Genomic DNA, 55,051 nt, shown 5'->3' with positions numbered 1-55,051 from the left:
TGAAGAGCAAGAAGGTGCGGTCCAGCGTGGATCGCCCCTTCGCCGTCGCGGTTACGCGCCCGAGGGTCCGCCGCTGGTCATGTCCGACTGGCCCTTGTCGAGCGGAATAGCTTCGCCGGTAGCCTTGTCGAGCTTCCCTGCTGTCCACCGATCCAGCGCGGTGCAAGCGCCGACAAAGGCTAACGCGCCCAATACCGCACCCGGCTTCTTGGAAGTGCGCAGCGCCAGCAGAAGCGCGGCCGTGTCCATCGTGTCTCCGAACACCCGGTTCCAGCTGTTGAACGACACCGCTGGTCCGCGCACCAGCATCGCTCCCGCGGCAATCTCCCTGAGGCCGAACGCGCGGATCACGCTCTTGGCCGAACCGTCGGGGTCAAGGCCGAGCCCCTTGGCGATCTTTTGGGGAGCAAAGAGCTCCGCCGCGCCGAGCGCGAGACTGAAGATACCAAGGCCTAGGCCCGTCTGTTTGGCGGCAATTGCTGACATGAGGGAACGCTCCTGTGGGGAAGTGCAGCCAACGGACTCGCGTGGCTCCCCGTTCCCCATTCCTCCCGTCAGGGGAGCGGCAGGTCGATATGCTCGCGAAACTGTTCGATCAGGCGCCGGTAGAGGTCGCGCTTGAATGGCACGATGAGGTCGGGCAGCGCGGATGGTGCAACCCATTTCCAGGCGTCGAATTCCGGATGTTCGGTGGCGATATCGACATCGCTTTCACGGCCCAGGAAGCGGCACAGGAACCAATCCTGCTCTTGGCCCCGCCACTTGCCGCCCCACAATTTGCTTTTGAGCTCTTCCGGCAATTCGTAGCGCAGCCGCTCGGGACACTCGGCGATCCGCTCGACGAGGTGCGGGGGGATGCCGGTTTCTTCCTGCAATTCGCGAAGCGCGGTGTCCCATGGCGCCTCGCCCTCATCGATCCCGCCCTGCGGCATCTGCCACGCTTCGTCGGTGCGATCGATGCGGCGGCCGACCCACACCTGGCGGTCGGCATTGAGGAGCATGACGCCGACTCCGCGGCGATAGGCTGTGTTCTGGGTCATGCAGTGCCTGTGTCACCCCGGGCCCGCCGCGCCAAGCGGCGTGACAAGCCCGGGGCGCCATGACCTTAGTAGGAGGAGGTGGTAGCCGACGTCATCCGTGCTCGGCTGGAGCTATGGCCGCCAGCGCGGTGAAGCACGTCCTCGACCCGGGCGCGGTCGAAGCTGCCGCGACTGGTATCAACCGACACGAAGATCCCACCGTCATTGATGCGGTCGCCATAATAGCGGCTGTCTTCGTCGCTGACGCCATGCTTGCCGAGTAGGTCGCCGAGGCCACCGGCGGCGGCACCTACCGCAGTTCCGGTCAGCGCCGCGCCGGGAACGGCCGATGCCGCAATGGCGCCGGCAGCGGCGAGCGGTCCAACGCCTGGAATGGCGAGCGCGGCAACACCCAGCAGCGCGCCGATGCCCGAACCGGCGGCGGCCTTGGCAATGAAGCTGGTCGGCTCCTTGCCATCATCAACCGTTCCATCACCGTGATGGCCGCTGCCATGATCCTCATCGCGGCCGATCACCGAGATGGCGTCGTTGTCGACTCCGGCGCTGCGCAGTTCCTGGATCGCGCGCTCGGCTTCGGCGCGGCTGTCGAACACGGCGGAAATGACGTTACCCTGCATGGCATGGATCTCCCTTTACGCGGCGGTCGGATGTGCCGCCGCGAGTTCAGCGAAAGGCGGGGGGAGGGGGTTCCGCGATCGTTTCGGCGCTGGTCGTCTTATGCGACGGACCGATCGAGGAAGAGCCCAAGCTGGGCAACTGCGCGCTCGAGATCTACCTGTGCGCTCGGCAATGCCTTGCGCAGGTTGAGGAAGCCGTGGATCGTGCCTCCGCATTCCTGATAGGCGATCTCGACTCCGGCCTCGATGCAGGTGGCGGCGAACGCACGGCCCTGATCGCGGATCGGATCGTGGCTGGCGGTCACCACGATCATCGGCGGCAGGCCCGCCAGCGGCTTGGCCAGCGGATCGTAGCGCCAGTCCTTGCGGTCGGGCGCATAGCACTCATCGAACCAGCCCATCGACGCCCGGCTGAGGAGATAGCCTTCGCCAAATGTGTCGAGGCTCGGATATTGTTTGGTCGGGTGCGCGGCGGGATAGAAGGGCATTGCCGCCAGCACCGGCACCGCCGCCGGCTCGTCGCGTAGCGCCAGCGCGGTGACGATGGAGAACGTCCCGCCCGCGCTGTCGCCGGTCGGCACCAGCCCGGTCACCTCCAGCCCCAGCTCCGCCGGGCTGCCCGCCACCCACCGCGCCGCAGCGATGGCGTCGTCCGGGCCGGCGGGGAAGGGGTGCTCGGGCGCCAGACGGTAATCGACGGCCACCACCGGCAACCCCGTGAGCCGCGCCAGCTCGGCGCAGATCGGGTCGTGGGTATCGAGATCGCCAAGCACGAACCCGCCGCCATGATAGAAGACCAGGACCGGGCCCGCCCCGCGCTGCTCCCGCGCATCGTACAGCCGCATCGGGCATGGGCCGCCGCTCACATCGCGAAGCACCGCCAACTCACCCACCGGCGCATCGAACAGCGACCGGCTGGCGTGAAGCATCTTTCGAGCTTCGACCAGCCCCACGTCGACGGCCCGTTTGCCTCCGGGGCCATTGGCGATTGTCAGCAGAGCGGCGACGTCGGGGCGGACATAAGGCTGGGTCATGGGAGCCGCCCTAACGTGGTGACGCCGTCCGTTCCACGCGCTAAAGGCGGCTCAACCCCTTATCCCTTGCAGGACGCGTCATGGCCACGGCCACTCACATGCTCACCCCCGAGGAGGCGCACGCCGACCTCGTTCCCGAAAACGTCGTGGTCCGCTTCGCCGGCGACAGCGGCGACGGCATGCAGCTGACCGGCGGGCAGTTCACCCTCTCCACCGCACTCGCCGGCAACGACCTCGCGACCTTCCCCGACTTCCCGGCCGAAATCCGCGCGCCGCAGGGAACGACCTTCGGCGTCTCCGCCTTCCAGATCAACTTCGGTTCAGCGAGCATCGAAACCGCTGGCGACCAACCCGACGTCCTCGTCGCGATGAACCCCGCGGCGCTGAAGGTGAACGTCGCCCAACTGCGCGATGGCGGCCTGATCATCGCCGACGAAGGCGAATTCTCCGCCCGCAACCTCGCCAAGGCCAGCTACGACGCCAATCCGCTCGAAGACGGCAGCCTCGCCCGCTGGCAGCTCATCAAGTTCAACATCTCGCAGCTCACCCTCGATGCCGTGAAGCCGTTCGGCCTCGGCAACAAGGAGGCGCTGCGCTGCAAGAACATGTGGACGCTCGGCCTCGCACTGTGGATGTTCGACCGTGACCGCGGCCCGATCGTCGACTGGCTCAAGACCAAGTTCGCCAAGGCGCCGGTCCTCGCCGAAGCCAACGTCGCCGCCCTGAACGCCGGCCACGCCTATGGCGATACGATCGAAATGGGCGCGGCCTTCCGCCCCCACCATATCGAAGCCGCCCCGGCCGAGCCGGGCCTCTACCGCACCGTCACCGGCGCCGAAGCGCTCGGCCTCGGCCTCGTCGCGGGCGCGCAGCTTGCCGACCTGCCGATGTTCTTCGGCGGCTACCCGATCACCCCGGCTTCGGCGCTGCTGCACCACCTCAGCCGCCTCAAAGAATATGGGATCACCACCTTCCAGGCCGAGGACGAAATCGCCGCCATCTGCGCTGCGATCGGCGCATCCTACGCCGGAAGCCTCGGCGTCACCTCCTCGAGCGGCCCAGGCATCGCGCTCAAGACCGAGGCAATGGGCCTCGCGATCATGACCGAGCTGCCCCTCGTCATCGTCAATTCGCAGCGCGGCGGGCCTTCGACTGGCTTGCCGACCAAGACCGAGCAGAGCGACCTCTACCAGGCGGTCTACGGCCGCAACGGCGACGCGCCCATGCCGGTCATCGCCGCCCGCTCGCCTGCCGACGCCTTCGACTGCGCGATCGAAGCGGTGCGCCTCGCCACGCGCTACATGACCCCCGTCATGCTGCTGACCGACGGCTACATCGCCAATGCCGCCGAGCCGTGGAAGGTGCCGGACATGAGCGGCTACGCACCGTTCCCGGTCACCCACGCGACCGAGACCAGCGTGCCGCGCAACGAGGCCGGCAAGCTCGAGCCGTTCAGCCGCGACGACAAGCTCGCCCGACCGTGGATCAAGCCCGGCACCCCCGGCCTGCTCCACCGCATCGGCGGGATCGAGAAGCGCCCCGGCACCGGCGATATCGACTACTCGCCCGGTGCCCATGCCGAGATGACCAAGCTCCGCCAGGACAAGGTGCTCGGCATCGGCCGCGACATTCCCAAACAGGACGTCTGCCTCGGCCGCGCCGGGGCCAAGGTCGCGGTGGTCGGCTGGGGCTCGACCTTCGGCCCGATCCACCAGGCGGTGAAGCGGCTGCAGGCGCAGGGCCACGACGTCGCCCACGTCCACCTCCGCCACATCTGGCCACTGCCGCAAAATCTCGGCGACCTGCTCCGCAGCTTCGGCACCGTGATCGTGCCCGAGATGAACACGGGCCAACTGAAGACCCTGCTGCGCGACCAGTATCTGGTTGACGTGCAGAGCCTGACCAAGACCAGCGGCCAGCCCTTCAAGATCGCCGAGATCGAAGCCGCCGCCCGCGCCCCTCACGGCGGCACGCTGGCGCCCGACGCCACCCAGCTCCCCGAAGCCGACAGCGGCCGCGACGAAGGCCACCCGCACGCGGCCGAGGTCCACTGATGAAGCCGATCAACCCCGTTCCCTACATTGCCATGCTGATCCTGGTGCTTGGCATGATCTACCTCTTCTACGGACGCTGACCCATGAACGAGCTGACCTCGATCGAGAAAACCACCGCCAAGGACTGGGCGAGCGACCAGGAAGTGCGCTGGTGCCCCGGCTGCGGCGATTATGCCGTGCTGAAAGCCGTGCAGCGGACCATGCCCGACCTCGGTGTCGCTCGCGAAAAGACCGTGTTCGTCTCCGGCATCGGCTGTTCCAGCCGCTTTCCCTATTACATGGAGACCTACGGCTTCCACACCATCCACGGCCGCGCGCCGGCGGTAGCGACGGGGGTCAAGCTCGCCAATCCCGACCTCGACGTGTGGATCATCACCGGCGACGGCGACGCGCTCAGCATCGGCGGCAATCACACCATGCACCTGCTGCGCCGCAACCTCGATTGCCAGGTGCTGCTGTTCAACAACGAGATCTACGGTCTGACCAAGGGCCAATATTCGCCCACCAGCCGCGTCGGCACTCGCTCGCCCTCGACCCCGTTCGGCTCGGTCGATACCCCAGCGCGTCCCTGCGCCTTTGCGCTTGGCGCCGGCGCCCGCTTCGTCGCGCGCGGGATCGACGTCCACAAGTCGCTTCCCGACGTGCTCAAGGCCGCCCACGCCCACAAAGGCACCGCGTTCATCGAAATCTTCCAGAACTGCGTCGTCTACAATGACGACGTCTTCGCCCCCTTCACCGCCCGCGATGTCGCGAGCGAGATGCAGCTGTGGCTGAAGCATGGCGAGAAGATGCTGTTCGCCGGCGGGTCCAAGGGCATCGCACTCGACACCGACACCCTGACCCTCAAGGTCGTCGCCGGTGACGATCCCGCGGTCCTGACCCACAACATCCGCAGCCGCGCGCTCGCCCACATGCTGGTCGAGATGCCGCCCGTCGGTTTCCCGGTTGCGCTCGGCGTCATCTACGACGATCCCGCTCCGACCTTTGAAGTCTCGGTCATCCAGCAGAACGAAACCGCCGCGGCCGGCAAGAAGCCCGACCTCCAGAGCCTCGTCGGCAAGGGTCAGAGCTGGATGGTCGAAAAGGAACCGCGTGCCGAATAGTCTCGCTGCAGCGGCATGATCCCCCGCACGCACATCGCCTCCGCGCGCATCCCCAACGGGCCGGAGATGCACCTCTACGCACGCGGTGGTGACCACATGATCCTGGTCGACCGCGACGAATTGATGAGCACCCGCATGTCGGGCTCGGAAGAAGCGCTGGCGACCATGACCGCCGAGCGGCTTGGGTCCCGCCCGAAGCAGCGCTGGCTGATCGGCGGCTACGGCATGGGCTTCACCCTGCGCGCCGCCCTTCGCAGCCTGCCGGCCGACGCCGAGATCGTGCTCGCCGAGCTCGTGCCGCAGATCATCGATTGGGCGCGGGGCCCGATGGCCGAACTCACCGCCGGCTGCCTCGACGATCCCCGTGTCCGCATCGTCCAGGGCGATGTCGCGGGCGAGATCGAGAAAGGCGGCTGGGACGCGATCCTGCTCGATGTGGACAACGGCCCCGATGCGCTGGTCCGCGCGCTCAACCAGTGGCTCTATGAGCCAGGCGGCCTTGCCGTTGCCAAGGCGGCGCTTCGCCGGGGCGGCATTCTCGCCATCTGGTCGGCAGGTCCGGATTCACGCTTCACCCGCACGCTGGCGCGCGCCGGTTTCGCGGTGGAGGAGGAGGTGGTCCGCGCCCGCCACAACGGCAAAGGCCCGCGGCACCTCATCTGGTTCGCCGCGCGCCCCTGATCGGTGGACAACCTCACCCACAGCCTCGCCGGTGCCCTGCTGGGGCAAATGGGCCTGAAGCGCGCCAGCCGCTTTGCGCTTGCCGGCTGCATCCTCGGCGCCAACGCCCCCGACATCGACGTTATCGCGCCGCTGTTCCTGCCCGTCGACAACATCGCTTTCCACCGCGGGCCGACCCACGCTCTGTTCGGCTTGCCGATCATGGCTGCTGGCACCGTCGCACTGCTATGGCTGGTCGACCGCCTCAAGCCGGCAAAGCCCGGCGCTACGCCGTTCCGCGCCTGGCCGCTGTTCCTCGTCACTTTGCTGGCCGTCATCAGTCACCCGTTCCTTGACTGGCTGACGACTTACGCGGTCGCTTTCTTCGCGCCGCTGGGCGACCGCTGGTATTCGGCCAACGCCATCTTCATCATCGACTGGGTTTATTGGATCATCCTCGGCCTCGGCATCTGGCTGTCGGTGCGCCGGGGGAAGCGGGGAGGGGTTCACCCCGGCCGCCCCGCGCAGCTCGCCGGCCTTGTCCTCCTCACCTACATCGCGGTCAACGTGGCCTGGAGCGCGCACGCCGAGCGGAGCCTCGCCGCAGCCCTGCGCCAACGCGGCATCCAACCGCGCCTGATCGTCGCCAGCCCACCGCCGCTCGCCTTCTGGGAACGAAGCCTGGCCTGGCGCAGCGATCGTGAGTGGGGCAGCGGCAGCTTTTCGCCGAACGACGGGCTTCGGCTCAGCCCAGCTCGCACTCCGCTGAACCTCGACGATCCGCGCTTCCTTCGCGCGCGGGCCGAGCGGCGGATGGTCCGGTCCTTCCTTTATTGGTCGCGGATGCCGATCGTGGTCGAGGTCGATGGCCGTCCGGTCCTCACCGACCAGCGTTACTATCGCGCCCTGGACGACGAGCGCGTCCCCGCCGCCATTCGCCGCCGCGCGCCGACCGCCAGCTTCCAGATCCCCCTGGACCTGCCCTCAGGGCCATAGTGCCTTTGCGCGGTCCACCGCGTTGATGCGAGCGATGGCTTCCCCTCAACTCGTCTGGTTCCGCCAGGACCTCCGCACCGCCGACCACCCCGCATTGATCGCCGCGGCCGAGCGCGGGCCGGTGGTCGGCCTCTACGTCCTGGACGACGAGACACCGGGCAAATGGAAGATCGGCGGCGCCCAGCGCTGGTGGTTGCACCACAGCCTCACGGCGCTGGCGGGCGAACTGGACAAGCTCGGCTCCGCCCTCATCCTGCGCCGCGGCCGCTCGTCCAAGGTCGTGCGCGACGTCGCCAAGGAACTCGGCGCCGGAGGGGTCCACGCCACCCGCCATTACGAGCCCTGGTGGCGCGAGGCCGAGCGGGAGCATGGCGACTTCGTCATCCTCCACGACGGCGACGTCCTCCATGACCCTTCCGCCATCCGCTCGGGCGCTGGCAAGCCGTTCAAGATCTACGGCCCCTATTACCGGGCCCTGGAAAGCCACCTGCCGCCCCCAAAGCCCCGGCCCGCGCCGAACCTGGCTTGTCCCGACAAGCTTCCGACGAGCGACAAGCTCGACGAGTGGCAGCTGCTTCCAACCCATCCGAACTGGGCCACCGGCTTCGACAAGTGGGAGCCTGGCTCAACCGGCGCGCACAAGCACCTCAAGCGCTTCGCCGCCGAAGCCGCCCGTTATGCCGAGCGCCGCGACCTGCCTGCCGAAAGCGGCACCAGCCAGCTGTCCACCCACCTTCACTTCGGCGAAATCAGCCCGCGTGAGCTGTGGCACGGCCTCGGCGGCGCGGCCGGTGACAAGTTCCACCGCGAACTCGCCTGGCGCGACTTCTCCCGCCACATCATCCTTGCCGATCCCAAGCTGGGCGAGGCCGAACAGCGTCCGATGAAACTACGCCACCGCGCCGGTAAGCAGGCCGACGCCGACTTCGCCGCTTGGACCCGCGGCCAGACCGGCTATCCGCTGGTCGACGCCGGCATGCGCGAATTGTGGGCGACCGGCTGGATGCACAACCGCGCGCGGCTGGTCACCGCCAGCTTCCTGGTCAAGCACCTGCTCATCCCCTGGCAGCGCGGCGCCCTGTGGTTCTGGGACACGCTGATCGACGCCGACTACGCCAACAACAGCCAGAACTGGCAATGGATCGCCGGCACCGGCTTCGACAGCCAGCCCTTCTACCGCATCATGGCGCCGCTCGGCCAAAGCGAGAAGTTCGACGCTGCCGACTACATCCGCCGCTGGGTGCCCGAGCTTGCCAAGCTGTCCGACGCCGACATCCACGATCCGTGGGGCAGGGGCGCCGCGCCGCCAGACTATGCGGCGCCCCTGATCGGCCACAAGGAAGCCCGCGAACGCGCGCTGGAGGCCTATCGCAAGCGCGGTTCCTGACGCTAAGAGGCGGCCATGGCCACACGCGGTTCGCACCTCCTCAACGCCGACCGCAGTTTCGTCACCGGCGCCGGCCTGCTCGGCCGACTCGCCGCGCCGGCCTTTGCCCGCATCCTCGACCAGCTTCACGAGCGGCTGCGCGAAGGAGGCATCCACGGCAGCCTTCCCGATGGCAGCACCCGTGCAATCGGCTTCCATGCCCCGGGGCCCGAGCCGGTCGTCACCCTCCACAGCTGGCGCGCGCTTGTTCGCCTCGCCACCAGCGGCAGCGTCGGCTGGTACAAGGCATGGGCGCGCGGCGAATGGTCTTCGCCCGACCCCGTGCCGCTGTTCGACCTGTTCATGCGCAATGCCGTCAGCCTTGGTGAGGCAGCCCGCGCCAAAGGCCCGTTCCGCCTGGTCAACTGGCTCGCCCACCAATGGCGCGACAATGCGCCAGGCCAGGCCCGCCGCAACATCGCCGCCCACTACGACCTCGGCAACGACTTCTACGCCGCTTGGCTCGACCCGAGCATGAGCTATTCAAGCGCGCTGTTCCGTGCGCCCGACGCCACCCTCGAAGCCGCCCAGCACGCCAAGATCGACGCCATCCTTGACCGGCTCGCAATAGGTAAAGACACGCGCCTGCTTGAAATCGGCTGCGGCTGGGGCAGCCTCGCCATCGCGGCGGCCAAGCGCGGCGCCCATGTCACCGGCCTCACCCTCTCGACCGAGCAGAAAGCCTGGGCCGAGCGCCGCATCGCCGACGAAGGCCTTGCCGACCGCGTCACCATCCGCCTCGAAGACTATCGCGACCACCGCGGCAGCTACGATGCGCTTGCCTCGGTCGAGATGGTCGAAGCCGTCGGCCAGCGCTGGTGGCCCGCCTATCTCGACGCCATTGCCGCCAACCTCCGCCCCGGCGGACGCGCAGCGCTGCAATATATCTCGATCCGGCCCGAGCTGTTCGACGCCTACGCCGCCAGCGCCGACTTCATCCAGACCTACATCTTCCCAGGCGGCATGCTCCTCCACGAGCCCCGCTTCCGCACCCTCGCTGCTGACCGCGGCCTAAGCTGGAACGATCCCCACGCCTTCGGCTTCGACTATGCCGAAACGCTCCGCCTCTGGCGCGCCAACTACGACGCCGCGGTCGAAGCCGGCCGCCTTGCCGACTTCAGCCCTGCATTCCACGACTTGTGGCGCTATTATCTGATGTATTGCGAAGGCGGCTTCCGGGGCGGCGGTATCGACGTCGCTCAGGTCACGCTGGTGAAGGCTTAGGCCTCGACCCGCACCTTGGCGCCACTCTCGCGCTCTTCGCCCAACAACTGAAGCAGTCGCTCGGCAACTACCTCGGGCGCCTTGACGTCCGCCGGGTCCTCGCCCGGAAACGCCTTGGCCCGCATCTGCGTCCGGGTCGCGCCCGGATCCAGCACCGTGACCCGAAGCTTGCCGCTGAACGCCGTCTCGTCGGCATACGCGCCAAGCAACGTCTCCAGCGCCGCCTTGCTCGATCCGTAGGCGCCCCAGAACGCCCGCGGGGTCGCGCCAACGCTGCTCGTGACGCCCACCACCTCGGCCTTGTCCGACGCCTTCAGCATCGGATCGAACGCCGCCAGCAGCGCCTGCGGCGCCAGCAGGTTGAGGTTGATCAGCCGCGTATATTCCTTGACGTCGATATGCTCGACCGGGGTCAGCGTGCCCAACGTGGCAGCGTTCAGCACCAACAGATCGAGCTTCTCCCACCGCCCGGAAATCGCCTGCGCCAGCTTGCCGATATCCTCGGCCTTGGTGAGGTCGAGCGGAGCGATCGTCGCCGTCCCACCCGCGGCATGGATGCGTTCCTCGACCTGCTCCAGCGCCGCGGCCGTCCGCGCGGTCAGGATCACATGCGCGCCCTCGCGTGCCAGCGCTTCGGCAATCGCCGCGCCGATCCCGCGGCTGGCTCCGGTGACAAGGGCGAGGCGGCCTTCGAACATGCTCATGGCCGCGCGCCCTAGCCGAGCCGCCGCCCCCGGCCAAGTCGCGCTCGCCCCAAGTCATTGTGCCGCGCGCGCAAGCCCGTTAGTTCTACCTCTGTTCTCTTGTCGGACGGTGTGGGGCTGAGTCGTGGACGCGTTGATGATTGCACTGCTAGTTGGCCTCGTTGCGGTGGCGGCGGTCCTTACCGGCTGGTTTCTCGGCTCGCGCCCAGCCGCCGCGGCCCAGGCCGAAGCGAAGGACGCGCGCGAGCGGCTGACCGCGCTTGAACGCGATCATGCGGTCGCCTCCGAACAGGCCGGCCGCCTTCGCCTCACCGAAGAAAGCCTCAAGGCCGCCACCGATGAGCGAAACCGCGCCCAGCAGGACGTCGCCCGCCTAGAGCCGCTCGCCGAACGCGCGGCCGCCGCCGAAGCCGATCTCGACAAGATGCGCGGCGAGGTGCGCATCCTTGCCGAAGCCAAGGCCGCGTTCGAACAAGGCCAGGCCGAGCGCGAACGCGCCTTCACCCAGCAGCTTGCCCAGGTGAAGGAGCTCGAAGCCAAGCTCGAGACCCGCTTCAGCGAACTCGCCGGTAAGGCGGTCGAGACGGCCCACGACAGCTTCCTGAAGCGGGCAGGCGAAAAGCTCGATTACGAGCGCAAGGAGCATCAGGCCAAGCTCCAGAACCTGCTGCAGCCGGTCGAAGCCACCCTCAAGCGCTACGAAGAAGGTCTCCAGCGCGTCGAGGCCGAGCGCAAGGACAGCTATGGCGAACTGCGCGGTGTGCTCGGCGAACTACGCCGCAACAATGGCCAGGTTCGCGACGAGACCCGCAACCTCGTCAACGCGCTCCGCTCCAGCCCCAAGGCACGCGGCCGGTGGGGCGAGCAGTCGCTTCGCAACGTGCTGGTCCAGGCGGGTCTCACCGAAGGCATCGACTTCGAAATGGAAGTCAGCCTCGACACCGCCGATGGCCGCCTACGTCCCGACGTGGTCGTCAACCTGCCGAGCAATCGTAAGCTGGTGATCGACGCCAAATGCTCGCTGAACGCCTTCCTCGAAGCGTGCGAGGAAGTGGACGAGGAACGCCGCACCGCCTGCTTCCGCGCTCACGTCGCATCCATGCGCAACCATGCGCAGCAGCTCGGCGGCAAGGATTATTGGGCGCAGTTCGGCGAGGCGGCGGACTACGTCATCATGTACATTCCGGGCGAGCACTTCCTCACCGCCGCGCTCGAACAGGACCCGCAGCTGTGGGAATGGGCGTTCGAGCGGCGCGTGCTGCTGGCGACCCCGACCAACCTCGTTGCCATCGCCCGCACCGTTGCCAGCGTCTGGCGGCAGGAGAAGATCACCGAACAGGCCGAGGTGATCGCGGCGCTCGGCAAGGAACTCCACAGCCGCATCGCCACCATGGCCGAGCATGTCGTCCGCATGGGCCGCAACCTCGCCACTGCCAACGACGCCTACAACAAGATGGTCGGCAGCCTTGAGACGCAGGTCTTCACGCAGGCCAAGCGCTTCGAGGGTTTGGGGTCGGGCAGCACCAAGGAAATCGCCTCGCCGCCGATGGTCGAAGTCGCTCCCCGCCCGCTGACCAAGCTCGCGCCACCGGCTGCGAACGACGAGGTGACGGTGGCGGAGTAGGGGTTAGCGCGCCGCCGTCTCCAAGCCGCCGCCGCAGCCTTCGAACGAGCGGTCGTCGACCCGCACCTGCACTTTATCCGGGTACACCCGGTCGCTCATCCCGTCGCTGCAACGCTGGCCATGGACGATGTTGAGGTTGATCCGCTTGCCCCGATAGATGTCGCCCGCGAAGCCGTGGATCGCGCGCGGCTGCGGCTCGACGATGCGCTGACCGGGTGCGTTCGCCTCGGTGAACACCATCTCGCGCCCATTGAGCTCCAACGACCAGAACGGCTCGGTCCCGAGTGCGCGATAGGCCGCGGCCGGCTCGACCGGCACTGTCGGCACGGTGGCGCAGCCACTGAGCAGGGCCGCGGCGGCAACAGCGAGAGCACGCATGGGATCAGCCTTCATCGAGGTCATGACGGCGGTGTAACGCTGCGCAGATGAACGGTGTCCGACCTGCTTGCAATGTAGGAGCCCGCCTGTCAGCGTACCTTTGAGGTTCGTTCCGGCAAGTGCCCGAGCCGGAAAGGGGCGCTTCGCGAAACGTCGCCCCTATGTGAACTTCGAGAACTTCGCTCAGGCTCCGCGCCAGCTCGCCCGGATGTGAAAGGCCATCACCGCCGTCGCCACCGCCGCATTAAGGCTGTCGGCCCGGCCCAGCATCGGCATCTTCACCAGAAGATCGCACTCGGCCTCATAGGCCTCCGGCAAGCCGGCCTGCTCATTGCCGACCAGCAGGAAGCAGGGCTTCTCATAGGTGGGCTCGAGATAGTCATGGCTTGTCTGAAGGCTGGTCCCGACCAGCTGCCCCGGCCCCTCCCGAAGCCAGGCAAGAAAGGTCGCCCACGGCACCTGAACGATCTTCTGGGTAAAGATGGCTCCCATCGACGCCCTGACCGCCTCGACACTGAACGGGTCGGCGCTATCGTCGACCAGGATCAGCCCGCCAGCCGCGACCGCATCGCCCGTCCGCAGGATGGTTCCGATATTGCCCGGATCGCGCAGCTTCTCCGCGACGAACCACAAGGGCGAGGCGCTGCGATCGAGATCGGCAAGACCAACCCGCGGCTGGCGGTAAGCGCCAAGCAAAAGCGGCGGATTATCCTTGCCGCTCATCTTGGCCATAATTTGGTCCGGCACCACGATCGCCTCGGCTCCAGCCGCTTCGGCCTGCTCGACGATCTCGGCGGCCAGCGGATGCAGCTCGCCCTCGGCGCAGGCGACGACCTCCGGCAGGACGCCGACATCGCGTGCCTCGGCCATGATCCGCAGGCCCTCGGCCAGGAACAGCCCTTCCAGCCGCCGCGCCTTCTTCTCACGCAGGGAGCGGAGGCGTTTGACGGTATCGTTGCTGAAAGAGGTAATGTGGCGGGGCAGGGCTCAGTCCTCGCCGAACTTGTCCTGAACCAACTGGCTGAGTTGCGCCACCGCTTCGTCCGCGCCATCGCCGCTGGCACTGATCTCGATCGAGTCGCCGCGCGCGGCGCCGAGCATCATCAGCCCCATGATCGACGTCCCGCAAACCTTGTTGCCGTCCTTGGCGACTTCCACCGGGGTGCCGAGCTGGCTCGCCAGGGTGACGAACTTGGCGCTCGCCCGGGCATGCAGCCCGCGCTTGTTCTCGATCCGCACCGTGCGGCTGGTCGCCCCGCTCAAGCCGCTGCCTCGCCGAGGATCTCGGACGCGACCGAGATGTACTTGCGTCCGGCTTCGCGCGCGGCCGCGACCGCGGCGCGGACGTTCATCGATTTGCGCGCGCCTTCAAGGCGGATCAGCATTGGCAGGTTGACGCCCGCGATCACTTCGATGTCCCCCGTCTTCATCAGGCTGATCGCGAGATTGGATGGGGTGCCGCCGAACAGATCGGTCAGAATGATCACACCGGATCCGCTGTCGACGTCCTTGATCGCGTCGGCAATGTCCTTGCGACGCGCTTCCATGTCGTCATCGGGCCCGATGCAGATGCCGGCCACCGAGTCCTGCGGCCCGACCACATGCTCCATCGCAACGATGAACTCGGCCGCGAGACGGCCGTGGGTCACCAGCACTAATCCAATCATTTCAGCGCTTCTCAGGTCCTTCGATGCGCATTTGGCCGAGTTCAAGAGAATCATCGGAGCGAAGCGCTAGGTCTCGGTGACGGATATTCGGCGAAAAGCCGCGCGCACGCAACCGCTGGCCCATCGCCAGCGCGGCTGCGACCGAACGGTGTCTCCCGCCGGTACAGCCGAACGCCACGCCGACATAGGCTTTGCCGGCTTCCCAGTAGCGGGGGAGCAGGAAGGCGAGCAGCTCTTCGGTGCGGCCCATGAACTCGTCCCAGCCGTCCTGCGCGGCGACATAGTCGGCAACCGGTGCGTCGGCGCCGGTGAGAGGGCGCAGCGCATCGATCCAGTGCGGATTGGGCAGGAAGCGAAGATCGAACACGAGGTCGGCGGTGCGGCTGATTCCGCGGGCGAAGCCGAAGCTGGTGAGCGTGACGACCAGCTCGTTGCCTTCCTCCCCATAGCGTCGGCGCAGTTCATCGCGCAGGTCGGCCGGCTTGAAATCGGTCGTATCGAGCACCGCATCGGCGGCCAGACGAAGCGCGGCGGTCAGGTTGCGCTCACGGGCAACGCCATCTTCGGCTGGGCGGTCGGGCGCCAGCGGATGGCGGCGGCGGGTCTCGCCGTAGCGGCGGATCAGCTCGGCCCCGGTGGCGTCAAGGAACAGGATTTCGGGCCGCACGCCGGGGATCGAGTGCACCAGCGAGGGCAGGGCATGCGGATCGAAGCCGCGGCTGCGGACGTCCATGCCGACCGCTACATTGGCCGACGAACTCGACCGGTCGGCCCGGTGAACGAAGTCGCGAAGAAGGCTGGTCGGCAGATTGTCCACCGTGTCCCAGCCCATGTCTTCCAGCACGCCAAGCGTCGACGATTTGCCCGCGCCCGACATGCCGGTGACGAGCAGCAGGCGCGGCAAGCGATCCGGAGCCTGCTGTCGCCCGCTCACTTCAGCCCAAACCGCTCGAGTGCGAGCGACACCTTGGACGGCGCCGAGGCGGTGCGTGCGTCGATGCTGATCATTGGCACGGCAAGGCCGCAGATGGTCCGCTCGCGCGTGTCACTGGGGAAGCGCTGAACGTCGCTTGCAAGCTCGACCACCAGGGCCACCGGCACATCCTCCACCACCGGCATGGGGATGATGCCGATACCGCGGATCTCGAGCTTGCCGCGGATGGTCGCCGGTGCGCTGGCGTGCAAGGTGGACCCGCGCTTCTGAACGATGGTCTGGTCGTCCGACACCAAGGTGAAGCCGCGGTCGATCAACTGCAGCGCGAGATCGGACTTGCCCGATCCTGACAGGCCGGTGATCAGCACGGCACGGCCGTCCACCGCAACGGTGCTGGCGTGCAGCGTCTCGCTCGACAGGCGGAGGCTCATGCCTGGCCGCCCTCGACCACGGCAGCAGCGGCCGGCAGGCAAATGGTGAAGCGGGCGCCGGAAGGCGCGTCGTCGCGGTCGGCCACGTCAATCTCCCCGTCATGGCCCTTCACGATTGCACGAGCGATCGCAAGGCCGAGTCCCGAGTGGCGACCGAAATCGTCACCCTGCGGCCTTACTGAAACAAAGCGATTAAAGATGGCTTCACGCGACGCTGCAGGAACACCAGGACCCTCGTCGTCGATGCGAATGCGGACGTTCTCACCCACGGCGGCAACGGCCACCTCGACCAGTCCGCCGGAAGGCGAGAAGCTCACCGCATTGTCGATGAGATTGTCGATCGCCCGGGCAAGCCGGTGCGGTTCGGCCATGACGATCGCGGAGGCGGCACGAGGGCGGGCGAAAGCAATGCGGACGTTGCCGGTCAGACGCCGTTCTTGCCATCCCTGGCAGATATTGCCGACGAGAGTGCCGAGATCGACCGGTTCGAAGGCGACGCGGGCAAGCTCGGCGTCAGTCCGCGCGGCCTCTCCGATGTCGCCGATCAGTCGGTCCAGCCGGTGAACATCTTGGCGGACCACATCGAGAAGCTGGCGCCTGAGCGCGGGATCCTCGATGCTGTCGAGCCCGTCCACCGCACTGCGCAGCGAGGCGAGGGGGTTCTTCAGCTCGTGTGTGACGTCGGCCGCAAAGGCATCAAGATTGTCCATCCGCTGGCGCAGCGCCTGGCTCATATCGCTGACCGCGCGGGCAAGCAGACCGATTTCGTCCTTGCGACGATTGAAGCGGGGCACGTTGACCTCGCGCGAGCGTCCAAGCCGGACCCGGTGCGCGGCAAGCGCCAATCGACGCAGCGGTCGGGCGATGGTCCGGGCAAGGAACAGGGAGAGAAAAAAGGAGAACAGGGCCGCGGCAAGCAGGCCAAGCCCGAGCTTGGTCCGTTCCTGGCGAACGGTGCGGGTGAAGTTGCGATCGTTGGCTGTGACCAGCACCACTTCGCCCGTTGTGGTGCGGGCGGCAGCCGACAGGACGGGGGTAAGGTCCGGTGCGCTGCGGACGACCGACGTGGTGCGTCCGGTGCGGAGTGCCTCCTGCGCCTCGGGCCACGCCTGCACACGATCGATTGCCGGTTCGACAAAGTCAGTGAGGCTGCGCTCACCGACGACGAAGTTGAAGGCACGATCGAGCGCGCGGGCGGCTTCCTTGGTCCAGCGCTGGGTCGCTGGATCGCGCAGGCGATAGCTCGGCTGCGTGCCGCGCCAGCTGTCCTGCCGGAGCTGCCCGTCGCGGCCGTAGAGCCGCACCCGTGCGCCCGTCGCGCCGCCAATGTCGCCGAGAAGCATCGGCACGTCACCGGCCGCGATCTTGGGGACTGCGGTCGCTGCAAGCTCGGCCAGATTGCTCGTTTGCGCTTGCCGCTCGTCACGCAGCTGATTGCGAAAGCTGTCGAGGAACAGCAGCGCCAACGCGAGCACCAGCAGGATGATGAGATTGACGCCAAGAATGCGGCGCGAGAGCCGCCACGGCATTTTCAGGCGCGGCGAGAAGTCAGGAGCGGGCTCAGCCATCGCTGAAGCGGTAGCCGACGCCGTAAAGGGTCTCGATCGCATCGAACTGCGGGTCGGCAGCGCGGAACTTGCGGCGGATTCGCTTGATATGGCTGTCGATGGTCCGGTCGTCGACGAACACGTCTTCCTGATAAGCAACGTCGAGCAGCTGGTTGCGGTTCTTCACCACGCCGGGCCGCTGGGCGAGCGTTTCGAGGATCAGGAACTCGGTCACAGTCAGCGTCACCGGCCGGCCGCCCCACGTCACCTGGTGACGCGCAGGATCAAGCCGCAGGCGTCCGCGTTCGATCACCGGTGAGGTTGCCTCGGAATCGCTTTCCGGGGCGGTAGCGCGACTCATATCGGCGCGGCGAAGGATGGCGCGAATACGAGCGATCAGCAGGCGCTGGCTGAACGGCTTGGCGATATAATCATCGGCGCCAGCCGCAAGGCCATGCGCCTCATCCTGCTCGTCGTCCTTCGACGTCAGGAAGATCACCGGCATCGCGGCCGAAGCGCCGCCGCTTGCCCGCAACGCCGACAGCAGGGCGAGGCCGTCCATGCCCGGCATCTTGATATCGAATACGCCAAGATCGGCAGGATTGTCGGCGAGCGCCTTCAGCGCGCTAGATCCATCGGGGTAAAGCCGAGTGACAAAGCCCTCAGCCTGGAGGGCGATCGAGACCGAAGTCAGGATGTTGCGGTCGTCGTCGACCAGCGCGATCACGGGAGCGGTCATGGCACCGGAGCCCTAGCCCAGTGTCCCACAACGCTTCAAGGCAGTGACCTTGTTTGACCGTCGCAACCTTTTGCGGGCATAGGCGGTTCACCTCACCGCATACGTATGCGGCGGCGCCTTCCACTCCGGGGGTTTGCCGCCGCTCGCCCATGAGCGAAAGGGAAAAGAAGAGTGACGAACAGGGTTCCTTCCTACGGCCTCGACTCGCAGGGTATCGCGACGTCGGCCACCATTCACTGGAATCTCGTCACCGCGCGCCTTTATGAAGCGGCGCTTGCGCGCAACGAAGGCATGATCGCCAAGGATGGCCCGCTGGTCGTCAAGACCGGCCGTCATACTGGCCGCAGCGCGCAGGACCGCTTCATCGTTCGCGACGAGACCACCGAGGGCAACATCTGGTGGGGCAAGTCGAACAAGCCGATGGATCCGGCCGCATTCGACCGCCTCCACGAGGACTTCCTCGCTGCGCTTGGGCAGAAGCAGGAACTGTTCGTCGCCGACCTGTTCGGCGGATCGCAGCCCGAGCACCGGGTCAAGGTCCGGGTGATCAACGAGTACGCCTGGCACAATCTCTTCATCCGCACGATGCTGGTCCGCCCCGAAGGCGAACAGCTGGCGGACTTCGCGCCCGACTACACCATCATCGACCTGCCGAGCTTCAAGGCTGATCCCGACCGTCATGGCTGCCGGTCCGAAACGGTGATCGCGATCAACCTCACCAAGAAGGTGATCCTGATCGGTGGGACCGAATATGGCGGCGAGATGAAGAAGTCGGTGTTCGGGCTTCTCAACTATCTGCTGCCTCAAGACGGTATCATGCCGATGCACTGCTCGGCCAATATCGGTCCCGATGGCGACACGGCGGTGTTCTTCGGCCTCAGCGGTACCGGCAAGACCACGCTGTCGGCCGATCCCAACCGCACGCTGATCGGTGACGACGAGCATGGCTGGTCGGACACCGCGGTCTTCAACTTCGAAGGCGGCTGCTACGCCAAGATGATCCGCCTCTCGGAGGAAGCCGAGCCGGAAATCTACGCCACCACCAAGCGCTTCGGCACGGTGCTTGAGAACGTGGTCATGGATCCCGAGACGCGTGAGCTTGACCTTTACGACAACAGCCTCGCCGAGAACAGCCGCGGGGCCTATCCGATCGACTTCATCCCCAATTCTTCCGAAAAGAACATGGGGCCGGTGCCGCAGACGATCATCATGCTGACCGCCGACGCGTTCGGCGTGCTGCCTCCGATCGCCCGCCTCACCGCCGACCAAGCGATGTTCCACTTCCTGTCGGGCTACACCGCCAAGGTCGCGGGAACGGAGATCGGCGTGACCGAGCCGGAAGCGACCTTCTCGACCTGCTTCGGGGCGCCCTTCATGCCGCGTCACCCGAGCGTCTACGGCAACCTCCTCAAAGAGCGGATCGCCAAGGGCGGGGTGACCTGCTGGCTGGTCAACACCGGCTGGACCGGGGGCAAGTATGGCACCGGCAAGCGTATGCCGATCAAGGCGACCCGCGCGCTCCTCAACGCCGCTCTCGACGGCAGCCTCAACAATGCCGAGTTCCGCAAGGACCCCTATTTCGGGTTCGAGGTGCCGGTGTCGGTGCCGGGCGTCGACGGCGCGATCCTCGATCCGCGGTCGACCTGGGCCGACAAGGACGAATTCGACCGCACCGCAGCCAAGCTGGTCGACCTGTTCTGCGACAATTTCGAGCAGTTCGCCGAGCATGTCGAAGAAGGCGTTCGGCAGTGCCAGCCAAAGGTTGCTCAGGCAGCCTGATCTCTGTCATTGCAAGCTAAGAAGGGGCGGGCCGTCGGCGTGACGGTCCGCCTTTTCTTTGCCCGGCGATTTAGAACAGCCGGGTCAGCGCGTAGATGAGCGCCGCGACGCTGGCGCTGGCGGGGATGGTGATGATCCACGCCATGATGACGCTTTGCGCCACGCCCCAGCGAACTGCGCTCGCCCGGCGCGCGACACCTGCACCGATCACCGCCCCGGTGATGGTGTGGGTGGTGGAAACGGGAATTCCGAGCAGGCTGGCGCCGAACAGCATGACCGATCCGCCGGCCGAGGCCGAGAAGCCCTGGTGCTGGTCGAGCTTGGTGATCCGGCTGCCCATCGTCTCGATGATCTTCCACCCGCCGGTCAGCGTGCCGAGGCCAATCGCGATATAGCAGCTGATCGCCACCCAGTGCGGCACCTCGAAATCGCCCCGCAGATAGCCGGTCGAGAACAGCAGCACGGTGATGATGCCCATCGTCTTCTGCGCATCGTTGAGGCCGTGACCGAGCGAGTAGGCGGCAGACGAGACGAGATGAAGGCGGCGGAAGGTCTTGTCCGCGCCGCGGTTGGAAGCGCGTTTCGCCAGCCAGGACGAAAGCAGCATCACCAGCATCGCCATGGCCATGCCGAGCAGCGGCGCGAGGGGAATGAACAGCAGGGTCTTGGAGACGCCGCTCCATTGGATCGTGTTGAAGCCCGCCGAAGCGAGTCCCGCCCCAACCATGCCGCCGACGAGCGCGTGGCTGGACGAGCTTGGAATGCCCTTGAGCCACGTCACGATGTTCCAGAACATCGCTCCGATCAACGCCGCAAAGACGACCGCCGGGGTGACGAGATCCTTGTCGATCAGCCCTTTGCCGATGGTGTCCGCAACGGCGTGCAATGCTGGAAAGGCCAAGGTGAGAAAATAGGCCGCGAAATTGAAGAAGGCGGCAAAGGCCACCGCCTGCACCGGCCCGAGCAGGCGCGTCGCGACCACCGTAGCGATCGAGTTGGCGGCGTCATGAAGACCGTTCAGGAAGTCGAACGCCAGTGCGACGATGATCAGCCCGACCAGCAGGGGAAATGCGAGCTCGTGCATTAGGCCCAGACCTCAAGCATGGTCGATGACGATGCTGTCGATCTCGTTCGCGACGTCTTCGAAGGCGTCGACGATCCGTTCGAGATGCTTGTAGATCTCACGGCGGACGGTGAACTGCATGGCCCCGGCAGGGTCGCTGCCGAAGCGCTGGAACGCGACCTTGAGGCCGGCGCGGTGAAGCTCGTCGGCATGACCTTCCATACGGACCAGCCGCTCGGTCAGCTCGTGCAGGCGTGCGGCATTGCGACCGACGTCGCGCAGCAGCGGAAGGGCTTCGGCAAGCAGGCGGCCGGAATCAACGATGATCCCGACCATGTCGCGCATCTCGGGCTCGAATTCGGTGAAGCCGTAGAGGTCGACCGCATTGGCGGCGGCCTGCATCTCGTCAATCGCATCGTCCATCGCCGAGATGAGCGAAGTGATCGAGCCGCGGTCGAATGGCGTCAGAAAGGTGCGGCGGACGGTGCCGAGCGTTTCGCGGATGATGTTGTCAGCATCATGCTCACGCTCGCCGATTTCGCGGATGTGGTCGGCGCGCGCCGAGCCGTCGTTGAACAGGCGGCTCAGCGCCTGGCTGGCGGCGCAGACGCTTTCGGCGTGCGCTTCGAACAGTTCGAAGAAGTTGCCGGTGGCGGGCAGGAGCTTTTGGAACCAGGCGAACATCGGACCTACCTTGGACTTTTCGAGAGCGGCTGAGAGCAGGGACTGGCGCCGCGTGGCGCTGTTGAATTCGGCGGCGTTGAATGAGCGGATGAGGTCCGCGAGATCCTCTTCCTCGACCGCGTTGGCGGCGTCCGCGAGGGTGAACCAGCGACGGGTGCGCTCGCTCGCTTCCTTCCAGTCGCTGAGCTCTTCGGCGACCGACAAGGGATAGACGTCGACGTCCAGCATCAGGCTGGCGCCGGTCTTGCGCCGCTTGCGATAGCGGTAGGAGCCAAGCGGAAGCGGGCAGACCGCACCGCGCACGCCGGCTTCTTCCTCGGCTTCGAGCGCGGCGGCGACGTGCGGCTGGACCTTGCCCATCGGGTTCCCCTTCGGGATCACCCAGCGCTTGCTTTCGCGGCTGGTGACGAGGAGCACATGGACAGGGGAATCGAGCCCGCTTCCTCGCGAGCGATAGGGCAAGGCGGCGATCTGGCGAATGGTCGGGTTCCTGGCACGGGCATGCGGCCGGCATGGAGCCGACGCGCATTGTTACAGTCCCATTACCGTCCGATGACGGAAATCCAAGCCCCGCGGGGGGCTCAGGCCGTGCCCCCGTTCGAGCGGATATATTCGCCGATGTTCAGCGCGAGGACGTCCATCGGCACGTTGCCGCCGAGCAGCACCGCATCGTTGAAAGTGCGGATGTCGAACTTGCCCCCGAGCGCCGTCTGGGCGCGGGTGCGCTGGCGGTTGATTGCGGTGTGGCCGATCTTGTAGCCGCAGGCCTGGCCCGGCCAGCTGCAATAGCGGTCGACCTCGGAGCGGGCTTCGGGCTCCTTGGTGCCGTTCTCGTCCATGAAGAAGCGCACCGCCTGCTCGCGGCTCCAGCCCTTGGCGTGAAGGCCGGTGTCGACCACCAGCCGGCAGGCCCGGAACGCGATGCCCTGGAGGTAGCCGAGGCGGCCGGCGGGGAAATCGTCGTAAAGGCCGAACTCGTCCGCCAACTGCTGCGCATAAAGCGCCCAGCCTTCGGAATAGGCGTTGAAGGCGAGCATGGTGCGGATGAGCGGCAGCTTGTTGGCATATTCGCCCTGCCAGACGTGGCCGGGGATCGCTTCGTGGTGGGTGAGATCGGGCAGGTCGAACTTGGTGTGAAGCTCGGTGGTGCGCAGGTTGATCCACATCTTGCCGGGAATGGATCCGTCGATCGAGCCGGCGCCGCCATAAGCACCGGGCGCACCGGGTTCTTCTTCCGGGGGCAAGCGGCGGACTTCGAGATTACCGCGGACCAGGGTGTGAAACATCTGCGGGAGCTTGGCGCGGACGAGGCGCAGGCGTTCCTGGATGAAGGCGATGATCTCGGCGCGACCTTTGTCGCAGGGCGAGAAATGGTAGCGCGGATCGCGGCCGAGCGCTTGCATCCGGGTGCCGACCGAGCCTTGGGTGTAGCCGAGGCTCTTCAGGATCGGGTCCATCCGGCCTTGTAGCTCGCGCAGCTCGGTCAGGCCGATCTGGTGGATTTCCTCGGGCGAGAGGTTGGTGGTGGTCGAGGCCTTGAGCGCCCAGCGATAATAATCGGCGCCTCCCGGGCGGGCGGCCATGCCGGGGGCGGCGCTGGCGACAGCACGCTGGCGCTCGAGCTCGGTGATCTGGCGTTCCAGTGCGGCCGCGTAAGGGCCGGTAACGATGGCGCGGGCGCGGGCGTCCCAGTTGCCGGGCAGGTTTTTCTCGCGGGTCCGGCGGACGATCGATTCGACGAGAGTGCCGCCCCCTTTCGCGCCGGCGAGCGACTGGCGGATCTGGGGCAGCGCCTTGTCGAGGAGGAAGGAGGGCGGGACGAGACCCTTTTCCCGGGCGGCAACGATGCGGACGGTTTCGCCGTCAAGCTGGCCGGGGGCGGCGGCGAGACGCGACAGATAGGCTTCGGCGTCGGCCGCGGTTTCGATCTGGTGGTCGGCGTCCATGAAGCGCGGCAGGTCGAGATAGGCGCCGACGTTCTGGATCACGACGTAGGGGCTGTTGCGCCAGCCCCCGACCGCGACATCGCCATAGGGCTGGGCAAAGCCTTGCGATGCGGCGTTGTACGCGCTGCGGACGACTTCGATGCTGGTACGGCTGGACGGGGTGAGTCCGGAAAGATCGACGGCCGAGACCCGGGCGAGGTCGGAGCGGATCATTGCCGCAAGGCGGGCCTGGCCGGCAGCTGAGCGATCGGAGAGCTGCGAGCGCAGCGCCGCGTTGGCACCCTTGTCGATACCGAGCGAGGTCGCGCTTTCGGGCGACAGGGCGAGGAGGTTGGCGGCGACCGAGTCGAGAAGTGCAGTCGCCTGTGCTTCGTCGATGCGCGGACCCGCGCCGGCGGATGCGACTGCGCCCGGCGTGCGGACTGCGCAGGCAGTGAGGGCGGTAGTGGAAGCGGCGGCGACGAGGGCCTGACGGCGGGTAAGGGAAGTCATGCGCCTAGCTTAGGCGCGGCCTCCACGATCAGGCAATTGCCTTCAACGCCGATGATCTCGACCCGCTCGCCGGGCTGCACCGAAGCGCCGCGGGCACTCCATTCGCCATCACCGAGGCGGACACGGCCGCCATGGTCGTCGATCGCAGTCACCGCCACTGCGCTACGGCCGAGGAGCTGCGCCGAGCGGTCGTTGAGATGGCGGGCCGAGGAAGCGACCGGGCGGTTCGCATAGACCTTGCGGCCGAGGTAAACGGCGAGCGCGGTGTAGATGGCGAACAAAGCCAGCGCCGGTGCGAGGCCGAAGCCGAACAGCAGCACGAACAGCCCAGTGACCATCGCAGCGACGCCAATGAACAGCAGAAAAAAGCCGGGCGCGAGCACTTCGGCGATCAGCAGCAGCACCCCGCCGATCAGCCACCACCAGCCCTGGTCCATGCCGCCCATGCGTCAGGCCTGCGGCAGGCCGGGAACGACGCGCGGCTTGGCGGGCTGCGAGGCGGCGGCGGGCTCGTCCTTGCCGAACGCAGCCTTGGCAATCTCGCCGATCCCGCCGAGGCTGCCGACCAGCTGGGTCGCTTCGACCGGCATCAGGATGGTCTTGGCGTTGGGCGAGTTGGCGAAAGCGGCGAGCGCTTCGACATATTTCTGGGCGATGAAATAGTTGATCGCCTGGGTGTTGCCGTCGGCGATGGCGTCGCTGACCGACTTGGTCGCGGAGGCTTCGGCCTGGGCGGCGCGCTCGCGGGCTTCCGCTTCGCGGAAAGCGGCTTCCTTGCGCCCCTCGGCCTGGAGGATCTTGGACTGCTTCTCGCCTTCAGCACGGAGGATTTCGGAGGCGCGCATGCCTTCAGATTCGAGAATGGCGGCGCGCTTCTCACGCTCGGCCTTCATCTGGCGGGTCATGGCGTTGACGATGTCGGCGGGCGGGCGAATGTCCTTCAGTTCGACGCGGGTGATCTTGACGCCCCAGCTTTCGGTCGCGTGATCGACGACTTGCAGCAGGCGAACATTGATCTCGTCACGTTTGGACAGGGTTTCGTCGAGGTCCATCGAGCCCATCACGGTGCGCAGGTTGGTGGTCGAAAGCGCCATGATCGCGGTGTAGAGGTCACTTACTTCATAAGCGGCCTTGGCGGGATCGAGCACCTGGAAGAACACCACCCCGTCGACCGCCACCATGGCATTGTCCTTGGTGATGATCTCCTGCCCCGGGATGTCGAGGACCTGTTCCATCATGTTGATCTTGCGCCCGACGCGGTAGAAAAAGGCGGGAACGAAGTTGAAGCCGGGATCGGCGACGCGGACGAAGCGGCCGAAATGCTCGATCGTGTAGCGGTGGCCCTGGTGGACGATCTTGATGCTGGACATGACGAACAGCAGCACCAAGGCGACGACGAACAGAAGAAAGGTCTCGATCATGGGGTCCCCCGGACGAACTCGGTCGCATCATGCCCGGCTTGACTGTTCTAGCGAAGCGAAATCGGACCGGTGCTGAACCTGTTCGGGCGCCCCGCCGCGCTGTTCCTGCCGGCGAGCCGGGCGGGCGCGATCGCCAGGGCACGAGAGAGCGCGGCGGATCTCGTCATCCTCGACCTGGAGGACGCGGTTGCGGAAGACGACAAGGAGAGGGCGCGGGCGGCAGCGGTGGCCGCGCTGGAGACGCCGTGGCAGTGCCCGGTGGCGGTGCGGATCAATCGCGAAGGGACGCCGTGGCACGTCGGCGACCTGGAAGCGCTGCGTCATGCGCGGGCCGATCTGGTGGTGGTGCCGCGGGTGGAGCGGCGCAGTCATGTCGAGGAGATCGGGGCGATCGACCATCTGCCGGTCGCGGCGATGATCGAGACGGCAAAGGGCGTGCTGATGGCGGCGGAACTCGCCGCGCATTGTGCGGCGCTGATCGCCGGAACCAACGATTTGGCGGCGAGCCTGCGATTGCCGATTGGCGCGGGGAGGGCGCCGTTGCAGATGGCGCTTCAAACCATCGTGCTGGCGGCGCGGGCGGCTGACAAGCCGTGCTTCGACGGTGTGTTCAACAAGCTTGACGATCCCGACGGCTTCGCGGCTGAAGCGGCGGACAGCCGGACGCTGGGCTTCGATGGCAAGACCCTGATCCATCCGTCGCAGATTGCACCGTGCAAGGCAGCATTTGCGCCAAGCGAAGCGGAGCGTGCGCGGGCCGAGCGGCTGATCGCTGCGGCGAGCGGCGGGGCGCAACGGTTCGAGGGCGAGATGATCGAGCGGATGCATGTCGAGGCGGCGGAGCGGCTTCTGGCTCGTTAGACCCTTGCCGAATCGCGACCGAGCCGCCAAGTGCGCGCATGGCCGACATCCTCTTCAGCAACGACATCCCGCTGGGTCTCACCTTCGACGACGTGCTCCTCCAGCCGCTTGAATCGAGCGTGCTGCCGTCAGACGCCGACACCCGCACCTTCCTCACCCGCGGCATCGAGCTACATATCCCCTTGTCCTCGTCCGCGATGGACACGGTGACCGAGGCCGACATGGCGATTGCCATGGCGCAACTGGGCGGGATCGGGGTGCTTCACCGCAACCTGACGGTTGAGGAACAGGCTGACGCGGTGCGCAGCGTCAAGCGCTTCGAGAGCGGGATGGTGGTCAATCCCTTCACGCTGGCTCCCGATCAGACGTTGGCCGAAGCGCTGGAGCTGATGAAGCGGCACAAGATCAGCGGCGTGCCGGTGGTGGAAGCTTCCGGGCGGCTGTGCGGCATCCTCACCAACCGCGACGTGCGCTTCGCCGAAAACCCGAACCAACCTGTCTCTGAGCTGATGACCCGCGACAATCTGGCCACGGTCGCGCCGGGCACCAGCAGGCAGGAAGCGCAGCGGCTGCTGCATCAGCGGCGAATCGAGAAGCTCATTGTGACCGACGAGGCCGGGCGCTGCGTGGGGCTGATCACCGTCAAGGATATCGAGAAAGCGGTGGCCTCGCCCAATGCGACCAAGGATGCCGAAGGACGGCTGCGCGTGGCGGCGGCGTCCACGGTCGGCGACAAGGGGTGGGAGCGGTCGGCGGCGTTGATCGAGGCGGGGGTCGATTGCATCGTCATCGACACCGCGCACGGCCACAACATCGACGTTGCCCGGGCGGTCGAGCGGGTGAAGTCGGCGTCCAACAGCGTGCAGGTGATCGCCGGCAATGTTGCGACGGCCGAAGCGGCGAAGGCGCTGGTCGATGCGGGCGCCGACGCGATCAAGGTCGGGATCGGGCCGGGCTCGATCTGCACCACGCGCATCGTCGCGGGCGTCGGCGTGCCGCAGCTTTCCGCGATCATGGCCGCAAGCTCGGCCGCGCGGGACGCTGGCGTACCGGTGATCGCCGACGGCGGCATCCGCACCTCGGGCGACCTCGCCAAGGCGCTGGCCGCTGGCGCGTCGAGCGCAATGATCGGCTCGCTGCTGGCCGGCACCGACGAGACGCCGGGCGAGCAGTTCCTCTATCACGGCCGCGCCTACAAATCGTATCGGGGCATGGGCTCGCTGGGAGCGATGAGCCGGGGCTCGGCCGATCGTTACTTCCAGCAGGACATCAAGGACACGATGAAGCTGGTGCCCGAAGGCATCGAGGGTCAGGTGCCCTACAAAGGGCCGGTACGCGACGTCGTGCATCAGCTGGTCGGCGGCGTGAAGGCAGCGATGGGATATACCGGGTCGAGCACGATCTCCGAGATGCAGCGCCGCGCCAAGTTCGTCCGGATCACTGGCGCTGGCCTTAGCGAAAGTCATGTCCATGACGTGGCGATCACCCGGGAAGCGCCCAATTATCCGACGCGCTGAGCCGTGACTCCGCAAGCACGCGTCCAGGCGGCGATCGAGATCGTCGACCAGGTGATCGCCTCCGCGCGGGACGATGGCCCGCCGGCTGACGCACTGGTCTCCGCTTACTTCAAGACGCGGCGGTATGCCGGGTCCAAGGATCGGCGCGCAGTGCGCGAATTGGTGTTCCAGGCGGTGCGTCATGCGGCCGAGGTGCCAGCGAGCGGCCGCGCGGCATTGCTGCCGATCGCTGGCGAGCTGTTCGACGGGTTGGGCCATGGGCCAGGAGCAGAGAGCGAAGGTGAGCCGCGGGCCGAGCCGGGCTTGGTGCCGGGCTGGCTGCAGCCCTTGCTGTCGCCGTTGGTGGAGCCGGGTGAATGGCCGGCGTTGATCGAGCGGGCGCCGGTCGACCTGCGCGCCAATCTCGCGCGCATCACCCGCGACGGGATGGCCGCGCATTTCGGCGCGGAGCCAACTTCGCTCAGTCCGTGGGGGCTGCGCCTGCCGCCGGACAGCGCGGTGACGGCTGACGAGGCCTTCGCCGATGGGCTGATCGAGGTGCAGGACGAAGGCAGCCAGCTAATTGCGCTCGCCTGCGATCCGGCGCGGCAGTCACTGATGGTCGACCTTTGCGCCGGGGCGGGCGGCAAGGCGCTGGCACTGGCGGCCGCCAATCCCTCGGCTCGAGTCGTCGCCTGCGACACCAGCCGGGCGCGGCTGGTGAAGCTTGGACCGCGTGCCGAGCGGGCGGGGGCGGTGATCGAGAGCCGCCTGCTCGACCAGCCGCGCGAGGCGGAGGGATTGGCGGATCTGACCGGCGAGGCGGATATGGTGCTGGTCGATGCGCCTTGCTCCGGCTCGGGCACGTGGCGGCGTAATCCGGAAGGGCGTTGGCGGCTGACCGAAGAACGGCTGGCGCGGCTCGAAGCCTTGCAGATGCGCGTGCTGGATCTCGCGGCTCCGCTGGTGAAGCCTGGCGGGGCGGTGGTCTATGCGGTCTGCTCGCTGCTCGCCCGCGAAGGACGCGACCAGGCGCAAGCCTTCCTCAGCCGCCATTCAGGCTTCGTGGCTGAGGATATTCCCATGGACGTTGGGCGTTTGGATGGCATGGGTCGGCTTCTCACGCCGGGACATGACGGGACCGACGGCTTTTTCATCGCGCGGTTCCGTGCCACATGAGTACGAACCCCGCCTGGGAGACGATGATGCGTTTGCTACCGATTGCTGTTGTTCTGGGCGTCATGGGGGCGACGATCGCCAGTTCGGGCGAGACCCAGGTTCCCGATGCGCAGATCAACGCCCAATCGTTGCAATGGCAAAAAGCGGGTGAAGCTGCGCTTGCGGCCGGGCAGTTGCAGTCGGCGGACGACGCGCTTGAAACCGCGCTGATCATCGATCCGCGCAATCGCGGCGCGTTCGTGGCGCTGGCCCGGGTGGCGCAGAAGCAGAAGCTTTACGGCCAAGCGATCCGCTTCACCAACAAGGCGCTGGCGCTGGAGCCGAACGATCCCGTCGCGCTTGGCGTGCAGGGCGAGGCGATGGTGGAGCTTGGCGCCGTCAGCCGCGCGCAGCAAAACCTCGCCAAGATCAAGAGCCTGTGTGGGTCGAAGCCGTGCGCGCCGGCGACCAGCCTGTCGGCTCTGATTCAGCGCGGGCCGGCGATGGCCAAGGCCGAAACCCCGGCGGCTCCTAAGAAGAACTAAGAGCGCGGGCGAGGGCGACCCACTCGTCCACGCCGACTGTCTCCGCCCGCCGCTCGGCCGCGATCCCGAGCGCTGGCAGCGCGTCGAGCGCATGCGGCACCGCCTTGAGGCTCTGGCGAAGCATCTTGCGGCGTTGACCGAAGGCTGCGGCGGTCAGGCGCTCGAGCACGGGATGGCTGACGCCTTCCGGCTCGGCGGCGGGGACGATGTGGACGACGGCCGACGCAACCTTGGGCGGCGGCACAAAGGCCGAACGGTGAACGGGAAGCGCGATGTGCGGGGTCGAGCGCCATTGTGACGCGACCGCGAGGCGACCGTAGGCGTCATCGCCGGGCTTGGCGACGATCCGCTCCGCCACTTCCTTCTGGAACATGAGGGTCAGGCTCGACCACCACGGCGTCCATTCGGCGCCGAGCCAGCGCAGGAGGAGCGCGGTGCCCACGTTGTAGGGCAGGTTGGAGACGACGTGCGCGCCGCGGCCGACCAGCGGCTCTTCGGCGATCTTGAGCGCATCGTCTTCGATCAGGGTGAGCTTGCCGGGGAAGATTTCGCCAAGTTCGGCAAGGGCCGGGAGGCAGCGGCGGTCGCGTTCAACCGCGGTGACAGCCGCGCCGGCATCGAGCAAGGCGCCGGTCAGGCCGCCGGGCCCAGGGCCGACCTCGTAGACCGAGGCACCTTGAAGGTCGCCCGGTATGGCGGCGATGCGCGCGAGCAGCTGGCGGTCGAGGAGGAAGTTCTGGCCGAGCGCCTTTGACGCGGACAAGCCGTGGCGGGCGATCACCTCGCGCAGAGGCGGAAGGGCGTTCAACCGTGGAGGGCGCGAAGGCGCGCAGAATTGGCAGCCATGCGGATCGCCGCCGCCATCGCCCGCGGGTCGGCTCGGTCTTCGCCGGCAATGTCGAAGGCGGTGCCGTGGTCGGGAGAGGTGCGGACGATCGGCAGGCCGAGGGTCATGTTGACACCTTCCTCGAAATGCAGTGCTTTCAAGGGGATAAGCGCCTGGTCGTGATACATGCAGAGTGCTGCGTCATAACGGGCGCGGGCCGAGGCATGGAACATGGTGTCGGCGGGGTGCGGGCCGGTGACGTCCCAGCCTTCGGCGCGCAAGGCGGCGATGGCGGGCTCGATCACTTCCATCTCCTCGCGTCCAAGGGAGCCGTTCTCACCCGCATGGGGGTTGAAGCCGGCGACGGCGAGGCGCGGGTGGGCGATACCGAAATTCTTCTGAAGGCCGCGCAGGGTCACCCGTCCGCGCGCTTCGATGAGGCCGCTGGTCAGCCGCGCGGCCACGTCGCGCAAGGGGAGGTGGGTGGTAACCGGCACGGTGCGAAGTGTGGGCCCGGCGAGCATCATGGCAACATTGCCCGGCGACACGCCGCAGCGTTCCGCGACGAATTCGGTCTGACCGGGATGGTTGAAGCCGATGGCATAGAGCTGGTGCTTGGCGACCGGACCGGTGACGACGCCAGCGCAGGTGCCCGAGCGGGCAAGCCCGACCGCAAGCTCCAGGCTGTCGAGGCTGCAATGGGCACCGGCCGTGGTCGGCTGACCGGGCAGGCTGGAGGCGGCAGCAGGAACGGCGAGGAGCGGCAGGCCACGCTCGAACACGTTCACCGCCTCGGCCGGGTTGGAGAGGATGGCGAGCGGGCCATCCCATACCGCGGATAGGCTGCGCGGGTCACCGACGGCGACAAACGGCGGCAGTCCCAGCGACTGGCGGCTGTCCCATGCCTTGGCAACCACTTCGGGCCCAATACCCGACGGATCGCCGAGGGAGACGGCAAGCAGGGGCGGGGGCGGGCTCATCGCCGGCCCCTTAGCGCTTGCTTGCCCTCACGGCCACCTCAGCGATAGTCGATGACGGCGTCGCGGCGGAGATCGCGGAGGTAGCGGCGAGCGCGGGCGTTGACGCGCTCTTCCTGCAGCTGGGCGAACACCGCGTCGGGGTTGGGGGCACCGGCTGTCTGGTCTTCGTCACGGCCGCAGATCACCAGCACGCGGACGCCTTCGGCAATGCTGCCGAACGGGCGCGTCGCCTGGCCAACCTGCATCGGCAGCATCATGTCCTGCAGCGCTTGCGGAAGGTCGCGCAGCTTGACGCTGTCGGACTGGACCACGTCGCCCCGGAAGTCCGCGGCCACCTTGTCCGCGCCGCCGCAACCGCCGATGTTCTGGGTCGCGGAAGCGAACCGCTCCAGCGTCGGGCTTGCCGCAGCCGAGGTGGTGCCGGCCGGGAAGGTGATCGACACCTGCTTCAGCGACAGCACGGCATTGCGCGGATCGGCGGTCAGCACCTTGCGGGTGTCCTGCACGGCGATGATCGAAATGCCGCCCTGCACCGGGATCGGCTGGCTGAGCTGCCCCGCCTGCATTTGCGTCAGGGTCTGAGCGATCGATTCGGGAAGCTGCTCGGGACGAACCCAGCCGAGATCGCCGCCGACCGCGGCCGCCGACGACTGGCCATATTGGCGGGCGTATCCGGCAAAACTCGCGCCCTGGCGAAGCGCGGCCACGATCTGCTGCGCCTGCTGCGCGACCTGCGCCTGATTGGCCGCCGTGGCTTCGAGATAGATCTCGCCGACGCGATATTCCTGCGTGCCCTTGGACGCGTTCATCCGGTCGATAAAGGCTTTCACCTCATCATCGCCGACGCTGACGCCGCTTTCGATCTTCTGGCGCTGCAGGCGCTGCCAGGCGATTTCACCTTCGATCTGGCGGCGGATCGAGCTGATCGAGCTGCCATTCTGCTTGAGAAAGCTGGCCAGCTCATCAGGCTTGCGCTTCACGTTCTCGGCGACGCGGGCAACGGTACGGTCGATGTCGGTCGCATTGACCTTGATCCCGGCAGCATCGGCGGCCTGGATCTGAAGCGTCTCGTCGATGAGGTTGCTCAGCACCTGCACCCGAAGCCGCTCTTCCTCTTCCTTGGGGATCGGCTGGTTGTTCGCGAGCGCGAGCAGGGCGAGGCGCTGGTCGATATCGGTCTGGGTGATGACCCGGCCATTCACAATGGCGCTGGCCTTGACCACCGACGGGATCGGGCGGCCGAGCACGGTTACCGTTTCCGGCAGGTTCAGCCCGGCGGTGCTGCTACGCGGCGCGGGTTGCTGCGGTGCCTGCCCACTTTGCGCTGCCGCGACGCTGGCCAGCGAAGCCAGGAGGGCGGTCGTGAGAAGCATCTTGGCCTTTGCCATGGAGAGCCTTGTATCCCTTGTTATTTCAAGCAGTTCACGGCGCCTTGCCATGCGCGCGCTGAACCGGCGATGAGCGCCGTTTAGCGGCTCAAGCCCTTCAAGGACAGGCGGAAACTGAAAGTGCTGCCTTCGGCCCGGTCACCGAGCCGTTCATAGTCGCGCCGCCAACTGATCCCGAAGGACAGGCAATCGTCCTCGTAATCGAGGCTGAGGCGGTGGCGAACGGCGTTGATGCCGTCGGCGATAGTGAGCGGGTCTTCGTCGCCGTTGGTGAGGTCGAGCACGGTGGCCCCGAACACCGACCAGAAGCGGTGGAATTTCCACCGCCCGGCGAGCCGCAGCTCTTCCTTGTCGCGCAGATCCTCCACCGACTGGTCGACGTTGCGATTGAGGCGCAGATAGTCGATCCGGGCGTAGGTTTCGGTCGTGCCGACGGTGAGATCGAGCTCGTTGCGGCGGACGGCGAAATTGTCCTTGTCGAGCCGGAATCGGTGGGTGAGGTCGACAAAGCGGCCGACCTTGACCCGAGTGCGGCCGACGAGGTCGGACCAGCGGTCGGTAAGGCCGGTGCCGTTGGGAAAGATCTGTGCGTCGCGGTTGAGGCGATACGACTGACCGATGTTGCTCGAGACTGCCCAGCCTGGCCGGTCGAGCGTCCAATCGAGGCCATAAGTGAGGCGGCTGCCGTCTTCCCAGCGGTCGTAACCCGGAAAGCGGTTCAGCGCGAAAAGATTGCTGTCCTCAAGGTCAACCGAGCGGCTGTCTTCGTTCGGTAGGCTGATATTCGCGGTCGGCGGGGTCAGCACCAGCTGCGCGCGCGGGGTCAGGCGCTGAACCCCGCCGAGGAGCTCGCCAGTCAGCGGCCAGCGGACCTCTGCCGCGGCGGCGGCGATCCCGCGGCCGCGCCAGCCTTTTTCGCCGCGGTAGATGGCGGTGCTGGTGAGCTCGTTCTCGTCGCTGTGGTAAATGTCGCCGCGGGCATAGCCGGTGAGCAGGATCTCCTGCCCCATGTTGGTCAAGCGGCGCAGGTCCCAGCGGGCGCCGGCAAAGGCGCGCTGGCTGTCCTGCCCTTCGCGGCGAAACACGGCGAGGCTGTTGGCCTGAAGCTCGATCCGGCCGCCGAGCACCGGATCAGTGAGGCGAACGCGGGCATCGATGGCAGGCAGCGCGAAGGGAATGGTGCGCTGGATGTCGTTCTGACGAACGCCCTGGAATGCCCAGCCGGCGATGCTGAGGTAACTGTCGAGATCTATCCGCTCCAGATCGAGGAAGTTGCGATAGCGATCGTCGCGGTTGAGATCGTAGAAGCGTGCAACGTCCTTGTCCGTGGCGGCGCGAAGCTGGCCGGTCAGGCTCCACAGCGGCGTGAACTGGAACTTGCCATTGCCTTCGAAATAAGCGCGCAGCCCGCGATTGGTGCGGCTGTCGTCATAGCTGGAGCGGTCACCATAGGTGACAAAGGCGCCCAGTGAGAAAGCGCCGAGGCTGTTCAGTTCGCGGTAGCGGCCTTCGATCCCGGGCACCACTGAGGTGTAGAGGTGCGGAGTCACCGTCAGGTCGCGGTTGGGCCCGAGGCGCAGGTGGTAGGGGACCGACAGTTCGGCACCGAGCCGGCGGCTGTAACGAAGCTCGGGCAGCAGGAAGCCCGAATAGCCTTCGCCGCCGGGGCTGGTGCCGAGGCTGAACACCGGGAGCAGGGGGAGGGTGATCCCGAACAGCTCGAACCGACCGCGTTCGAAGCGGATCCGGTCGGCGGCCTGGTCGTAGCGGACTCGGGCGGCGAGGACCCGCCAGCTCGGACGGCGCGGGCAGCCGGCTTCGTTGTCGATCCGGCACGGGCTGTAGACGGCGTTCTCGAGCGTGGTGACGTCGCCGGTGCGAGTGGCGCGGTCGGCAGCGAGGCGGCCGCCACTTTCGAGCACGACGAGGAGATTTTCTACCGTGGCGTCACGCAGCGCATCGTCGAGCACCACGCGCTGGGAGATCAGGCGGTCGCCTTCGGGCTGCACCACCACCACGTTGCCGGTCGCCACCACCTCGCCCGAGCGGCGATCCCAACGGACCTGGTCGGCGGCAACAAAGGTACCCTGCCGGTTGATCCGGACCTGCCCGGCGGCGGTGACCACCTCATTCTCGCTGTCATAGTCGACGCGCTCGGCGGTGAAGGCGATCTCCTGGTCGGCCGCCACCGCGAGTGGCTGCGGCTCGGCGCCGGGTTCAGGGACGTCGGCAGCGGGCTGTACCGTGGTCGCCGTCTGCGCCCACGCGGCGCCCGGCGCAGCAAGCGCGAGCACCAGCGGAAGCGCCGTCCAGGCCGTGACGCCGTATCGCACCCTTTGTGTCTGCCTTGATCCGCCAGTGAGCCCGTGAGAGGCCGCCTATTGCAGCCTTCGGGTGCCGGGGCAACGGGCTTGGCAGCGCGGGGGGCGCGGGCCTAAGGACGCGGCAACTCCTCTTCCCATTGATTGCAGGTGACCTTTCCCATGCAGATCCGCTTCGCCGATGTTCTTCCTTCCGGCAGCTTCGCGCTGGTTCTTCCTGTCGCCGGTGCCGAGCGCGGCAACCTGTCCTCGCTTGGCGATCATCGCGCTTCCGTCGAAGCGGCGGCGCGTGGCCAGCGTTTCGAGGGCGAGGTCGGCGCGGTGGCCGAGACCTGGATCGGCGGCAATGGGGAAGCACAGGTTCGCCGCCTCCTCCTGATCGGGACTGGTAGCGGATCGGATGGAGCCGCGGCCGAGAAGCTGGGCGGCGCGGCAGTGGGCCGCCTACTGACCTCGGGCGAGAAGAGCCTGGTCATCGACCTCAGGGGTAGCCGCTTCGATGCGGACGCCGCCGCCCGGCTGGCGCTTGGCGCTGCGTCGCGGGCATGGCGCTACGACCGCTATCGCACCAAGCTCAAGGACAAGCAGAAGCCGACGGTCGAGGAAGTGGTGATCGTTGGCGCCCCGGCCGGGACCGATGCGCGCTGGACCGAGCGCTATGAGGGCGTGCTGGCGGGTGTGAAGCTGACCCGCGAACTGGTCACGGAGCCGGCCAACGTCATCTATGCCGAGACCTTTGTCGAACGCGTCCGCAAGGCTGCCGAGGGCACCGGGCTCGAGATCGAGGCGCTGGGCCAGGCCGAGATGGAGAAGCTCGGCATGGGCTCGCTGCTGTGCGTCAACCAGGGCACGATCCGCGAGCCGCGCCTGCTGGTGATGCGCTGGAACGGCGGCGGTCACCCGAGTGACAAGCCGCTGGCGCTGATCGGCAAGGGGGTGACGTTCGACACCGGCGGCATCTCGATCAAGCCGGCGGCCGGCATGGAATCGATGAAGTGGGACATGGGCGGCGCGGGTGCCGTCGCAGGCGCCATGGTCGCGCTTGCCAGCCGCAAGGCGAAGGCCAATGTCATCGGCCTTTGCGGCTTGGTCGAGAACATGCCGTCGGGCAGCGCCACGCGGCCGGGCGATGTGGTCACTTCGATGAACGGTCAGACGATCGAGGTCATCAACACCGACGCCGAAGGGCGCCTCGTGCTGGCGGACGTCATGACCTACGCCCAGCGCGAGCTTGGGGCGAAGAGGCTGGTCGACCTCGCCACCCTGACCGGCGCGATGCTGATCGCGCTCGGGCATGAGCATGGCGGCCTGTTCTCGAACAACGATACGCTGGCGGGCGAGCTGACCGCCGCGGCCACCGAGACCGGCGAGAAACTGTGGCGGATGCCGCTCGGTGACGCCTACGACCGGCTGATCGACAGCCCGATCGCCGACATCAAGAACGTCGGTCCGCGCGAGGGCGGTTCGATCACCGCGGCGCAGTTCCTTCAGCGCTTCGTCGAAGAAGGCGTCGAATGGGCGCATCTCGACATCGCGGGCATGGTGTGGAGCGACAAGCCCGGCAGCACCTATGACAAGGGCGCGACCGCGTTCGGCGTCCGCCTGCTCGACCGCTTCGTGGAGCTGACCGCCGAGTGAGGGTCGACTTCTACCAGCTGGCCGGCGCGCCTGTCGACGAAGTGGTGGCAAGCATCGCCGCCAAGGTTGTCGAAGGGGGGGAGCGGCTGCTGGTGGTGATGGCTGAAGAGGGCGCGCTCGCCCGGCTCGACCGGCTGCTATGGGACCAGGGGGAGACCGACTTCCTTGCTCACGGCATCGCCGGCGAAGGCGAGGATGCGCGCCAGCCGATCCTGCTGTCGACAACCCCAGACCCGGCCAACGGCGCGCGCAACCTGCTGGTCGCGGACGGCGAGTGGCGTGAAGCGGCGCTGACCTTCGACCGGGCGTTCTACCTGTTCGACGAGGCCAATCTCAGCGAAGCGCGGCAGGCCTGGAAGCTATTGTCGGGACGCGACGGGGTGGAGCGCAACTACTGGGCCCGCGAAGACGGGCGATGGACGCGCAAGGCCTGAACCTTGCCCTTGTGCCCGGCGGCGGCTAGGGGCGCGCGCAATCCTTCAACCCACCCAAACATGAACGGAGCTTTCCCGTGGCCGTCACGCGCACCTTCTCGATCATCAAGCCCGATGCCACCCGCCGCAACCTGACCGGCGCAGTCACCAAGATGCTGGAAGAAGCGGGCCTGCGCGTCGTCGCGTCCAAGCGCATCCACATGACCCGCGAGCAGGCTGAGGGCTTTTACGGCGTCCACCGCGAGCGTCCGTTCTTCAACGACCTCGTCAGCTTCATGATCTCGGGTCCGGTTGTGGTTCAGGTGCTGGAAGGCGAAGACGCCGTGAAGCGCAACCGCGACATCATGGGCGCCACCAACCCCGAGAACGCCGACGCGGGCACCATCCGCAAGGAACTGGCCGAATCGATCGAAGCCAATTCGGTTCACGGTTCGGACTCGGACGAGAACGCCAAGATCGAGATCGACTACTTCTTCAAGCCGGAAGAGATCGTCGGCTGAGCCTGAGCGATCTTGCTGTTCTAAAGAGGCCCGCTGGAGCGATCCGGCGGGCTTTTTGCTGCCCGAAGTTCTCGAAGTTCACATAGGGCGGAGGGTCGGCAACGACGCACCTCCTGGGTCGTGGTCATCAGCCGGTTGAAAGAGCGTCGCGACGATCCGCTGAGACGGGTGGAGCAGTCGAAATCCTATTTGGCAAGGCTCGCCCGGATGTCCGCCTCGGGTGATTAAGCGGGTATCTAGCAGGAAAAGCGAGCACTCACGGCTCGACGCACTAACGATACCGCATCCGTTCGCGCGGCGTCAGTATCGCTGATGCTGGCTATGTGGCTTCGTACACCGTCCGCGATCGCGCCATAGGACATCCCGGAGATGCAGAACGGCTTGAGGTCGGTCGGCGGCCATCTCGTGAGTGCGTCGATGACACCCCAAACGTAGCTTACGCATGTTTCAGTGGTGCTTGAGGGATCGCTGCAAACAGCCTTCAGCCAGTCTCCAGTCTGATTTCCGGGACGGCTACGAAGGGCGAGCGGAAACCCGTTCATGCGCATAGCGCTGGCCTGAGGCGTGCGGCCCGCTTTCACCGAACCAGCGCAGGAGATGAGGCCTGCCGCAACGGCGAGAGCGAAGATTGAACGCGCTATCATGTGCCGAGCCTACCGCTGGAGGCTTGATGTCCGCAAGAGTGGAAAGCGAACATGGAGCCGGTATGTTGGTTTCCATGATGAGCACCTCCGGAAGCCGGTTCACAATCGAACGATTGGGTGAGAACCAAGGTCATTGCGACTGCTGCGGGCACGAGAGTCGATCAGTCGCGGGGCTCGTTCATGAGCAAGGTGGCGCTTGGACGGCCTACTGGATGCACTGGACGGTGAACCACCTCAGCGACACCGGCGCAAACCTCGACCTCGTCCTAGGACCATGGGGCGAGGGCACCAGTGCGGAAGACCGTTACGCTGTGTCTCTCGTCCATTTTCAGCAAGAAGACGGCAAGCCAGCCTTGATGGTGATCGATGCGCGAGACAGACCAGCAGCGAATAGCGAAGTTGCGGCAAATGGGCTGCGACGTGATGAGGTGATTGGAACCCCGCTGGCACAGCAAATCTTTGCCATCACTGATGCCATCTACGAACAAGACGGACGCTTCTTCTAAGGCTCCTTGTATGTCCGCTTTGGGTCGTAAGCCGACATCCGCGACAAGCTCACGCGGGCCTTATCGCCAACCAGACGAGTGCACCCACTTGCATCAACGCAATGCCTGCCAGCCAGGTCGAGAACGGCTGTTTGCGGGTCTTGTGGCGGAGCAGGTGTCGGGCGGCGAAGGCGGCGGGTGTGCCGCCGAGGAAGGCGAGGGAGAGGAGTTCGCTTTCCGAGACTCGCCAGTGGCCAAGAGCGGCCCGCTGCTTGTCTTGTCGGAAGCGGTGAAAGGTCCAGGCGTTGATGAAGGCCAGCCAAGCGAGGAGCTGGAGAAGCGTCAAAACTGGTCCGCGGCGCGCATCAGCTTGGTGAGGCGCGGCGGGGCGACGGCACGCCAGCTGCGCTGGAGCCATTCGCCGACTTCGTCCCAATCGGTGTCGGGGCGGTTGAGTTTGAAGCCGAGCCAGCCGCTCGCGCCATAATATTTGGGCCAGTAATAGGTGTCAGGACGAGCCTCGATCAGGCCGGTCATCTCGTCGGCGCCGCTTGCTTTGACGAGCAGCCCGATGGCCTCTTCCCCATGGTGACGGTCGGCGATGATGGCGAAGAGCTTGGCGGATTTCTCTGTGCCGACTGCCCAGCCGGGGCTTCCGTGGCTGGTCTTTCGGCTGACTTCGGGAAGGGCAGCGGCGAGGGCGTCGACCTGGCGCTCGATCCAGCCGGCATCGTGATGGCGCGAGACGTAGGTGGCGAGGGTCGCTGGGTAGAGTTGGTGCTCGGCAAGGCGGACCCGGGCGGCGAGGGTGTCGGGGGTGTCGCCGGGACGGATCGCAACGGCGACCTGGCCGAGGATCTCGCCTGCGTCCACTTCTTCGGTGACGAGGTGAACGGTGCAGCCGGCGTGGGTGTCGCCCGCCTCAAGGGCGCGGGCGTAGGTGTCGAGACCGCGATAATTGGGCAGCAGCGAAGGGTGAATGTTGAGCAGCCTACCTCGCCAGCGCTGGACAAAGGCGGGGGTGAGAAGCCGCATGTAGCCGGCCAGCGCCACCGCATCTGGCTGAGCGGCGGCGAGGGCGGCGTGCAGGGCGTCGTCAAAGGCTTCGCGGGACAGGCCTTTGTGGCTCTGCGACCAGGTCGGCACACCCTCCGCTTCGGCCAGTGCGAGGCCGGGGGCTTGCGGGTTGTTGGAGGCGACCAGCACGATGTCGAACGCGGCGTCCGGCAACCGGCTGGCGTAGAGCAGGGCGGCCATGTTGCTGCCTTCGCCCGAAATGACGACGGCGACGCGGGCGCGCTCAGCCATGATTGTGGGTGGCGCTCCAGGCGCCGCGTGCGCTCCAGCTTTCATCGGGGCCGCGGACGGTGCAGCCGCGCGGGCCTTCGTCGATGCGGCCGATGCAGTGCACGGTTTCGCCGGCTTCGGTCAGTGCCGCTGCAACGGTGTCGGCTTGGTCGGCGGCGACCACCACCACCATGCCAATGCCGCAGTTGAAGGTGCGGGCGAGTTCTTCGGGCTCGATCGACCCGCCGGCCTGGAGCCAGGCGAACAGCGGCGGTAGCTCCCACGCCGAAGCATCGACGATGGCGTGGCAATCGTCGGGGAGGACGCGGGGAATGTTTTCGAGCAGGCCGCCGCCGGTAATGTGGGCGAGGCCGTGAATGCGGCCGGCGCGGATTTCAGGCAGCAGGCTCTTCACGTAGATGCGAGTCGGTTCGAGCAGCAGGTCGCCGAGCAGGCGCTCGGGCGCGAAGCGGGCGGGGCGGTCAAGTTTCCAGCCGTTTACCTCGATCAGGCGGCGGACGAGGCTGAAGCCGTTGGAATGGACGCCGCTCGAGGCGAGGCCGAGGAGCATGTCGCCCGGGCGAATGGCGGCGCCGGTCAGCTGCTCGCCCCGCTCGACCGCGCCGACGCAGAAGCCGGCGAGGTCATAATCGCCCGCGGCATACATGCCCGGCATCTCGGCCGTCTCGCCGCCGATCAGGGCGCACCCAGCCTGGAGGCAGCCTTGGGCGATGGAGGTGACCACCCCTTCGGCGACCCCGGTGTCGAGCTTGCCGGTTGCGAAATAGTCTAGGAAGAACAAAGGCTCGGCGCCCTGCACGATGAGGTCGTTGACGCACATGGCGACGAGGTCGATGCCGACGCCGTCGTGACGGTTCAGGTCGATCGCCAGCTTGAGCTTGGTTCCGACGCCGTCGTTGGCGGCGACCAGCAAGGGGTCGGTGAAGCCCGCTGCCTTGAGGTCGAAGAAGCCCCCGAAGCCGCCAAGATCGGCGTCCGCGCCGGGCCGGCGCGTGGCTTTGGCGAGCGGCCCGATGGCCTTCACGAGCGCATTGCCGGCGGCGATGCTGACGCCCGCCTGTTCGTAAGTCAGCCCCATAGCCCCCGCCTAGCCGAGAAGAGCCTTGGAAATCGAGCCCCAAGCTGCTTTGAGGGCGGCAATATGCGCCGCCTTTCTCTGCGCCTCCTGGTTCTGACGCTCGGGCTTGTCGGGCTTGGCACCGCCGTCTTCGCCCAGCTGGAGAGCGGGGAACGCGGGATTCCGCCTATCGACAGTGCCAGCACGCTGGAGATTGGGGGCATCAAGGTTGACGTCGCGGGCAAGGATGCGGAAAGCGCGCGGCTGGCCGGATGGCGACTGGCGCAGCGGCAAGGGTTCGCAGCCCTCTGGGCCAAGATGCACAATCGGCCGATGAGCGAAGCGCCCAAGCTGCCTGATTCGACACTGGACGGGATCGTCAGCTCGATCGCCATCGAGGAAGAGCGGATCGCGCCGGGCCGTTATCTGGCGACGCTGCAGGTGTTGTTCGATCGCTCGCGCTCGGCGGCGCTGTTGGGAGCCGAGGGCCCGGTGCGGCGCTCGGCGCCGATGCTGCTAATCCCGGTGATGGTGAGCGGCGGCACGGCCACCACGGTGGAGCTGCGCAATCCGTGGCAGCGGGCGTGGGCCGAATATCGCACCGCCAATAGTGCGATCGATTATGTTCGGGTGTCGGGGCAGGGGATTGATCCCTTGCTCGTCACCGCCGGCCAGGTGCGCCGACCGGGCCGCGCGATGTGGCGCAACCTCGTCGACTTCTATGGCGCGGCCGACGTGCTGGTCGCGACCGCCCATGTCCGCCGCCTGTATCCGGGCGGGCCGTCCGTTGGGACCTTTACCGGAAGCTTCGGTGCGGATCGCCGCTTACTTGGCAGCTTCACCCTCCGCGCCGATAGCAGCGCCGACCTGCCGCGGATGATGGCCGAAGGCGTGAGCCGCATGGACGCGCTTTATACCAGCTGGCTGGCCGCGGGCGAACTCAACCCTGACCAGAGCCTGCTTCCGCCACCGCCGCCGCCAGTAGAGGAGGTCGAGGAAGAGGAGACGCCGGAGGCGGCGCCGGTCGATCAGGTCATTCAGATCGCGGTGACCTCGCCTTATTCGCCGGTCGGCTGGCTGCGCTCGATCCCGGGCGTGGGTTCGGTGCAGGAGATTGGCGCGCAGGTGCTGGTGGTGCGGTTCCGCGGCTCGGCAGGGCAGCTTGCCGCGGCGCTGAATGCGCGGGGGTGGCAGACCAGCACGGCGAGCGGTGTGTTCACCATCACCGGCTACGCTCCGCCGCCAGCCGCGCCAGCGCCGCCTCAAGCACCCCAGCCCGCACCGGCGCCCGCGCAGCCGCAGCCGCAGCGTCCGACGCCTGAGCCGATCACGCCCGTTCCTACCAACCGCCCAGGGGAATGAGGTGAGGGGGCCCGACCAGATCGCGCTCCCGCTAGACTGGCCGCAAGGGAGCGACGACAGCCGCTTCATCGTCAGCACGGCGAACCAGGCGGCCTTTGATCATTTCCAGCGCTGGTCGAGCTGGCCGGTCCGGGCGACGATCCTGACCGGGCCGCGCCGATCAGGACGCTCGCTGCTCGCCCGGAACTTCGTCGCGCGGGTCGGTGGGCGATTGTTCGATCCGGCCGACCGGCATGACGAGGAAGCGCTGTTCCATGCCTGGAACGGGGCGCAGGAGAGCGGACGACCGCTGGTGATGGTCGCCGACCGTGCGCCGCCCGGCTGGGCCGTCACCTTGCCTGATCTTCGCACACGCCTTGCGGTCACGCCGGTGGTGGCGATCGAGCAGCCCGACGATGCGTTGTTTGCCGCGCTAATCCGACGGCTGTTCGCCGACCGCGGTCTGCATCTTCCGGACGAAGCCCTGCGTTATGTCGGTGAGCGGGTCACGCGCGATTACTGGACGGCGGAGCGGGTGGTGGATGCCATCGACCGCTTCGCCATCGCCGCCAGCGCGCGACTGACCCTGCCGACCGTTCGCCGCGCACTGATTGCCGGCGGGCTGATCGACGGAGGATGGGAAGAGTGAACGCGCCGGCCGAGATCAGGACCAACCGCTTGAAGGAGGGCGAAAGCCGCTACTTCAACCGTGAGACATCCTGGCTGGCGTTCAATCGCCGCGTGCTGGAGGAAGCGGCCAACCCGGCGCACCCGTTGCTGGAGCGGCTACGGTTCCTGTCGATCAGCGGCTCCAACCTCGATGAATTCTTTTCAGTGCGCGTGGCCGGGCTCAAGGAGCAGCAGCTCGAAGCGCTGGAGGAGCGCAGCTACGACGGGCAGACACCCGCGGCACAGCTCGAGACCATCAGCGCCGAGGCCGATGCGCTGATCGCCGAGCAGCAGCGTACCTGGCTCGAGCTTGCCGAGTTGCTTGGGCAATCGGGAGTGGAGGTGGTCACCGCCGACGCCCTTGGCGACGAAGAGAAATCGTGGCTGCGGACGTTCCTGAGCGAGCAGATCCTGCCGGTCCTGACCCCGCAGGCGGTGGACCCGTCGCACCCGTTTCCGTTCGTCCCCAATCTCGGCTTCGCCCTGGTGTTCGCGATGGTTGACAGCGCGGACAAGGAACCGGTCAGCGAAGTGCTGATGATCCCGGCATCGGTGCCGCGGTTCCTGCGCCTGCCGGGCACGGCGACGCGCTTTATCTCGATCGATGCGGCGATCGCATCGCACCTCGACGTGCTGTTTCCTGGATTCGAGCTGATCGCAGCGGGCGCTTTCCGGGTGCTGCGCGACACCGACATCGAAATCGAGGAAGATGCCGAGGACCTCGTCCGCACCTTCCGTTCGGCGATCAAACAGCGGCGGCGCGGGCGGGTGATCCGGCTCGAGTTCGCCAGCGGCACGCCGCTTGATCTCGAAAATCTCGTGCGCCAGGGCGTGGATGCCGAACATGCGTTGATCGCGGAAAGCTCCGGTGTGATCGGGATTGCCGACCTCCAGCAACTGGTCGAGATCGAGGGGCACCCGGAACTTCGGTTCGCGCCCTACAAGCCGCGTTTTCCCGAGCGGGTGAAGGAGCATGGCGGCGACTGCTTTGCGGCGATCCGCGACAAGGATTTCGTGGTTCACCACCCGTATGAAAGCTTCGACGTGGTGGTGGCCTTCCTTCGCCAGGCAGCGAGCGATCCCGACGTGGTGGCGATCAAGCAGACCTTGTACCGCGCCGGCAAACAGTCGGCGATCGTCGACGCGCTGGTAGCTGCCGCGGAGGCTGGCAAGTCGGTGACAGCGGTGGTCGAGCTCAAAGCGCGTTTCGACGAAGAGCAGAACCTCCTGTGGGCGAGCCGGCTTGAGCGGGCGGGCGTGCAGGTGGTCTACGGCTTCACCCAGTGGAAGACCCACGCCAAGGTGTCGATGGTTGTCAGGCGCGAAGGCAACAGCTTTCGCACCTACTGCCATTTCGGAACGGGCAACTACCATCCGACGACGGCCCGCTTTTATACCGACCTCAGCTTCTTCACCGCGTCCAAGCGCGCGGCGCGGGATGCGGCCAAGCTGTTCAATTACATATCGGGCTACGTCCCGCCCAAGGGGCTGGAGATGCTGGTCATGAGCCCGGTGTCCCTGCGCGAGAAGCTGACCGGCTGGATCGATGCGGAGATCGCCAACGCCGCAGCGGGCAAGCCGGCGGCGATCTGGGCCAAGATGAACAGCCTGGTCGACCCGACGATCATCGAGAAGCTCTACGAGGCAAGCGAGGCCGGGGTGAAGATCGAGCTGATCGTCCGCGGCATCTGTTGTCTCAGGCCGGGTCTGGCGGGGTTGTCGAGCAATATCCGGGTCAAGTCGATTGTCGGCCGCTTTCTCGAGCATAGCCGGGTCTGGTGCTTCGCCAACGGCGCGCGGATGCCGCACGGCAAAGCGCGGGTGTTCATCTCCTCGGCCGACTGGATGCCACGTAATCTCGATCGGCGAGTGGAGGTTGCGGTGCCGCTGGAGAATTCCACGGTGCACGCGCAGGTGCTCGATCAGGTGATGGTCGCCAACCTCATCGACAATCAGCAGAGTTGGCTCCTCGACGGCGCGACCGGCCAGTACCGGCGGGTGGCGGACACCAAGAAGCCGTTCAACCTGCACACCTATTTCATGACCAATCCGTCGCTTTCCGGCCGCGGACAATCGCTGGAGGGCAAGAAAGTGCCGAAACTGAAGCTGGAACAGGGCGGTTAAAAACTGATGGCAAAACGCAGCTTCGGACCAGTCGGCATCATCGACATCGGCTCCAATTCCATTCGCTTCGTCGCTTATGCCGGGTCCGAGCGGGTGCCTTCTACCCTGTTCAACGAAAAGGTCTCGGCCGGCCTCGGGCGCGAGCTCGCGTCGACAGGCCGATTGCCGGACAAGGCGATGGACCAGGCGATCGAAGCGCTTGCTCGCTTTCGCCTGCTGGCGCGTGAGATGAAGCTGAAGCGCCTGGATGTGGTTGCCACCGCGGCGGCGCGCGATGCAGACAATGGCGACGAGTTCCTTGCCCGCGCGCGCAAGGCCGGGGTGGAGCCCAAGGTCATCAGCGGCGAGGAAGAAGCGCGGCTGGCGGCGCTAGGGGTCATTTCCGCCATTCCGCACGCCAAGGGCGTTGTTGCCGATCTTGGCGGTGGAAGTCTCGAACTGACGCCGGTTGCGAACGGCGAGGCGGGACCGGGGATCTCGCTGCCGCTTGGTGTGTTGCGGGTCGGCCCCGACGCGAGTGCCAAGCAGATCGCGGCGACGCTGCGCAAGGCCATTCCGCCAGCCATCCTTGCCGCGGGGTCTGAGCGCACCCTGTACCTCGTCGGCGGCTCGTTCCGTGCGTTCGCCCAGCTTGACCAGCAGGAAGCGGGCTCGCCGCTGCATGTGGTCCATGGCCACGCCATCGAGGCCGACCGGGTGCGCGAACTTCGCGATCTCATCCGCAAGGCACCGCCAGAGCAGCTGAAAGGACGCTTCGGCCTGTCGACGACACGTGCCCAGACCGCACGCCCCGCCGCCGCGGTGCTCGACGCGCTGTTTCGGGTGCTTGAGCCGGCCCGCGCGGTCGCCAGCGCTTATGGCTTGCGCGAGGGGCTACTTTACGATCACCTGCCGGAGGATCGGCGGGCGGAAGACCCCCTGTTGGCAGCCGCGCTTGAAGCGGGCGAAAAGCTTGGGCGCTTCGGGGATCATGGCGCCGAACTCGACCAGTGGATTGCGCCGCTGTTTCCCGACGATGACGATGCAGCGCGGCGCTTGCGGCTGGCCGCGTGCCTCCTTGCCGACGTCGCGTGGGAGGCGCACCCCGATTTCCGCGCTTTGTGGGCGGTCGACATGGGGGTGCACGGCAATTGGGTCGGTATCGACGCCGAGGGTCGGACGATCATCGGGCGGACCCTGTGGTCGGCCTTCGGCGGCAATGGACCGTTCAACGAGAGCTTGGCGCAGCTGGTGGAGCAGCGCGTCCTTGACCACGCCGGCCAATGGGGCGCTGCGATCCGGCTCGCCCAGCGCTTGTCGGGCGGGACCGAGAAGCTCCTGGAACGCTGCCGCATCGGGTTGGAGGAGAATGAGGTGGTGCTACGCCTCGCCCGCAAGGATGGGCGGCTGTACAGCGACATCGTTGCCCGGCGCCACCGTCAGCTTGCCAATCTCATGGGGCTGACGGCGCGGGTGGAGCTGATCTAGCCGCAGCTCAGGCGCTGGATGCGGTTCTGCTCGTCGAGGTAGATGCGCACCCGGTCAGCGCGAAATTCCATGGTGACCATCATGCCCGCTGCGACCCATTGCAGGGTCTTCGCGCCCGAGGTCGCAAGCACCTTCGCGCCGACGTCGGCGGTCGCAGGTTGCCCGACATATTGCTGAAGCCCGTCGTTGCTGCAGGTGCCGCCACCGGCTACCGGTGCGGCCGGTCCGACCGTTGCGCAGGCACCGAGCAGGCTTGCGCCAAGCCCCATCACCATCAGCTTCGTCACGCCGCTTCCTCCTCCGCCTGCGTCCGGGTCATCTTGAGCTTGCCGTTCAGGGTTGCGAACGCAAGCCGACCTTCCACCAGGTCCAACGCATCGCGGCCGAATTCGTCGAACCGCCAGCCGGTCAGGATCGCGAGGTCCTTGCGGACACCGGCCGCCAGCGCTTCGAGCTCGTCCGAGCGCGCGATCAGCTTGGCCGCGACGCCGGTTTCCTTGGCCTTGATCTTGAGCAGCAGTTTGAGGAGGTCGGCCACCAAGGCGCCGTCCTTGGTGAGGCCCGGGCGGCTGGGCCCGCGCTCCGGCATTTCGTCGGGGCCGAGCGGCTGAACGCCTTCGAGCGCCGCCATCAGCCGCGCGCCGATGTCATTGTTGCGCCACCCCGCCGATAGGCCGCGGACCTTGGCGAGGTCGTCCTGGGTCTTGGGCGGATGGCCCGCGATGTCGGCCAGCGTGTCGTCCTTGACGATCCGGCCGCGCGGCAGGTTCTTGCCGCGCGCTTCCTTTTCGCGCCAAGCGGCAAGCGCGCGCAGGCGGCCAAGCACGAGGGGATTGCGGCTCGGCAGCTTGAGTCGCTTCCACGCATCCTCGGGATCGAAGGCGAAGCTCGACGGGTCGGCCAGCCGCTCCATTTCTTCGTCCAGCCACAGTCCTCGGCCGGTCTTGCGCAACTTGGCGACCATCTTCGGGAAGATGGTGGCGAGATGGGTGACGTCCCCGATCGCATAATCGATCTGGCGCTTGTCCAACGGTCGGCGGCTCCAGTCGGTGAAGCGGGCGCCCTTGTCGAGCGCGTGGCCGAGCATGGACTCGATGAGGTTGGAATATCCGACCTGCTCGCCATAGCCGAGCGCCATGGCCGCGATCTGCGTGTCGAACAGCGGCTGGGGCGTCTTGCCGGTGACGTTGTGGACGATCTCGAGATCCTGACCGCCGGCATGGAAGACCTTGAGCACGTCTTCATTGTCGACCAGCAGGTCCCACAAGGGCTTGAGATCGATCCCGTCGGCCATGGGATCGATCGCGGCCGCTTCGTCGACCGAGGCGATCTGGATCAGGCACAGTTCGGGCCAGTAGGTGCTCTCGCGCATGAACTCGGTGTCGACGGCGACGAAGTCGTGGGTCGCGAGGCGCTCCACCAATGCGGCAAGCGTGCCACTGTCTGTGATAAGGGGATGAATCTTCATGTTGTCCGGCCTGTAGCGAGGCTCGCCCAAGTTGACAAAAGGGGAGGGGTGGGGAAAGCGCCGCCCCATCCATTCACCGTCATCAAGACCAACTCCGGACGACGCAATCATGCACGCCTATCGCACCCACCATTGCGGCCAGCTTCGTCAGGCCGACGTCGGTAACGACGTCCGCATCTCGGGTTGGGTTCATCGCAAGCGCGATCATGGCGGCGTGCTGTTCGTCGATCTGCGCGATCATCACGGGCTGACGCAGGTCGTGGTCGACGTCGACAGCCCGGCGCTTGCGGTCCTTGAAAAGCTGCGGGTCGAGAGCGTCGTCACCATCGACGGCAGCGTCAAGGCGCGTGCGGAAGGCACGACCAACGCCAACCTGCCGACCGGTGAGATCGAGGTTTATGCGCGCGGCGTCACCGTGCAGAGCAGCGCGGCCGAGCTGCCGATGCCGGTCGCGGGCGAGCAGGAGTATCCGGAGGAGATCCGCCTTCGCTATCGCTACCTCGATCTCCGCCGCGAGCGGCTGCACGCCAACATCATGCTGCGCTCGAACGTCATCGCCAGCATCCGCCGCCGCATGGTCGAGCAGGGCTTTACCGAGTTTCAGACCCCGATCCTGACCGCGTCCTCGCCGGAAGGTGCGCGCGATTATCTGGTGCCGAGCCGCGTCCACCCGGGCAAGTTCTACGCGCTTCCGCAGGCGCCGCAGATGTTCAAGCAGCTGCTGATGGTGGCGGGCTTCGATCGTTATTTCCAGATCGCACCCTGCTTCCGCGACGAGGATGCCCGCGCCGACCGCAGCCCCGGCGAATTCTACCAGCTCGACTTCGAGATGAGCTTCGTCACGCAGGACGACGTATTCAACGCGATCGAGCCGGTACTGGCCGGCGTGTTCCGCGAATTCGCTGGCGAGCGGAAGGTCACCGAAGGCGCCTTCCCGCGCATCCCGTACCGCGAGTCGATGCTCAAGTACGGCAGCGACAAGCCTGACCTGCGCAATCCTATCGTCATTTCCGACGTCGGCAGCCACTTCGAAGGCTCGGGCTTTGGCTTGTTTGCGACCATCGTCAGCAAGGGCGGTTTCGTCCGCGCGATTCCGGCGCCGAACACTGCGGACAAGAGCCGCAAGTTCTTCGACGACATGAACGAGTGGGCACGCGGCGAAGGCTTTGCCGGCCTGGGTTACGCGACCCGCAAGGGCGGTGAGTGGGGTGGCCCCATCGCCAAGAACCACGGCACCGAGGGCATGGACCGCCTTGCCAATGAGCTTGGCCTGGGCCCGGACGACGGCATCTTCTTCGCCGCTAGCGCCAAGGAACTGGAAGCGGCCAAGCTTGCCGGTGCCGCTCGTACGCGGGTCGGCCAGAGCCTCGGCCTGATCGACGAGAACCGCTTCGATTTCTGCTGGATCGTCGACTTTCCGATGTTCGAATATGACGAGGACGCGAAGAAGGTCGACTTCAGCCACAACCCCTTTTCGATGCCGCAGGGCGAACTGGAAGCGCTGGAAACCAAGGACCCGCTCGACATCCTTGCCTGGCAGTATGACATCGTCTGCAACGGCGTGGAGCTGAGCTCCGGCGCGATCCGGAACCACCGTCCGGACATCATGTACAAGGCGTTCGAGATCGCCGGCTACACGCAGGAGCAGGTCGACACCAACTTCTCGGGCATGATCAACGCCTTCAAGTTCGGCGCGCCGCCGCACGGCGGGTCGGCGCCGGGGATCGACCGGATCGTGATGCTGCTCGCGGGCGAGCCCAACATCCGTGAGGTGGTGGTCTTCCCGATGAACCAGAAGGCCGAGGACCTGATGATGAACGCGCCGGCCGAGGTAAGCGCGAAGCAGCTGAAGGAACTCAGCATCAAGGTTGTCGGCGACGGTCCGAAAAGCTGATCGACGCTCTTGGGCTTGGCCCGGGTTGTTAGCGCATCCTTTGCCGGATCGACGGTGAAGTAACTGCTGGCAAGCTCGGCACCGCGTTGGATCGTGATTGCAAGAAGAGCAGCGATCAACACGGCACTCGCCTGCTGATAACTGACGAGAACTGATCAGCACTCCCTTTCGCCTGCGCGAGAGGCCAAATCTTGCGCCACCCCTTCGAACAAACCCTCGGATAGGCCTCGGGCAAAGAAGACGTGTCCAGAAACGAGACTCTTACGAAGGATTAACCACGGCGATTCAATTGCAGAACATTTAACGGCGAGTTAATGGGGTGACGACTTCTGAGGAAACACCCATGAACAAGCTGTCCCTTGCCCTTGCTGCGCTCGGCCTCGCCGCTGTCGCCGCTCCTGCATCCGCCACCGTTGAGGTGGGATCGAGCACCGGTTGCGCCAACGGTCCGCTCGCGCCGACCGCCGACAAGTGCGCCGGTTACTTCTCGGGCAACACGATGAGCGGCCAGAAGGACAGCGTCGCCGAGCAGCAGGCCGCGATCAACCAGCTGATCGGTGCTGGCCAGTACACCGTCGACTGGAACGCGCTTCAGGCCGCCGGCAAGATCGTCACCGGAAGCAACCTCAACGACCTCAACAAGCTGCTCGCCACCGCCGGCGGCCAGGTCATCCTCGGCTTCCACTGGGGCAACGTCCCGGGTCCGCAGGGTAATGTCTCGGCCATCTACCTGTGGAACAACGTCAAGGCGGGCGATATCCGCCTGACCGACACGCAGGGTTATTCGAACGCCGTGCTGTATCGCGCCGCCGCGGTTGCCGCGCCGGTGCCCGAGCCCGGCACCTGGGCGCTGATGCTGATCGGTTTCGGCGCCGCCGGTGCCTCGCTTCGCCGCCGTCGCAGCAACTCGGTCATTCCGCAGTTCGCCTGATCGAAACGGGTCGGCGGTCCCCCCTGGAACCGCCGATCCGCCCAGGCGGGCGCTCTGATACGCCTGCCGGCATGTGAGGTTTGCCATCGGTCCGTGTCGCTCTGCCGAGCGCCGCGGACCGACCTATTTGGAGGCTTGGCGCAAGTCCCTCGGATAGCGGATCGCCATCACTTCCCAGCTCTTCTCGCCCGCCGGTAGCCGGACCGTGCGTTCGTCGCCGACCCGCGCGCCGACCAGCGCCCGCGCCATCGGGCTTCCCCACGCGATCCGCCCGTCGCCTGCGTCGGCTTCATCGTCGCCAACCAGGGTCAAGGTGCGGCGCTCATCCTCTTCGTCGGCAAGCTCCACCGTCGCGCCGAAGCGCACCACGTCGCGGTCGGGCTGGGTTGCGGGATCGACGACCTTGGCGTTCTTCATCACCTTGGACAGGTAGCCGAGGCGCCGGTCGATCTCGCGCAGGCGTTTGCGGCCGTAGATGTAGTCGCCATTCTCCGAGCGGTCGCCGTTCCCCGCTGCCCAGCTGATCGTTTCCACCAGCTTGGGCCGTTCGGTCCCGAACAATTGCTCATATTCGCCGCGGATGCGGGCGAAGCCTTCGGGCGTGATGAACCGGGGACGATCGCTCATCCCGGCGCTTTAGCCGAGGCGGGCCTTGCCGAGGAAGTGGCTGAGCTGCCGCGGAGCCGCCGCGCGCGGGTTCATCCGGTCGTAGACGACGGTATTCTCGAGCACGCGCTGCACATAACCGCGGGTTTCGGAGAAGGGGATGTCCTCGATCCAGGCGACCACGTCGGCGCCGGGCGCGCGCGGGTCGCCATTGTTGCGGACCCATTTGCGGACGTTTCCGGCCCCGGCGTTGTAGCTTGCCACCGCCAGCACGTAATTACCGCCCCACTGGTCAAGCAGGCGGCGGAAATAGGAGGAGCCGAGCATGACGTTGTAGCTGGGATCCGAGGTCAGCCGGCTAAAGTCATAGCTGACCCCGCGCTTGCCGGCCTGTTCCTGCGCGGTGGCAGGCATCAGTTGCATCATGCCGCGTGCGCCGGCGCCGCTGACCGCCGTGCGGTCGAAGCTGCTTTCCTGCCGCGTGATGCCGTGGCTAATGCTCCACAGATATTCCTCGCTGATCCCGCCGGAGACAGTTGGATAAGCGCCGCGGAAGTAGAAGGGCGAGCCGCTGTTACGCGAGGAACGGGCGGTCCAGACAGCGAGATCCTGACGCCCGACCTGATCGGCCATCTCGGTCGCGAGCAGGCGGTCGCTGTCGTTGGTGAGCGATTCGGAAAGCGCGCGGACGAACAAGGCCTGTTCGTCGCGGCGACCTTGCGCCCCAAGCAAGCGGACGGCGCGAACCAGGGGCTTGGTCTGGAAGGCGGAGCGCTGCGCCGGCGTCACCAGCATCTGCGGGGCGCCAAGGGGCGCTGCGATGGTGCGGCCGAGGCGCTCATGAGCGAGCTGGCCGTAGAACAGGTCAGGGTAAGCGGCGGCCTTGCTAAAATGCGCGGTCGCGTTCTGGAGCTGCCCTGCCTGCGCCGCCGCGCGGCCGGCCCAATAAGCGCCTTTGGTCAGCACCTGCAGCGAGCGCCCGCCCCGGCTGTAGCGGTCGAACAGGGCGATCGCGTCGGCCGGGCGGTTCAGCACGCGTATCGCGACGGTGCCGGCCAGCCAGGTGAGGTTGGTATATTCGTCGCGCACCTGCAGCGGCTGGGCGGTCAGATCGCTGCCGGCGGGAAGGGCGTCGTCGACCTGCCGGGCGATGTCATAGGCAAGGGTGAACTGGCGGTCGGCATAGGCTTCCTGCGCCACGATGCGCTTCAGCTCGTACCATTTGCCGGGATCGACCGGGAGGTACGTGAAGCGGTGCGGGCGGGCGAGCAGCTGCCGCGCCGCGGCCTGCCAATTGGCTTCGCGCAGATAGCGCGCACGGTCCTGCATCAGCCCGGCGTCAAGCGTCACCTGAGACATGACCGCGTTGTAGCGCGCCTCCGTGTCAGGCGCGCGCTGTTGCATGGCGATGCGCGCGGCAAAGGCAGGTCGGCGCGCGGCGCTGGTGGAGGCGAGCAGGCGGGCGGCGTCGGTGGGATCGCGGTCGATCAGCAGGCGGTCGACGCGCGCGTCGTGGTCGGCGGTAGTGAAGCTGGCGCCGAAGCGCTGGTACAGCCCGATCTCGTCCGCGGCGGACAGGTTCGACGCGCTCCAGGCCCGGCGTGCGGCAGCGAGTGCTTCAGCCGAGCGGCCTTGCGCGGCGAACGCTTCGGCAAGGCGCGCAAAACCGTTGGCGGTGGTCGGTGGATCCGTGCGGAAGAAGGCGATCACGGTGGCGGCATATTCGCCCGGCTGCATCGCCCGCTCGGCCGAACGGCGCATCGTGCTTTCGCCCGGCCAGCCGGGGTAGGCGTTGAGGAAGCGGGCATAGTCGGCGAACGCCCAATTGCTGCCCTGCCGCAACCGCCGCCAGTCGTTCAGCGCATAGCCGACGTCGTTGGAGGGCGCGAGCACCGGGGCGGGGTTGGCCGAAACCAGCTGCGCGCTGCTCGCGGTTGGAGCGATCAATGCCAAAGGCAGAAGGAGAGCCACTCGTCGCATGCTGGACATCTTCGCCGAATGGTCCTTATCAACCGCTGAACGTATGCCCCGCCAGTCTAGCCGCCGTGGCGAGGGAAAATAGAGGAAATCCCCATGTTTTCAGGGTCGATCCCCGCACTCGTGACACCGTTCACCGCAGGGGAGGTCGATCTTCCCGCCTTGCGCGAGTTTGTCGACTGGCAAGTGACGGAAGGATCGAGCGGCCTGGTGCCGTGCGGGACCACCGGCGAAGTGGCGACGCTAACCGCCGACGAGCATGCGGCGGTGGTCAAGGCCACGATCGAGGCAGCGGCCGGGCGAGTGCCGGTGATCGCCGGATGCGGCAGCTATTCGACCGCCGAAAGCCTGCGCAAGATGAAGGTCGCCAAGGAGCTTGGCGCCGATGCGGCCCTGGTGGTCGTGCCTTATTACAACAAGCCGAGCCAGGCCGGCATCGCCGCCCACTTCCGTGCGCTGAGCGAAAGCTGCGATCTTCCGATCGTGGTCTACAACGTGCCCTCGCGCACGGTGGCGGACATTTCGGTCGACACGCTGGGTGAAGTCGCGCGGCTGCGCAATGTGGTCGGGATCAAGGATGCGACGGGCAATCTGGCGCGGGTGACGGCGCAGCGGCTCGCCTGCGGTACCGATTTCTGCCAGCTGTCGGGCAACGACGACATGGCCTTGGGCTTCAACGCGCATGGCGGGGTCGGCTGCATCTCGGTCACCGCCAATGTCGCGCCGCGGCTGTGCGCCGACTTCCAGCAGGCGACGCTGGAGGGCCGATGGGACGATGCGCGGGCGTTGGCCGACAAGCTCTACCTGCTGCACGATTCCATGTTCGCCGATGCGTCGCCGGGGCCCGCGAAATATGCGATCAGGAAAATTCGTCCGAACTTCCCGCAGGAGCTACGCCTGCCGCTGGTCGAGGCAAACGAGGCCGCGCGGGCCAAGGTCGATGCGGGGCTGAAGGCCGCGGGGCTGATTTAAAGAAGCTCGGCGAGGTCGCAGGCATCGAGCAGGGCCGCGCGGGCCTGCTCGATGTCGCGGATGACCGCCGGTTCTCCTAGGTCTTCGACACCGATCTGTTCGGGCCAGGTCTGAGCGATTACGCCGGCCAGCCGCTCGAGCTTGGCTTCATCGACGAGGAAGCGCGGGTCGACCGTCGCTGGATCGCACACCACGCGCAGGCGCAGGCACGCGGGGCCGCCGCCATTGGCCATTGACTGGCGCACGTCGACTACCCTCACGTCGCGGATGGCGCCGTTGCCCGCGAGGTGGCGCTGAAGCCAGTTCCACACGCTGGACGTTTCGCGTGCTTCTTCGGGCACGAGCAGCGTGGTGCGGCCGTCCGGCGGCGTGACCAGCTGCGCATTGAACAGGTACGA

The 55,051-nt window shown here is 66.7% G+C and carries 55 protein-coding genes (2 of these 55 only partly in view); 24 read left to right on the top strand and 31 right to left on the bottom strand.

The annotated features are described in order from the left end of the window. Positions 1-3, top strand: partial view of a hypothetical protein gene (locus ACP69Z_RS11915; RefSeq protein ID WP_426267695.1) — the 3' portion only. The gene continues 321 nt to the left of window position 1, outside the view; only the last 3 of its 324 coding nucleotides appear in the window; the start codon falls outside the window, past its left edge; it ends in the stop codon at positions 1-3. A 48-nt stretch (positions 4-51) separates the two neighbouring features. Here the strand turns inward: ACP69Z_RS11915 and ACP69Z_RS11910 are convergent, their stop codons facing one another. The 4 genes from ACP69Z_RS11910 to ACP69Z_RS11895 form a co-directional block, all read right to left on the bottom strand. Then, positions 52-486, bottom strand: coding sequence for a hypothetical protein (locus ACP69Z_RS11910; protein ID WP_426267694.1), 435 nt, complete (start codon positions 484-486; stop codon positions 52-54). Positions 487-554: 68 nt separating this feature from the next. Further along, positions 555-1,040 carry an RNA pyrophosphohydrolase gene (locus tag ACP69Z_RS11905; protein ID WP_426267693.1) on the bottom strand — a complete coding sequence of 162 codons (486 nt, stop codon included), beginning with the start codon at positions 1,038-1,040 and terminating at the stop codon, positions 555-557. A gap of 65 nt (positions 1,041-1,105) precedes the next feature. Further along, positions 1,106-1,657 (bottom strand): general stress protein, encoded by a 552-nt coding sequence (locus ACP69Z_RS11900; RefSeq protein ID WP_426267692.1) that lies wholly within the window; start codon positions 1,655-1,657, stop codon positions 1,106-1,108. Positions 1,658-1,755: 98 nt separating this feature from the next. Continuing rightward, complete coding sequence (locus ACP69Z_RS11895; protein ID WP_426267691.1) at positions 1,756-2,691, bottom strand: alpha/beta hydrolase; 936 nt, start codon at positions 2,689-2,691, stop codon at positions 1,756-1,758. Between the two features lie 80 nt (positions 2,692-2,771). Here ACP69Z_RS11895 and ACP69Z_RS11890 point away from each other — a divergent pair, with 80 nt between their 5' ends. The 6 genes from ACP69Z_RS11890 (at position 2,772) to ACP69Z_RS11865 (ending at position 10,154) form a co-directional block, all read left to right on the top strand. Then, a complete protein-coding gene (locus ACP69Z_RS11890; RefSeq protein WP_426267690.1) occupies positions 2,772-4,745 on the top strand; it encodes a 2-oxoacid:acceptor oxidoreductase subunit alpha in 1,974 nt (657 codons plus the stop codon). Positions 4,746-4,828: 83 nt separating this feature from the next. Beyond that, on the top strand, positions 4,829-5,848 hold the full coding sequence (locus tag ACP69Z_RS11885; RefSeq protein WP_426267689.1) for a 2-oxoacid:ferredoxin oxidoreductase subunit beta: 1,020 nt from the start codon (positions 4,829-4,831) through the stop codon (positions 5,846-5,848). Positions 5,849-5,863: 15 nt separating this feature from the next. Next, the gene (locus ACP69Z_RS11880) at positions 5,864-6,529 is read left to right on the top strand and encodes a spermidine synthase (protein WP_426267688.1); all 666 of its coding nucleotides are present in this window, start codon (positions 5,864-5,866) and stop codon (positions 6,527-6,529) included. Positions 6,530-6,532: 3 nt separating this feature from the next. Beyond that, positions 6,533-7,504: a metal-dependent hydrolase gene (locus ACP69Z_RS11875; RefSeq protein ID WP_426267687.1), complete on the top strand. Its 972-nt coding sequence runs from the start codon at positions 6,533-6,535 to the stop codon at positions 7,502-7,504. 34 nt (positions 7,505-7,538) lie between these two features. Beyond that, on the top strand, positions 7,539-8,891 hold the full coding sequence (locus tag ACP69Z_RS11870; protein WP_426267686.1) for a cryptochrome/photolyase family protein: 1,353 nt from the start codon (positions 7,539-7,541) through the stop codon (positions 8,889-8,891). Positions 8,892-8,906: 15 nt separating this feature from the next. Beyond that, complete coding sequence (locus ACP69Z_RS11865; RefSeq protein WP_426267685.1) at positions 8,907-10,154, top strand: class I SAM-dependent methyltransferase; 1,248 nt, start codon at positions 8,907-8,909, stop codon at positions 10,152-10,154. Here the strand turns inward: ACP69Z_RS11865 and ACP69Z_RS11860 are convergent. Further along, positions 10,151-10,858 (bottom strand): SDR family NAD(P)-dependent oxidoreductase, encoded by a 708-nt coding sequence (locus ACP69Z_RS11860; RefSeq protein WP_426267684.1) that lies wholly within the window; start codon positions 10,856-10,858, stop codon positions 10,151-10,153. The genes ACP69Z_RS11865 and ACP69Z_RS11860 overlap by 4 nt on opposite strands. Positions 10,859-10,994: 136 nt before the next feature. On the opposite strand from ACP69Z_RS11860, the gene rmuC reads away from it, so the two are divergent. Next, positions 10,995-12,482 (top strand): DNA recombination protein RmuC, encoded by a 1,488-nt coding sequence (gene rmuC, locus ACP69Z_RS11855; protein WP_426267683.1) that lies wholly within the window; start codon positions 10,995-10,997, stop codon positions 12,480-12,482. Between the two features lie 3 nt (positions 12,483-12,485). Here rmuC and ACP69Z_RS11850 read toward each other — a convergent pair whose 3' ends face one another. The 8 genes from ACP69Z_RS11850 to ACP69Z_RS11815 all read right to left on the bottom strand — a co-directional run bounded on the left by ACP69Z_RS11850 (position 12,486) and on the right by ACP69Z_RS11815 (position 18,178). Then, entirely contained in the window at positions 12,486-12,860 is a 375-nt protein-coding gene (locus tag ACP69Z_RS11850) for a COG3650 family protein (RefSeq protein WP_426267682.1), read from the bottom strand. A 183-nt stretch (positions 12,861-13,043) separates the two neighbouring features. Beyond that, the gene (locus tag ACP69Z_RS11845; RefSeq protein ID WP_426268099.1) at positions 13,044-13,844 is read right to left on the bottom strand and encodes a TrmH family RNA methyltransferase; all 801 of its coding nucleotides are present in this window, start codon (positions 13,842-13,844) and stop codon (positions 13,044-13,046) included. A gap of 3 nt (positions 13,845-13,847) precedes the next feature. After that, positions 13,848-14,123: an HPr family phosphocarrier protein gene (locus ACP69Z_RS11840; protein WP_426267681.1), complete on the bottom strand. Its 276-nt coding sequence runs from the start codon at positions 14,121-14,123 to the stop codon at positions 13,848-13,850. Beyond that, on the bottom strand, positions 14,120-14,527 hold the full coding sequence (locus ACP69Z_RS11835; RefSeq protein WP_426267680.1) for a PTS sugar transporter subunit IIA: 408 nt from the start codon (positions 14,525-14,527) through the stop codon (positions 14,120-14,122). Before ACP69Z_RS11835 ends, ACP69Z_RS11840 begins: the two co-directional genes overlap by 4 nt. 1 nt (position 14,528) lies before the next feature. Then, on the bottom strand, positions 14,529-15,431 hold the full coding sequence (gene rapZ, locus ACP69Z_RS11830) for an RNase adapter RapZ (protein ID WP_426267679.1): 903 nt from the start codon (positions 15,429-15,431) through the stop codon (positions 14,529-14,531). A 26-nt stretch (positions 15,432-15,457) separates the two neighbouring features. Further along, on the bottom strand, positions 15,458-15,892 hold the full coding sequence (locus ACP69Z_RS11825; RefSeq protein WP_426267678.1) for an HPr kinase/phosphorylase: 435 nt from the start codon (positions 15,890-15,892) through the stop codon (positions 15,458-15,460). Continuing rightward, positions 15,889-17,460, bottom strand: coding sequence for a HAMP domain-containing sensor histidine kinase (locus tag ACP69Z_RS11820; protein WP_426267677.1), 1,572 nt, complete (start codon positions 17,458-17,460; stop codon positions 15,889-15,891). Before ACP69Z_RS11820 ends, ACP69Z_RS11825 begins: the two co-directional genes overlap by 4 nt. After that, the gene (locus tag ACP69Z_RS11815; RefSeq protein ID WP_426267676.1) at positions 17,453-18,178 is read right to left on the bottom strand and encodes a response regulator transcription factor; all 726 of its coding nucleotides are present in this window, start codon (positions 18,176-18,178) and stop codon (positions 17,453-17,455) included. Before ACP69Z_RS11815 ends, ACP69Z_RS11820 begins: the two co-directional genes overlap by 8 nt. 171 nt (positions 18,179-18,349) lie before the next feature. On the opposite strand from ACP69Z_RS11815, the gene ACP69Z_RS11810 reads away from it, so the two are divergent. Beyond that, on the top strand, positions 18,350-19,957 hold the full coding sequence (locus tag ACP69Z_RS11810; protein WP_426267675.1) for a phosphoenolpyruvate carboxykinase: 1,608 nt from the start codon (positions 18,350-18,352) through the stop codon (positions 19,955-19,957). Between the two features lie 70 nt (positions 19,958-20,027). Here ACP69Z_RS11810 and ACP69Z_RS11805 read toward each other — a convergent pair whose 3' ends face one another. The 5 genes from ACP69Z_RS11805 to ACP69Z_RS11785 all read right to left on the bottom strand — a co-directional run bounded on the left by ACP69Z_RS11805 (position 20,028) and on the right by ACP69Z_RS11785 (position 25,563). After that, on the bottom strand, positions 20,028-21,041 hold the full coding sequence (locus ACP69Z_RS11805) for an anion permease (RefSeq protein WP_426267674.1): 1,014 nt from the start codon (positions 21,039-21,041) through the stop codon (positions 20,028-20,030). 12 nt (positions 21,042-21,053) lie between these two features. Continuing rightward, a complete protein-coding gene (locus tag ACP69Z_RS11800; protein WP_426267673.1) occupies positions 21,054-22,121 on the bottom strand; it encodes a DUF47 family protein in 1,068 nt (355 codons plus the stop codon). Between the two features lie 164 nt (positions 22,122-22,285). Continuing rightward, a complete protein-coding gene (locus ACP69Z_RS11795; RefSeq protein WP_426267672.1) occupies positions 22,286-24,142 on the bottom strand; it encodes a DUF885 domain-containing protein in 1,857 nt (618 codons plus the stop codon). Further along, the gene (locus ACP69Z_RS11790; RefSeq protein WP_426267671.1) at positions 24,139-24,579 is read right to left on the bottom strand and encodes an NfeD family protein; all 441 of its coding nucleotides are present in this window, start codon (positions 24,577-24,579) and stop codon (positions 24,139-24,141) included. The genes ACP69Z_RS11795 and ACP69Z_RS11790 overlap by 4 nt, the downstream gene beginning before the upstream one ends. A gap of 12 nt (positions 24,580-24,591) precedes the next feature. Continuing rightward, positions 24,592-25,563: an SPFH domain-containing protein gene (locus ACP69Z_RS11785; protein ID WP_426267670.1), complete on the bottom strand. Its 972-nt coding sequence runs from the start codon at positions 25,561-25,563 to the stop codon at positions 24,592-24,594. Between the two features lie 72 nt (positions 25,564-25,635). Here ACP69Z_RS11785 and ACP69Z_RS11780 point away from each other — a divergent pair, with 72 nt between their 5' ends. Genes ACP69Z_RS11780 through ACP69Z_RS11765 form a run of 4 tightly spaced genes read left to right on the top strand, consistent with a single transcriptional unit; the run spans position 25,636 to position 29,623 of the window. Then, complete coding sequence (locus tag ACP69Z_RS11780) at positions 25,636-26,424, top strand: HpcH/HpaI aldolase/citrate lyase family protein (protein ID WP_426268098.1); 789 nt, start codon at positions 25,636-25,638, stop codon at positions 26,422-26,424. A gap of 38 nt (positions 26,425-26,462) precedes the next feature. Beyond that, on the top strand, positions 26,463-27,941 hold the full coding sequence (gene guaB, locus ACP69Z_RS11775) for an IMP dehydrogenase (RefSeq protein ID WP_426267669.1): 1,479 nt from the start codon (positions 26,463-26,465) through the stop codon (positions 27,939-27,941). A gap of 3 nt (positions 27,942-27,944) precedes the next feature. After that, a complete protein-coding gene (locus ACP69Z_RS11770; RefSeq protein WP_426267668.1) occupies positions 27,945-29,099 on the top strand; it encodes an RsmB/NOP family class I SAM-dependent RNA methyltransferase in 1,155 nt (384 codons plus the stop codon). Further along, positions 29,096-29,623, top strand: coding sequence for a tetratricopeptide repeat protein (locus ACP69Z_RS11765; RefSeq protein WP_426267667.1), 528 nt, complete (start codon positions 29,096-29,098; stop codon positions 29,621-29,623). The genes ACP69Z_RS11770 and ACP69Z_RS11765 overlap by 4 nt, the downstream gene beginning before the upstream one ends. On the opposite strand, the gene rsmA is transcribed toward ACP69Z_RS11765, so the two are convergent. The 4 genes from rsmA to ACP69Z_RS11745 all read right to left on the bottom strand — a co-directional run bounded on the left by rsmA (position 29,610) and on the right by ACP69Z_RS11745 (position 35,150). Continuing rightward, positions 29,610-30,431, bottom strand: coding sequence for a 16S rRNA (adenine(1518)-N(6)/adenine(1519)-N(6))-dimethyltransferase RsmA (rsmA, locus tag ACP69Z_RS11760; protein ID WP_426267666.1), 822 nt, complete (start codon positions 30,429-30,431; stop codon positions 29,610-29,612). The genes ACP69Z_RS11765 and rsmA overlap by 14 nt on opposite strands. Beyond that, positions 30,428-31,429, bottom strand: a complete 1,002-nt coding sequence (gene pdxA, locus ACP69Z_RS11755; RefSeq protein WP_426267665.1) for a 4-hydroxythreonine-4-phosphate dehydrogenase PdxA — start codon at positions 31,427-31,429, stop codon at positions 30,428-30,430. The genes rsmA and pdxA overlap by 4 nt, the downstream gene beginning before the upstream one ends. Before the next feature lie 38 nt (positions 31,430-31,467). Beyond that, complete coding sequence (locus ACP69Z_RS11750; RefSeq protein WP_426267664.1) at positions 31,468-32,817, bottom strand: peptidylprolyl isomerase; 1,350 nt, start codon at positions 32,815-32,817, stop codon at positions 31,468-31,470. A gap of 80 nt (positions 32,818-32,897) precedes the next feature. Beyond that, entirely contained in the window at positions 32,898-35,150 is a 2,253-nt protein-coding gene (locus ACP69Z_RS11745) for an LPS-assembly protein LptD (RefSeq protein ID WP_426267663.1), read from the bottom strand. Positions 35,151-35,300: 150 nt separating this feature from the next. On the opposite strand from ACP69Z_RS11745, the gene ACP69Z_RS11740 reads away from it, so the two are divergent. From ACP69Z_RS11740 to ndk, 3 genes are all read left to right on the top strand, one after another. Continuing rightward, positions 35,301-36,776, top strand: a complete 1,476-nt coding sequence (locus ACP69Z_RS11740; RefSeq protein ID WP_426267662.1) for a leucyl aminopeptidase — start codon at positions 35,301-35,303, stop codon at positions 36,774-36,776. Then, positions 36,773-37,210, top strand: a complete 438-nt coding sequence (locus ACP69Z_RS11735) for a DNA polymerase III subunit chi (RefSeq protein ID WP_426267661.1) — start codon at positions 36,773-36,775, stop codon at positions 37,208-37,210. The genes ACP69Z_RS11740 and ACP69Z_RS11735 overlap by 4 nt, the downstream gene beginning before the upstream one ends. A 77-nt stretch (positions 37,211-37,287) precedes the next feature. Continuing rightward, positions 37,288-37,710, top strand: a complete 423-nt coding sequence (gene ndk, locus ACP69Z_RS11730) for a nucleoside-diphosphate kinase (protein WP_338504757.1) — start codon at positions 37,288-37,290, stop codon at positions 37,708-37,710. Between the two features lie 236 nt (positions 37,711-37,946). On the opposite strand, the gene ACP69Z_RS11725 is transcribed toward ndk, so the two are convergent. Continuing rightward, on the bottom strand, positions 37,947-38,252 hold the full coding sequence (locus ACP69Z_RS11725) for a Rap1a/Tai family immunity protein (RefSeq protein ID WP_426268097.1): 306 nt from the start codon (positions 38,250-38,252) through the stop codon (positions 37,947-37,949). A 140-nt stretch (positions 38,253-38,392) separates the two neighbouring features. Here ACP69Z_RS11725 and ACP69Z_RS11720 point away from each other — a divergent pair, with 140 nt between their 5' ends. After that, the gene (locus ACP69Z_RS11720; protein ID WP_426267660.1) at positions 38,393-38,860 is read left to right on the top strand and encodes a hypothetical protein; all 468 of its coding nucleotides are present in this window, start codon (positions 38,393-38,395) and stop codon (positions 38,858-38,860) included. Between the two features lie 49 nt (positions 38,861-38,909). On the opposite strand, the gene ACP69Z_RS11715 is transcribed toward ACP69Z_RS11720, so the two are convergent. From ACP69Z_RS11715 to purM, 3 genes are read right to left on the bottom strand one after another with little or no spacing between them, the layout of a single operon-like run. Next, on the bottom strand, positions 38,910-39,185 hold the full coding sequence (locus ACP69Z_RS11715) for a DUF1294 domain-containing protein (RefSeq protein WP_426267659.1): 276 nt from the start codon (positions 39,183-39,185) through the stop codon (positions 38,910-38,912). Further along, a complete protein-coding gene (gene purN / locus ACP69Z_RS11710) occupies positions 39,182-40,147 on the bottom strand; it encodes a phosphoribosylglycinamide formyltransferase (protein WP_426267658.1) in 966 nt (321 codons plus the stop codon). Before purN ends, ACP69Z_RS11715 begins: the two co-directional genes overlap by 4 nt. Next, a complete protein-coding gene (gene purM, locus ACP69Z_RS11705) occupies positions 40,140-41,225 on the bottom strand; it encodes a phosphoribosylformylglycinamidine cyclo-ligase (protein ID WP_426267657.1) in 1,086 nt (361 codons plus the stop codon). The genes purN and purM overlap by 8 nt, the downstream gene beginning before the upstream one ends. Positions 41,226-41,288: 63 nt before the next feature. On the opposite strand from purM, the gene ACP69Z_RS11700 reads away from it, so the two are divergent. From ACP69Z_RS11700 to ACP69Z_RS11685, 4 genes are read left to right on the top strand one after another with little or no spacing between them, the layout of a single operon-like run. Beyond that, positions 41,289-42,566 (top strand): heavy-metal-associated domain-containing protein, encoded by a 1,278-nt coding sequence (locus tag ACP69Z_RS11700; RefSeq protein WP_426267656.1) that lies wholly within the window; start codon positions 41,289-41,291, stop codon positions 42,564-42,566. A 1-nt stretch (position 42,567) separates the two neighbouring features. Beyond that, positions 42,568-43,194 (top strand): HdaA/DnaA family protein, encoded by a 627-nt coding sequence (locus ACP69Z_RS11695; protein WP_426267655.1) that lies wholly within the window; start codon positions 42,568-42,570, stop codon positions 43,192-43,194. Further along, complete coding sequence (locus ACP69Z_RS11690; RefSeq protein WP_426267654.1) at positions 43,182-45,338, top strand: RNA degradosome polyphosphate kinase; 2,157 nt, start codon at positions 43,182-43,184, stop codon at positions 45,336-45,338. The genes ACP69Z_RS11695 and ACP69Z_RS11690 overlap by 13 nt, the downstream gene beginning before the upstream one ends. 6 nt (positions 45,339-45,344) lie before the next feature. Continuing rightward, complete coding sequence (locus ACP69Z_RS11685; RefSeq protein ID WP_426267653.1) at positions 45,345-46,805, top strand: Ppx/GppA family phosphatase; 1,461 nt, start codon at positions 45,345-45,347, stop codon at positions 46,803-46,805. Here ACP69Z_RS11685 and ACP69Z_RS11680 read toward each other — a convergent pair. Next, positions 46,802-47,092: an I78 family peptidase inhibitor gene (locus ACP69Z_RS11680; protein WP_426267652.1), complete on the bottom strand. Its 291-nt coding sequence runs from the start codon at positions 47,090-47,092 to the stop codon at positions 46,802-46,804. The two genes, ACP69Z_RS11685 and ACP69Z_RS11680, sit on opposite strands and share 4 nt — an antisense overlap. Continuing rightward, the gene (gene rnd / locus ACP69Z_RS11675; protein WP_426267651.1) at positions 47,089-48,273 is read right to left on the bottom strand and encodes a ribonuclease D; all 1,185 of its coding nucleotides are present in this window, start codon (positions 48,271-48,273) and stop codon (positions 47,089-47,091) included. The genes ACP69Z_RS11680 and rnd overlap by 4 nt, the downstream gene beginning before the upstream one ends. A gap of 109 nt (positions 48,274-48,382) precedes the next feature. Here rnd and aspS point away from each other — a divergent pair, with 109 nt between their 5' ends. Next, on the top strand, positions 48,383-50,167 hold the full coding sequence (aspS, locus tag ACP69Z_RS11670; protein ID WP_426267650.1) for an aspartate--tRNA ligase: 1,785 nt from the start codon (positions 48,383-48,385) through the stop codon (positions 50,165-50,167). Positions 50,168-50,510: 343 nt separating this feature from the next. Next, the gene (locus ACP69Z_RS11665; RefSeq protein WP_426267649.1) at positions 50,511-51,098 is read left to right on the top strand and encodes a PEPxxWA-CTERM sorting domain-containing protein; all 588 of its coding nucleotides are present in this window, start codon (positions 50,511-50,513) and stop codon (positions 51,096-51,098) included. 123 nt (positions 51,099-51,221) lie between these two features. Here the strand turns inward: ACP69Z_RS11665 and greB are convergent, their stop codons facing one another. Further along, entirely contained in the window at positions 51,222-51,725 is a 504-nt protein-coding gene (gene greB, locus ACP69Z_RS11660; RefSeq protein ID WP_426267648.1) for a transcription elongation factor GreB, read from the bottom strand. 9 nt (positions 51,726-51,734) lie between these two features. Continuing rightward, positions 51,735-53,651: a lytic transglycosylase domain-containing protein gene (locus tag ACP69Z_RS11655; protein WP_426267647.1), complete on the bottom strand. Its 1,917-nt coding sequence runs from the start codon at positions 53,649-53,651 to the stop codon at positions 51,735-51,737. A gap of 126 nt (positions 53,652-53,777) precedes the next feature. Here ACP69Z_RS11655 and dapA point away from each other — a divergent pair, with 126 nt between their 5' ends. After that, positions 53,778-54,653 (top strand): 4-hydroxy-tetrahydrodipicolinate synthase, encoded by an 876-nt coding sequence (dapA, locus tag ACP69Z_RS11650; RefSeq protein ID WP_426267646.1) that lies wholly within the window; start codon positions 53,778-53,780, stop codon positions 54,651-54,653. On the opposite strand, the gene ACP69Z_RS11645 is transcribed toward dapA, so the two are convergent. Further along, positions 54,650-55,051: the end of an N-succinylarginine dihydrolase gene (locus ACP69Z_RS11645; RefSeq protein ID WP_426267645.1), read on the bottom strand. 849 nt of this gene lie beyond the right edge of the window; 402 of the gene's 1,251 nt are visible here — the last part of the coding sequence; its start codon lies off the right edge, out of view — the gene reads right to left on this strand; the stop codon is at positions 54,650-54,652. The genes dapA and ACP69Z_RS11645 overlap by 4 nt on opposite strands.

The organism is Sphingomonas sp. LHG3443-2, from assembly GCF_049896405.1.
Taxonomy (GTDB): Bacteria; Pseudomonadota; Alphaproteobacteria; order Sphingomonadales; family Sphingomonadaceae; genus Sphingomicrobium.
The sequence above is the reverse complement of the archived record's forward strand: the minus strand, read 5'-3'. Positions and strand labels throughout refer to the sequence as shown.

What these genes read in the sequence shown, in the direction of transcription:
- ACP69Z_RS11895 (WP_426267691.1), bottom strand. Translation starts at nt 2,691, where the DNA reads ATGACCCAGCCTTATGTCCGCCCCGACGTCGCCGCTCTGCTGACAATC.
- ACP69Z_RS11900 (WP_426267692.1), bottom strand. Translation starts at nt 1,657, where the DNA reads ATGCAGGGTAACGTCATTTCCGCCGTGTTCGACAGCCGCGCCGAAGCC.
- ACP69Z_RS11725 (WP_426268097.1), bottom strand. Translation starts at nt 38,252, where the DNA reads ATGAACGGGTTTCCGCTCGCCCTTCGTAGCCGTCCCGGAAATCAGACT.
- ACP69Z_RS11820 (WP_426267677.1), bottom strand. Translation starts at nt 17,460, where the DNA reads ATGGCTGAGCCCGCTCCTGACTTCTCGCCGCGCCTGAAAATGCCGTGG.
- ACP69Z_RS11665 (WP_426267649.1), top strand. Translation starts at nt 50,511, where the DNA reads ATGAACAAGCTGTCCCTTGCCCTTGCTGCGCTCGGCCTCGCCGCTGTC.
- ACP69Z_RS11785 (WP_426267670.1), bottom strand. Translation starts at nt 25,563, where the DNA reads ATGATCGAGACCTTTCTTCTGTTCGTCGTCGCCTTGGTGCTGCTGTTC.
- ACP69Z_RS11910 (WP_426267694.1), bottom strand. Translation starts at nt 486, where the DNA reads ATGTCAGCAATTGCCGCCAAACAGACGGGCCTAGGCCTTGGTATCTTC.
- ACP69Z_RS11790 (WP_426267671.1), bottom strand. Translation starts at nt 24,579, where the DNA reads ATGGACCAGGGCTGGTGGTGGCTGATCGGCGGGGTGCTGCTGCTGATC.
- ACP69Z_RS11860 (WP_426267684.1), bottom strand. Translation starts at nt 10,858, where the DNA reads ATGAGCATGTTCGAAGGCCGCCTCGCCCTTGTCACCGGAGCCAGCCGC.
- ACP69Z_RS11765 (WP_426267667.1), top strand. Translation starts at nt 29,096, where the DNA reads ATGAGTACGAACCCCGCCTGGGAGACGATGATGCGTTTGCTACCGATT.
- guaB (WP_426267669.1), top strand. Translation starts at nt 26,463, where the DNA reads ATGGCCGACATCCTCTTCAGCAACGACATCCCGCTGGGTCTCACCTTC.
- ACP69Z_RS11870 (WP_426267686.1), top strand. Translation starts at nt 7,539, where the DNA reads ATGGCTTCCCCTCAACTCGTCTGGTTCCGCCAGGACCTCCGCACCGCC.
- ACP69Z_RS11750 (WP_426267664.1), bottom strand. Translation starts at nt 32,817, where the DNA reads ATGGCAAAGGCCAAGATGCTTCTCACGACCGCCCTCCTGGCTTCGCTG.
- ACP69Z_RS11740 (WP_426267662.1), top strand. Translation starts at nt 35,301, where the DNA reads ATGCAGATCCGCTTCGCCGATGTTCTTCCTTCCGGCAGCTTCGCGCTG.
- rnd (WP_426267651.1), bottom strand. Translation starts at nt 48,273, where the DNA reads ATGAAGATTCATCCCCTTATCACAGACAGTGGCACGCTTGCCGCATTG.
- ACP69Z_RS11805 (WP_426267674.1), bottom strand. Translation starts at nt 21,041, where the DNA reads ATGCACGAGCTCGCATTTCCCCTGCTGGTCGGGCTGATCATCGTCGCA.
- dapA (WP_426267646.1), top strand. Translation starts at nt 53,778, where the DNA reads ATGTTTTCAGGGTCGATCCCCGCACTCGTGACACCGTTCACCGCAGGG.
- purN (WP_426267658.1), bottom strand. Translation starts at nt 40,147, where the DNA reads ATGGCTGAGCGCGCCCGCGTCGCCGTCGTCATTTCGGGCGAAGGCAGC.
- pdxA (WP_426267665.1), bottom strand. Translation starts at nt 31,429, where the DNA reads ATGAGCCCGCCCCCGCCCCTGCTTGCCGTCTCCCTCGGCGATCCGTCG.
- ACP69Z_RS11865 (WP_426267685.1), top strand. Translation starts at nt 8,907, where the DNA reads ATGGCCACACGCGGTTCGCACCTCCTCAACGCCGACCGCAGTTTCGTC.
- rmuC (WP_426267683.1), top strand. Translation starts at nt 10,995, where the DNA reads ATGATTGCACTGCTAGTTGGCCTCGTTGCGGTGGCGGCGGTCCTTACC.
- greB (WP_426267648.1), bottom strand. Translation starts at nt 51,725, where the DNA reads ATGAGCGATCGTCCCCGGTTCATCACGCCCGAAGGCTTCGCCCGCATC.
- ACP69Z_RS11890 (WP_426267690.1), top strand. Translation starts at nt 2,772, where the DNA reads ATGGCCACGGCCACTCACATGCTCACCCCCGAGGAGGCGCACGCCGAC.
- ACP69Z_RS11835 (WP_426267680.1), bottom strand. Translation starts at nt 14,527, where the DNA reads ATGATTGGATTAGTGCTGGTGACCCACGGCCGTCTCGCGGCCGAGTTC.
- ACP69Z_RS11815 (WP_426267676.1), bottom strand. Translation starts at nt 18,178, where the DNA reads ATGACCGCTCCCGTGATCGCGCTGGTCGACGACGACCGCAACATCCTG.
- aspS (WP_426267650.1), top strand. Translation starts at nt 48,383, where the DNA reads ATGCACGCCTATCGCACCCACCATTGCGGCCAGCTTCGTCAGGCCGAC.
- ACP69Z_RS11825 (WP_426267678.1), bottom strand. Translation starts at nt 15,892, where the DNA reads ATGAGCCTCCGCCTGTCGAGCGAGACGCTGCACGCCAGCACCGTTGCG.
- ACP69Z_RS11885 (WP_426267689.1), top strand. Translation starts at nt 4,829, where the DNA reads ATGAACGAGCTGACCTCGATCGAGAAAACCACCGCCAAGGACTGGGCG.
- ACP69Z_RS11880 (WP_426267688.1), top strand. Translation starts at nt 5,864, where the DNA reads ATGATCCCCCGCACGCACATCGCCTCCGCGCGCATCCCCAACGGGCCG.
- ACP69Z_RS11905 (WP_426267693.1), bottom strand. Translation starts at nt 1,040, where the DNA reads ATGACCCAGAACACAGCCTATCGCCGCGGAGTCGGCGTCATGCTCCTC.
- ACP69Z_RS11700 (WP_426267656.1), top strand. Translation starts at nt 41,289, where the DNA reads ATGCGCCGCCTTTCTCTGCGCCTCCTGGTTCTGACGCTCGGGCTTGTC.
- ACP69Z_RS11690 (WP_426267654.1), top strand. Translation starts at nt 43,182, where the DNA reads ATGGGAAGAGTGAACGCGCCGGCCGAGATCAGGACCAACCGCTTGAAG.
- ACP69Z_RS11685 (WP_426267653.1), top strand. Translation starts at nt 45,345, where the DNA reads ATGGCAAAACGCAGCTTCGGACCAGTCGGCATCATCGACATCGGCTCC.
- ACP69Z_RS11850 (WP_426267682.1), bottom strand. Translation starts at nt 12,860, where the DNA reads ATGCGTGCTCTCGCTGTTGCCGCCGCGGCCCTGCTCAGTGGCTGCGCC.
- purM (WP_426267657.1), bottom strand. Translation starts at nt 41,225, where the DNA reads ATGGGGCTGACTTACGAACAGGCGGGCGTCAGCATCGCCGCCGGCAAT.
- ACP69Z_RS11795 (WP_426267672.1), bottom strand. Translation starts at nt 24,142, where the DNA reads ATGACTTCCCTTACCCGCCGTCAGGCCCTCGTCGCCGCCGCTTCCACT.